This is a genomic window from Streptomyces sp. NPDC059909, from assembly GCF_042730885.1.
GTDB lineage: Bacteria > Actinomycetota > Actinomycetes > Streptomycetales > Streptomycetaceae > Streptomyces.
The window spans coordinates 114,858-170,178 of sequence record NZ_JBHWKX010000003.1 but is presented as its reverse complement, the minus strand read 5'-3'; the positions used below and the strand labels follow the sequence as shown (position 1 = coordinate 170,178).

At 70.1% G+C, this 55,321-nt stretch carries 53 protein-coding genes and 5 tRNA genes (2 of these 58 only partly in view); 23 read left to right on the top strand and 35 right to left on the bottom strand.

Annotation, left to right across the window (positions count from 1 at the left end; genetic code table 11):
• Positions 1-142: the 3' portion of a hypothetical protein gene (locus tag ACFV9O_RS04470; protein ID WP_385412167.1), read on the top strand. The gene continues 62 nt to the left of window position 1, outside the view; 142 of the gene's 204 nt are visible here — the last part of the coding sequence; the start codon falls outside the window, past its left edge; the stop codon is at positions 140-142.
• 138 nt (positions 143-280) lie between these two features.
• Here the strand turns inward: ACFV9O_RS04470 and ACFV9O_RS04465 are convergent, their stop codons facing one another.
• From ACFV9O_RS04465 to leuC, 4 genes are all read right to left on the bottom strand, one after another.
• Positions 281-889: an HU family DNA-binding protein gene (locus tag ACFV9O_RS04465; protein WP_385412164.1), complete on the bottom strand. Its 609-nt coding sequence runs from the start codon at positions 887-889 to the stop codon at positions 281-283.
• 171 nt (positions 890-1,060) lie between these two features.
• Positions 1,061-1,288, bottom strand: a complete 228-nt coding sequence (locus ACFV9O_RS04460) for a hypothetical protein (protein WP_385412162.1) — start codon at positions 1,286-1,288, stop codon at positions 1,061-1,063.
• A gap of 104 nt (positions 1,289-1,392) precedes the next feature.
• On the bottom strand, positions 1,393-1,986 hold the full coding sequence (gene leuD / locus ACFV9O_RS04455; RefSeq protein WP_385412160.1) for a 3-isopropylmalate dehydratase small subunit: 594 nt from the start codon (positions 1,984-1,986) through the stop codon (positions 1,393-1,395).
• Between the two features lie 5 nt (positions 1,987-1,991).
• Positions 1,992-3,416 (bottom strand): 3-isopropylmalate dehydratase large subunit, encoded by a 1,425-nt coding sequence (leuC, locus tag ACFV9O_RS04450; RefSeq protein WP_385412158.1) that lies wholly within the window; start codon positions 3,414-3,416, stop codon positions 1,992-1,994.
• 176 nt (positions 3,417-3,592) lie between these two features.
• On the opposite strand from leuC, the gene ndgR reads away from it, so the two are divergent.
• Complete coding sequence (gene ndgR, locus ACFV9O_RS04445; RefSeq protein WP_366131683.1) at positions 3,593-4,309, top strand: IclR family transcriptional regulator NdgR; 717 nt, start codon at positions 3,593-3,595, stop codon at positions 4,307-4,309.
• Between the two features lie 315 nt (positions 4,310-4,624).
• On the opposite strand, the gene ACFV9O_RS04440 is transcribed toward ndgR, so the two are convergent.
• Positions 4,625-5,110: a DUF4188 domain-containing protein gene (locus tag ACFV9O_RS04440; protein ID WP_385412156.1), complete on the bottom strand. Its 486-nt coding sequence runs from the start codon at positions 5,108-5,110 to the stop codon at positions 4,625-4,627.
• A gap of 87 nt (positions 5,111-5,197) precedes the next feature.
• Here ACFV9O_RS04440 and ACFV9O_RS04435 point away from each other — a divergent pair, with 87 nt between their 5' ends.
• Positions 5,198-5,836 (top strand): MerR family transcriptional regulator, encoded by a 639-nt coding sequence (locus ACFV9O_RS04435; protein ID WP_385412154.1) that lies wholly within the window; start codon positions 5,198-5,200, stop codon positions 5,834-5,836.
• 49 nt (positions 5,837-5,885) lie between these two features.
• On the opposite strand, the gene ACFV9O_RS04430 is transcribed toward ACFV9O_RS04435, so the two are convergent.
• The 9 genes from ACFV9O_RS04430 to ACFV9O_RS04390 all read right to left on the bottom strand — a co-directional run bounded on the left by ACFV9O_RS04430 (position 5,886) and on the right by ACFV9O_RS04390 (position 9,903).
• Positions 5,886-5,958: transfer RNA gene (locus ACFV9O_RS04430), tRNA-Glu, on the bottom strand.
• A 27-nt stretch (positions 5,959-5,985) separates the two neighbouring features.
• Positions 5,986-6,057: transfer RNA gene (locus tag ACFV9O_RS04425), tRNA-Gln, on the bottom strand.
• A 16-nt stretch (positions 6,058-6,073) separates the two neighbouring features.
• A tRNA-Glu gene (locus ACFV9O_RS04420) sits at positions 6,074-6,146 on the bottom strand.
• A 61-nt stretch (positions 6,147-6,207) separates the two neighbouring features.
• Positions 6,208-6,280, bottom strand: a tRNA-Glu gene (locus tag ACFV9O_RS04415).
• Positions 6,281-6,301: 21 nt separating this feature from the next.
• Positions 6,302-6,373, bottom strand: a tRNA-Gln gene (locus ACFV9O_RS04410).
• A gap of 91 nt (positions 6,374-6,464) precedes the next feature.
• On the bottom strand, positions 6,465-7,184 hold the full coding sequence (locus ACFV9O_RS04405; RefSeq protein WP_385412152.1) for an HAD family hydrolase: 720 nt from the start codon (positions 7,182-7,184) through the stop codon (positions 6,465-6,467).
• 167 nt (positions 7,185-7,351) lie between these two features.
• Complete coding sequence (gene gltX / locus ACFV9O_RS04400; RefSeq protein ID WP_385412151.1) at positions 7,352-8,830, bottom strand: glutamate--tRNA ligase; 1,479 nt, start codon at positions 8,828-8,830, stop codon at positions 7,352-7,354.
• On the bottom strand, positions 8,823-9,617 hold the full coding sequence (locus tag ACFV9O_RS04395) for a fumarylacetoacetate hydrolase family protein (protein ID WP_385412148.1): 795 nt from the start codon (positions 9,615-9,617) through the stop codon (positions 8,823-8,825). Before ACFV9O_RS04395 ends, gltX begins: the two co-directional genes overlap by 8 nt.
• Positions 9,618-9,729: 112 nt before the next feature.
• Entirely contained in the window at positions 9,730-9,903 is a 174-nt protein-coding gene (locus tag ACFV9O_RS04390; RefSeq protein WP_385412146.1) for a hypothetical protein, read from the bottom strand.
• 548 nt (positions 9,904-10,451) lie between these two features.
• Between ACFV9O_RS04390 and ACFV9O_RS04385 the strand changes: the two genes are divergently transcribed.
• The 8 genes from ACFV9O_RS04385 to ACFV9O_RS04350 all read left to right on the top strand — a co-directional run bounded on the left by ACFV9O_RS04385 (position 10,452) and on the right by ACFV9O_RS04350 (position 20,837).
• On the top strand, positions 10,452-14,033 hold the full coding sequence (locus tag ACFV9O_RS04385) for a nitrate- and nitrite sensing domain-containing protein (protein WP_385412143.1): 3,582 nt from the start codon (positions 10,452-10,454) through the stop codon (positions 14,031-14,033).
• Positions 14,034-14,042: 9 nt separating this feature from the next.
• The gene (locus ACFV9O_RS04380) at positions 14,043-14,456 is read left to right on the top strand and encodes a roadblock/LC7 domain-containing protein (RefSeq protein ID WP_138057401.1); all 414 of its coding nucleotides are present in this window, start codon (positions 14,043-14,045) and stop codon (positions 14,454-14,456) included.
• 155 nt (positions 14,457-14,611) lie between these two features.
• Positions 14,612-15,019, top strand: a complete 408-nt coding sequence (locus ACFV9O_RS04375; protein WP_385412139.1) for a DUF742 domain-containing protein — start codon at positions 14,612-14,614, stop codon at positions 15,017-15,019.
• Complete coding sequence (locus tag ACFV9O_RS04370; RefSeq protein ID WP_385412136.1) at positions 15,000-15,581, top strand: ATP/GTP-binding protein; 582 nt, start codon at positions 15,000-15,002, stop codon at positions 15,579-15,581. The genes ACFV9O_RS04375 and ACFV9O_RS04370 overlap by 20 nt, the downstream gene beginning before the upstream one ends.
• 337 nt (positions 15,582-15,918) lie before the next feature.
• On the top strand, positions 15,919-19,173 hold the full coding sequence (locus ACFV9O_RS04365; RefSeq protein ID WP_385412133.1) for a nitrate- and nitrite sensing domain-containing protein: 3,255 nt from the start codon (positions 15,919-15,921) through the stop codon (positions 19,171-19,173).
• Positions 19,174-19,183: 10 nt separating this feature from the next.
• A complete protein-coding gene (locus ACFV9O_RS04360) occupies positions 19,184-19,597 on the top strand; it encodes a roadblock/LC7 domain-containing protein (RefSeq protein WP_240111643.1) in 414 nt (137 codons plus the stop codon).
• A 99-nt stretch (positions 19,598-19,696) separates the two neighbouring features.
• The gene (locus ACFV9O_RS04355) at positions 19,697-20,275 is read left to right on the top strand and encodes a DUF742 domain-containing protein (protein WP_385412130.1); all 579 of its coding nucleotides are present in this window, start codon (positions 19,697-19,699) and stop codon (positions 20,273-20,275) included.
• Positions 20,256-20,837, top strand: a complete 582-nt coding sequence (locus ACFV9O_RS04350; protein ID WP_385412128.1) for an ATP/GTP-binding protein — start codon at positions 20,256-20,258, stop codon at positions 20,835-20,837. Before ACFV9O_RS04355 ends, ACFV9O_RS04350 begins: the two co-directional genes overlap by 20 nt.
• A 208-nt stretch (positions 20,838-21,045) precedes the next feature.
• On the opposite strand, the gene ACFV9O_RS04345 is transcribed toward ACFV9O_RS04350, so the two are convergent.
• The 4 genes from ACFV9O_RS04345 to ACFV9O_RS04330 all read right to left on the bottom strand — a co-directional run bounded on the left by ACFV9O_RS04345 (position 21,046) and on the right by ACFV9O_RS04330 (position 27,229).
• Positions 21,046-21,246, bottom strand: a complete 201-nt coding sequence (locus ACFV9O_RS04345; protein WP_385412125.1) for an acyl-CoA carboxylase subunit epsilon — start codon at positions 21,244-21,246, stop codon at positions 21,046-21,048.
• A gap of 21 nt (positions 21,247-21,267) precedes the next feature.
• Entirely contained in the window at positions 21,268-22,851 is a 1,584-nt protein-coding gene (locus ACFV9O_RS04340) for an acyl-CoA carboxylase subunit beta (protein WP_385412123.1), read from the bottom strand.
• Between the two features lie 71 nt (positions 22,852-22,922).
• Entirely contained in the window at positions 22,923-23,249 is a 327-nt protein-coding gene (locus ACFV9O_RS04335) for a polysaccharide lyase beta-sandwich domain-containing protein (RefSeq protein ID WP_385412121.1), read from the bottom strand.
• Positions 23,250-23,398: 149 nt separating this feature from the next.
• Positions 23,399-27,229 carry an endo-alpha-N-acetylgalactosaminidase family protein gene (locus ACFV9O_RS04330; RefSeq protein ID WP_385412118.1) on the bottom strand — a complete coding sequence of 1,277 codons (3,831 nt, stop codon included), beginning with the start codon at positions 27,227-27,229 and terminating at the stop codon, positions 23,399-23,401.
• Between the two features lie 260 nt (positions 27,230-27,489).
• Here ACFV9O_RS04330 and ACFV9O_RS04325 point away from each other — a divergent pair, with 260 nt between their 5' ends.
• Positions 27,490-28,707, top strand: coding sequence for a glycoside hydrolase family 64 protein (locus ACFV9O_RS04325; protein ID WP_385412115.1), 1,218 nt, complete (start codon positions 27,490-27,492; stop codon positions 28,705-28,707).
• Positions 28,708-28,812: 105 nt separating this feature from the next.
• Here the strand turns inward: ACFV9O_RS04325 and ACFV9O_RS04320 are convergent, their stop codons facing one another.
• Positions 28,813-29,322: a hypothetical protein gene (locus tag ACFV9O_RS04320; RefSeq protein WP_385412113.1), complete on the bottom strand. Its 510-nt coding sequence runs from the start codon at positions 29,320-29,322 to the stop codon at positions 28,813-28,815.
• 294 nt (positions 29,323-29,616) lie between these two features.
• Between ACFV9O_RS04320 and ACFV9O_RS04315 the strand changes: the two genes are divergently transcribed.
• Entirely contained in the window at positions 29,617-30,225 is a 609-nt protein-coding gene (locus ACFV9O_RS04315) for a YceI family protein (RefSeq protein ID WP_385412111.1), read from the top strand.
• 123 nt (positions 30,226-30,348) lie between these two features.
• Here ACFV9O_RS04315 and ACFV9O_RS04310 read toward each other — a convergent pair whose 3' ends face one another.
• Both ACFV9O_RS04310 and ACFV9O_RS04305 read right to left on the bottom strand, forming a co-directional pair.
• Positions 30,349-30,864, bottom strand: a complete 516-nt coding sequence (locus tag ACFV9O_RS04310; protein ID WP_385412108.1) for a GNAT family N-acetyltransferase — start codon at positions 30,862-30,864, stop codon at positions 30,349-30,351.
• Between the two features lie 152 nt (positions 30,865-31,016).
• Complete coding sequence (locus tag ACFV9O_RS04305) at positions 31,017-31,451, bottom strand: ATP-binding protein (protein WP_385412105.1); 435 nt, start codon at positions 31,449-31,451, stop codon at positions 31,017-31,019.
• A 112-nt stretch (positions 31,452-31,563) separates the two neighbouring features.
• Between ACFV9O_RS04305 and ACFV9O_RS04300 the strand changes: the two genes are divergently transcribed.
• The 3 genes from ACFV9O_RS04300 to ACFV9O_RS04290 are packed head-to-tail and all read left to right on the top strand — an operon-like array spanning position 31,564 to position 32,976.
• The gene (locus ACFV9O_RS04300) at positions 31,564-32,385 is read left to right on the top strand and encodes a helix-turn-helix domain-containing protein (RefSeq protein WP_385412102.1); all 822 of its coding nucleotides are present in this window, start codon (positions 31,564-31,566) and stop codon (positions 32,383-32,385) included.
• Positions 32,382-32,621 carry a DUF397 domain-containing protein gene (locus ACFV9O_RS04295; RefSeq protein WP_385412099.1) on the top strand — a complete coding sequence of 80 codons (240 nt, stop codon included), beginning with the start codon at positions 32,382-32,384 and terminating at the stop codon, positions 32,619-32,621. Before ACFV9O_RS04300 ends, ACFV9O_RS04295 begins: the two co-directional genes overlap by 4 nt.
• 7 nt (positions 32,622-32,628) lie before the next feature.
• Complete coding sequence (locus ACFV9O_RS04290; protein WP_385412096.1) at positions 32,629-32,976, top strand: VOC family protein; 348 nt, start codon at positions 32,629-32,631, stop codon at positions 32,974-32,976.
• A gap of 28 nt (positions 32,977-33,004) precedes the next feature.
• Here ACFV9O_RS04290 and ACFV9O_RS04285 read toward each other — a convergent pair whose 3' ends face one another.
• Complete coding sequence (locus ACFV9O_RS04285; RefSeq protein ID WP_385412093.1) at positions 33,005-33,349, bottom strand: MerR family transcriptional regulator; 345 nt, start codon at positions 33,347-33,349, stop codon at positions 33,005-33,007.
• A gap of 110 nt (positions 33,350-33,459) precedes the next feature.
• Here ACFV9O_RS04285 and ACFV9O_RS04280 point away from each other — a divergent pair, with 110 nt between their 5' ends.
• From ACFV9O_RS04280 to ACFV9O_RS04270, 3 genes are all read left to right on the top strand, one after another.
• Entirely contained in the window at positions 33,460-34,533 is a 1,074-nt protein-coding gene (locus tag ACFV9O_RS04280; protein ID WP_385412090.1) for an alkene reductase, read from the top strand.
• 124 nt (positions 34,534-34,657) lie between these two features.
• Complete coding sequence (locus ACFV9O_RS04275; protein ID WP_385412088.1) at positions 34,658-35,062, top strand: DUF3592 domain-containing protein; 405 nt, start codon at positions 34,658-34,660, stop codon at positions 35,060-35,062.
• A gap of 81 nt (positions 35,063-35,143) precedes the next feature.
• On the top strand, positions 35,144-35,788 hold the full coding sequence (locus tag ACFV9O_RS04270; RefSeq protein WP_385412085.1) for a hypothetical protein: 645 nt from the start codon (positions 35,144-35,146) through the stop codon (positions 35,786-35,788).
• A gap of 145 nt (positions 35,789-35,933) precedes the next feature.
• Here the strand turns inward: ACFV9O_RS04270 and ACFV9O_RS04265 are convergent, their stop codons facing one another.
• Complete coding sequence (locus ACFV9O_RS04265; protein ID WP_385412083.1) at positions 35,934-36,206, bottom strand: DUF1876 domain-containing protein; 273 nt, start codon at positions 36,204-36,206, stop codon at positions 35,934-35,936.
• A 1-nt stretch (position 36,207) separates the two neighbouring features.
• Positions 36,208-37,548, bottom strand: coding sequence for a hypothetical protein (locus tag ACFV9O_RS04260; RefSeq protein ID WP_385412080.1), 1,341 nt, complete (start codon positions 37,546-37,548; stop codon positions 36,208-36,210).
• Between the two features lie 261 nt (positions 37,549-37,809).
• On the opposite strand from ACFV9O_RS04260, the gene ACFV9O_RS04255 reads away from it, so the two are divergent.
• On the top strand, positions 37,810-39,714 hold the full coding sequence (locus ACFV9O_RS04255) for a ricin-type beta-trefoil lectin domain protein (RefSeq protein WP_385412077.1): 1,905 nt from the start codon (positions 37,810-37,812) through the stop codon (positions 39,712-39,714).
• Between the two features lie 570 nt (positions 39,715-40,284).
• Here ACFV9O_RS04255 and cimA read toward each other — a convergent pair.
• The 6 genes from cimA to ureA form a co-directional block, all read right to left on the bottom strand.
• Entirely contained in the window at positions 40,285-41,892 is a 1,608-nt protein-coding gene (gene cimA, locus ACFV9O_RS04250) for a citramalate synthase (protein WP_385412074.1), read from the bottom strand.
• Between the two features lie 373 nt (positions 41,893-42,265).
• Positions 42,266-42,886 carry a TetR/AcrR family transcriptional regulator gene (locus ACFV9O_RS04245; protein WP_385412071.1) on the bottom strand — a complete coding sequence of 207 codons (621 nt, stop codon included), beginning with the start codon at positions 42,884-42,886 and terminating at the stop codon, positions 42,266-42,268.
• Between the two features lie 25 nt (positions 42,887-42,911).
• Positions 42,912-43,052, bottom strand: coding sequence for a hypothetical protein (locus tag ACFV9O_RS04240; protein WP_385412069.1), 141 nt, complete (start codon positions 43,050-43,052; stop codon positions 42,912-42,914).
• 110 nt (positions 43,053-43,162) lie between these two features.
• Positions 43,163-44,182, bottom strand: a complete 1,020-nt coding sequence (locus tag ACFV9O_RS04235; protein WP_385412067.1) for an agmatine/peptidylarginine deiminase — start codon at positions 44,180-44,182, stop codon at positions 43,163-43,165.
• Positions 44,183-44,241: 59 nt separating this feature from the next.
• Entirely contained in the window at positions 44,242-45,924 is a 1,683-nt protein-coding gene (locus ACFV9O_RS04230; RefSeq protein WP_385412482.1) for an urease subunit alpha, read from the bottom strand.
• A 5-nt stretch (positions 45,925-45,929) separates the two neighbouring features.
• A complete protein-coding gene (gene ureA / locus ACFV9O_RS04225) occupies positions 45,930-46,685 on the bottom strand; it encodes an urease subunit gamma (protein ID WP_385412065.1) in 756 nt (251 codons plus the stop codon).
• A gap of 173 nt (positions 46,686-46,858) precedes the next feature.
• Here ureA and ACFV9O_RS04220 point away from each other — a divergent pair, with 173 nt between their 5' ends.
• Complete coding sequence (locus ACFV9O_RS04220) at positions 46,859-48,289, top strand: cytosine permease (protein WP_385412062.1); 1,431 nt, start codon at positions 46,859-46,861, stop codon at positions 48,287-48,289.
• Positions 48,290-48,393: 104 nt separating this feature from the next.
• Here ACFV9O_RS04220 and ACFV9O_RS04215 read toward each other — a convergent pair whose 3' ends face one another.
• On the bottom strand, positions 48,394-49,482 hold the full coding sequence (locus tag ACFV9O_RS04215) for a branched-chain amino acid aminotransferase (protein ID WP_385412060.1): 1,089 nt from the start codon (positions 49,480-49,482) through the stop codon (positions 48,394-48,396).
• A gap of 249 nt (positions 49,483-49,731) precedes the next feature.
• On the bottom strand, positions 49,732-50,772 hold the full coding sequence (locus ACFV9O_RS04210; protein WP_385412058.1) for a 3-isopropylmalate dehydrogenase: 1,041 nt from the start codon (positions 50,770-50,772) through the stop codon (positions 49,732-49,734).
• Between the two features lie 168 nt (positions 50,773-50,940).
• On the opposite strand from ACFV9O_RS04210, the gene ACFV9O_RS04205 reads away from it, so the two are divergent.
• Positions 50,941-52,536, top strand: coding sequence for a purple acid phosphatase family protein (locus tag ACFV9O_RS04205; protein WP_385412055.1), 1,596 nt, complete (start codon positions 50,941-50,943; stop codon positions 52,534-52,536).
• A gap of 24 nt (positions 52,537-52,560) precedes the next feature.
• Here the strand turns inward: ACFV9O_RS04205 and ACFV9O_RS04200 are convergent, their stop codons facing one another.
• The gene (locus ACFV9O_RS04200; protein ID WP_385412052.1) at positions 52,561-52,704 is read right to left on the bottom strand and encodes a hypothetical protein; all 144 of its coding nucleotides are present in this window, start codon (positions 52,702-52,704) and stop codon (positions 52,561-52,563) included.
• A 172-nt stretch (positions 52,705-52,876) separates the two neighbouring features.
• Entirely contained in the window at positions 52,877-53,800 is a 924-nt protein-coding gene (locus tag ACFV9O_RS04195) for a LysR family transcriptional regulator (protein WP_385412480.1), read from the bottom strand.
• Between the two features lie 109 nt (positions 53,801-53,909).
• On the opposite strand from ACFV9O_RS04195, the gene ACFV9O_RS04190 reads away from it, so the two are divergent.
• On the top strand, positions 53,910-54,938 hold the full coding sequence (locus ACFV9O_RS04190) for a zinc-binding dehydrogenase (protein WP_385412050.1): 1,029 nt from the start codon (positions 53,910-53,912) through the stop codon (positions 54,936-54,938).
• Between the two features lie 48 nt (positions 54,939-54,986).
• Here ACFV9O_RS04190 and ACFV9O_RS04185 read toward each other — a convergent pair whose 3' ends face one another.
• On the bottom strand, positions 54,987-55,321 hold the 3' portion of the coding sequence (locus ACFV9O_RS04185) for a GNAT family N-acetyltransferase (protein WP_385412049.1). It continues 211 nt past the right edge of the window; 335 of the gene's 546 nt are visible here — the last part of the coding sequence; its start codon lies beyond the right edge, outside the window — the gene reads right to left on this strand; its stop codon occupies positions 54,987-54,989.

The following is a 55,321-nucleotide window of genomic DNA, read 5'->3' as shown; positions in this document are numbered from 1 at the left end:
CGGCACTCCGGTGGACTTCGACGCCGCCGCCTTCGACGCCGGCGGTCTGCGCCTGCTGCGGCCGGGCCAGCGGGTCCGTATCGAGACCGAGGGCCAGGGCGATGCCCTGCGGATCACCCTGGTGACGCTGCAGACGCTTTAGGGCCCCGAGGAAGCCGGGCCCCTCCCGGCCTCTGGGCCTCCGGGCACACCCCAACCGGCCGCACACACCAACGCCGCGGGCCGGGCTCCACAGCGGAGTCCGGCCCGTCGCGTGAGTGGCCCTGTGCTGTCGCGCCGCTTACTTCTTGCGGGCGGTGGCCTTCTTGGCGGTGGTCTTGCGCGCCGTGGCCTTCTTGGCCGGCGCCTTCTTCGCAACGGCCTTCTTCGCGGGGGCGGTCTTCTTGGCCGCAGCCGTCTTCGCCGCGGTGGTCTTCGCCGCGGTGACCTTCTTCGCCGGCGCCTTCTTGGCGGCGACCTTCTTCGCCGCGGTGACCTTCTTCGCGGGCGCCTTCTTCGCCGCCGCCTTCTTGGCGGTGGCCTTCTTCGCCGCGGCCTTCTTCGCCGCGGCACCGACCTGGAGGCTGCCCTTCGGCGCCTTCTTGACGGCGACTTCGCCGCCCTTGGGGAGCTTCTTCGAGCCGCTGACCAGGTCCTTGAAGCCCTGGCCCGCGCGGAACCGCGGCACCGAGGTCTTCTTGACCCGCACGCGCTCACCCGTCTGAGGGTTCCGGGCGTAACGGGCCGGGCGGTCGACCTTCTCGAACGAGCCGAAGCCGGTGACCGAAACCCGGTCGCCGCCGACAACCGCGCGGACGACCGCGTCGAGTACCGCGTCGACAGCATCGGCGGCCTGCTGCCGGCCGCCCATCTTGTCGGCAATCGCTTCTACGAGCTGCGCCTTGTTCACGTCTTCCCCTTCGGAGACATTGCCGGAACGAAACTGTTCAAGCGTTTTCGCACGTTAGGCAGATATATACCGCAAATCAAACACGAAACGGGCTAATCACCCTAGTGCCGCAACGAAGTCGACCGTCACGGCCACGCGGCGGAGCCGCATATCGGCCCGGTCACGGGGTGATCAGTCACCTTGGGGGAAACGACCTTCATCGAGGTCCTTCATCAACCGGTCCAGGCGCCTCGCGGCGTCTGCGAGATCGTGCTTCGCCGCGGCCGTCACTGCCAGCAGCTTCCGGGACAGCGCCATCCTTACGCCCTCCGGGACTTGCAGTTCGCGCACCCTTGCGTGCGCTTCCTTCAGTCGGGCCGCGACCGCCTCGTAGAGCTCGAGTTGGCTGTCGCGTTCCATGCACCGATTGTGCCATCTGGGGCGAGTTGTCGCCCCACAGGGTCTCAACAAACGCCTGCGCCCTCCACCGGACGGTGGAGGGCGCAGAACGGGAAAAGCGCTGCTCAGACCTCAATTGTGCGGGGCTTGAAGGCCGGCCTGGACGCCTCGTAGGCCGCGATGTCCGCTTCGTTCTGAAGGGTGAGGCTGATGTCGTCGAGTCCGTTGAGCAGCCTCCATCGGGCGTTCTCGTCGAGCTCGAAATCGGCGGTGATGCCTGCCGCGCGGACCTGGCGCCGCTCCAAGTCCACCGTGATTTCGGCCTTGGGGTCGGACTCGGTCAGCTCCCACAGCCGGTCCACCGTCTCCTGCGGCAGGACGACGGTCAGCAGACCGTTCTTGAGCGAGTTGCCGCGGAAGATGTCGGCGAAGCGGGAGGAGATGACGGCCTCGAAGCCGTAGTTCTGGAGCGCCCAGACGGCGTGCTCACGGGAGGAGCCGGTGCCGAAGTCGGGGCCCGCGACCAGGACCGTGGCGCCCTGCCGCTCCGGCTGGTTGAGGACGAAGTCGTCGTTCTTGCGCCAGGCCTCGAAGAGCCCGTCCTCGAAGCCGTCGCGGGTGACCTTCTTCAGCCAGTGGGCCGGGATGATCTGGTCGGTGTCGACGTTGGAGCGGCGCAGGGGGACGGCCCGGCCGGTGTGCGTGGTGAAAGCTTCCATGGCGTTCAGACTCCGGCGGGCGTACGGGTGTCGGACAGTTCGGCGGGCGAGGCCAGATGGCCGAGCACCGCGGTGGCGGCGGCGACCTGCGGCGAGACCAGATGGGTCCGGCCGCCCTTGCCCTGCCGGCCCTCGAAGTTGCGGTTGGAGGTGGAGGCGGAGCGCTCACCGGGGGCCAGCTGGTCGGGGTTCATGCCCAGACACATCGAGCAGCCCGCGTGCCGCCATTCGGCGCCGGACTCCTTGAAGACCTTGTCCAGGCCCTCCTCGACGGCCTGCAGCGCGACCCGCACTGAGCCGGGGACGACCAGCATCCGTACGCCGTCGGCGACTTTGCGGCCCTCCAGGATCGAGGCCGCGGAGCGCAGGTCCTCGATACGGCCGTTGGTGCAGGAGCCTACGAAGACGGTGTCGACCTTGATGTCGCGCAGCGCCTGTCCCGCGGTCAACCCCATGTACTCCAGGGCCTTTTCGGCGGCCAGCCGCTCCGAAGCGTCCTCGTACGAAGCCGGGTCGGGGACGTTCGCGGACAGCGGTGCGCCCTGGCCGGGGTTGGTGCCCCAGGTGACGAACGGGGAGAGTTCGGCGGCGTCGATGAACACCTCGGCGTCGAAGACGGCGTCGTCGTCCGTGCGCAGGGTCTTCCAGTACGCGACCGCCGCGTCCCAGTCCTCTCCCTTGGGCGCGTGGTCGCGGCCCTGCAGGTAGTCGAACGTCGTCTGGTCGGGGGCGATCATGCCCGCGCGGGCGCCGGCCTCGATCGACATGTTGCAGATGGTCATGCGCGCCTCCATCGAGAGCTTCTCGATGGCGGAGCCGCGGTACTCCAGGATGTAGCCCTGACCACCGCCCGTGCCGATCTTGGCGATGATCGCCAGGATCAGGTCCTTGGCGGTGACGCCGTCGGGCAGCTCGCCCTCGACGGTGATCGCCATGGTCTTGGGGCGGGCCAGCGGGAGCGTCTGGGTGGCCAGCACGTGCTCGACCTGCGAGGTGCCGATACCGAACGCCAGCGCGCCGAAAGCGCCGTGGGTGGAGGTGTGGGAGTCGCCGCAGACCACGGTGGTGCCGGGCTGGGTCAGGCCCAGCTGCGGTCCGACGACGTGGACGACGCCCTGCTCGACATCGCCCAGCGGGTGCAGCCGGACGCCGAACTCGGCGCAGTTCTTGCGCAGGGTCTCCAACTGTGCGCGGGAGACCGGGTCGGCGATGGGCTTGTCGATGTCGATGGTCGGGGTGTTGTGGTCCTCGGTCGCGATGGTGAGGTCGAGCCGCCGCACCCGGCGTCCGTTCTGACGGAGACCGTCGAACGCCTGCGGACTGGTCACCTCGTGCAGGAGGTGGAGATCGATGAAGAGGAGGTCGGGCTCGCCCTCGGCGCGCCGGACGACGTGATCGTCCCAGACCTTCTCCGCGAGTGTCCTACCCATCGCTTTCCCTCCGGCCCGGCAGCGTCGCCCGGGCCCAACTAGAGATCATTTGCGCCGCCGTCCGCAGGTCGGACCGAGGCGGTAAGCCAGGCCCTTGTGCGGCCGTACATCCAGGTTCGCAACTTCTCGGAGAAATTGAACTTGCGTTTCACAGAGTGAGACGCAAGTATCGTTGCATGGACAACTCTAGCGGCGTCGGCGTTCTCGACAAGGCAGCTCTGGTACTGAGCGCCCTGGAGTCCGGTCCGGCCACCCTCGCCGGGCTGGTCGCGGCGACAGGGCTCGCTCGACCCACGGCTCATCGCCTTGCCGTGGCACTGGAACACCACCGGATGGTGGCGAGGGACATGCAGGGCCGGTTCATTCTGGGCCCGCGGCTGGCGGAGCTCGCCGCCGCGGCAGGCGAGGACCGGCTGCTGGCGACGGCGGGGCCGGTGCTGACCCATCTGCGCGATGTGACCGGCGAGAGCGCGCAGCTCTACCGCCGGCAGGGAGACATGCGTATCTGTGTCGCGGCCGCCGAGCGGCTGTCCGGACTGCGGGACACGGTGCCCGTGGGTTCGACGCTGACGATGAAGGCCGGATCGTCGGCCCAGATCCTGATGGCCTGGGAGGAGCCCGAGCGGCTCCACCGCGGTCTCCAGGGCGCCCGCTTCACGGCGACGGCCCTCTCGGGCGTACGGCGCCGGGGCTGGGCCCAGTCGATCGGCGAGCGCGAGCCGGGCGTGGCGTCGGTCTCGGCGCCCGTGCGGGGACCGTCGAACCGGGTCGTGGCGGCGGTCTCGGTATCCGGACCGATCGAGCGCCTGACCCGCCACCCGGGCCGTATGCATGCCCAGGCCGTCATCGACGCGGCAGCCCGCCTCTCGGACGCCCTCCGCCGAGCCGGCTAGCCGCCGGGGCGCTTCGCCCTGCACCACGGTTCGCCCTGCGGGCGCCGCGAGTGGGCCCCTGCACCGCGATGCGGCCGCGGGCATCCGTCCTCAGACGCCGGACAGGCCAGATGTCGAGGCACCGCCCGCTCGGCCCGAGTGTGCGTCCTCAAAACGCCGGCGGGGCTCCAAAGGGAGCCCCGCCGGCGTTTTGAGGTGCGGGGGTTCGGGCGCGGAGCCCCCGGAAACGGGATCTGGAGCCTTCCCCGCACGCGGCGGAGCCGCGAAGCGAAACAGCGGAAGGGGCGGGGTGGGGAATCGCCCCCGCGCACCAGGTCAGGCCGCCTTCAGGCGGTCCGCCGCGCGGTCGCCGCGGCGGCCGACCGGGACGACGCCCGTCGCCGCGCCCAGCCCGAACGCCGGCATGTTCACGTAGACGTTCTCGTACGAGCCCGCCGGGACGATGTACGTCTCGTGCCAGAAGCCGACCTTGCCGTTCCCCTCGCGCATCCGCCGATTGAAGGCCGCCCAGGCCGGCCGGTGCTCCTTGTCCTGCGCGGAGGCGTACGCGAGCAGCTTCTCCTTGGACTCCCAGTACTGAACGGTGTAGAGCACCCGCGGCCCGCCCAGCAGCAGCTGGTAGCCGCGGAGTCCGCTGTCCTTGTCCTTGGACAGCTCCTTCAGCATCCGCGGCATGGCCGTGAACACGGGCCACCAACTCCGCACCGCCCGGAAGCTGTTGACGCGCATCCCGATGAGGAAGACGACCACCTCCTCCTGCGCCTCCGCCGTCATGCGCCCCTGGATCGGCTGCTTGCTCATCGCGGGTCCCCCTTGCGAGGATCATTGGATAGTGGAGCTATCTACTGATTGGATAGTGCCACTCCCCAATGAAAGGCGCAAGGGAATATGAGACTGGCAGAGCTCAGCGAACGCAGCGGCGTGCCCACCGCCACGATCAAGTACTACCTGCGTGAGCGGCTGCTGGCGCCCGGCCGGCGGATCAGCGCCACCCACGCCGAGTACGGCGAGGAGCATCTGCGGCGACTCCGGCTGGTCCGCGCACTGATCCAGGTCGGCGGCATTCCGGTGGCCGCCGCCCGTGACGTCCTGGCGGCCGTCGACGACGACAGCCTCGACCACCACATGCGCCTGGGCGCCGCGGTGTGGGCCATCCCGCACGGCCCGGACCCGGACGAGGACGACCCGGTCACCGAGGCCGCCCGCCGCACCGCCGACGCGCTGCTGGAGCAGCTGGACTGGGGCTTCGGCCGCGAGCTCGGCGCACAGTCACCTCCGTACCGGATGCTGGTCGCCGCGATCGCCACGATGGACGGGCTCGGCTACCCGTGCGATGTGGCGCACCTCCTCCCGTACGCCCGCAGCGCGGCCGAACTGGCCGTCACCGACCTGGACTTGGTGGAGAGGTACGAGCAGGAGGAGGAGCAGGTCGAGGCCGCGGTGGCGCTCACCGTGCTCTACGAACCGGTGCTGCTGAGCCTGCGCAGGCTGGCCCAGGCCGAGGAGTCGCACCGCCGCTTCGGCTGAGGCGTACGCGAGAAGGCCCTCCCCTGCTGGGGAGGGCCTTCTCGTCACGTACCCCCGACCGGATTCGAACCGGCGCTACCGCCTTGAGAGGGCGGCGTGCTAGGCCGCTACACAACGGGGGCAAGATCTCGATCCACTGACTGGATCCGCTGGGCTACCAGGACTCGAACCTAGACTAAATGAACCAGAATCACTCGTGCTGCCAATTACACCATAGCCCATGGTGGTATAGACCAGTACCCCCGACCGGATTCGAACCGGCGCTACCGCCTTGAGAGGGCGGCGTGCTAGGCCGCTACACAACGGGGGCCCTAGCGATCCTGCATCGACACCACTGGGAGCGACCCTGGTGATACCGCGGGAAGGATCTGTACCCCCGACCGGATTCGAACCGGCGCTACTGCCTTGAGAGGGCAGCGTGCTAGGCCGCTACACAACGGGGGCTTTGCAGATGAGCTCTGCGAGCTGGCCTACCTGGACTCGAACCAAGACTAACTGAACCAGAATCAGTCGTGCTGCCAATTACACCATAGGCCACCAAAACTCAACCCCCCTGCGGGGGTTTCGTTCGGTTGTGCGCTTCCGGGTTCCGGGCTTTCGGCCCGCTCCCCTCGGCGCAGGAAGAACATTACCTGAAGGTGGACGGCGCTCCAAAACGGGTATCCGAACGCAGTAGGCCGGGAAGCTCCTCCAGACCCGTGATCCGGATCAGCTCCGGCCGTCCGCCCTGCCCCGCGCGGTCCAGCCAGATGCCGGTCAGCCCCGCCGCGCCCGCAGCGCTCGCATCGATGTCCGGGTGGTCCCCGACGTACGCGACCTCCTGCGGCGACAGCCCGAGCGCCTTGCACGCGGCGTGGAAGGCGGCCGCCTCGGGCTTGGAGACGCCGAGCTCCACGGCGCACAGGACGGCCTCGAAGCGGTCCCGGACACCGAGGACGCGCAGCTTGCGGTCCTGGTTGTGGAGGGAGGAGTTCGACAGGACGGCATGCCGGTACTCGCCCTCGAGCCGGTCGAGGACGGGCAGGAAGTCCGGAAACAGCGACCAGGCGGCCTCGTAGTGCGTGACATGCCGGCCGAACCACTCGTCCGCCTCGGCGTCGCTCAGCTGCCGCGCGAAGAAGCTGCGGACCCGGTCGCGCCGCTGCCCCTGGAAGTCGATCTCCCCTGCCGCGAAGCGCGCCCAGTGGTGTTCGGTGAGCTCCCGCCAGCGCCGCAGGGCGTCCTCCGCGGACGCGTACAGATGCGGCAGACCCTCGTCGGCGAGCATGCGCCGCAGGCCTTCGCGGTCGGCGCTGGTGTAGTCGAAGATCGTGTCGTCGATGTCCCAGAGGACCGCGCGAATGGGCATGATCCCAAGGCTAGCCTCGGCGCGCCCGCCGGGTGGCCGGGTCGCCGATCGTGTGCGGTCCCGGACCCGGCGAACGCTCGGACCCCGGCCGACGCCTCCCACAACGCCCGAGGGGCGGCAGCCGCTCTGGCTGCCGCCCCTCGGGGACGTACGACGACGGGAACCGCTTACGCCGCCAGCTTCGCCAGCGCCTCGTCGATCCTCGCCAGGGTCTTCTCCTTGCCCAGGATCTCCAGCGACTCGAAGAGCGGGAGACCCACCGTGCGTCCCGTGACCGCGACGCGGACCGGGGCCTGGGCCTTGCCGAGCTTGAGGCCGTGCTCCTCGCCGGCGGCCAGGACCGCGTTCTTCAACGCCTCGGGGCTGGACCAGTCCGCGGCGTCGAGCTTCTCGCGGGCCGTGCGCAGCAGCGCGTCCGAGCCCTCCTTCATCGCCTTCTGCCAGGACGCCTCGTCCTCGACCGGCCGGGGCAGGAAGAGGAAGTCGACGTTGGCGGTGATGTCGGAGAGGACCGTGAGGCGCGTCTGGGCGTACGGGGCGATCGCCTCCCAGGCGGCACGGTCGAAGTCCTCGGGCGCCCAGGGGGCGTGCGGGGCCTGCAGCCAGGGCTCACAGGCCTCGGTGAAGGCCTTCACGTCGAGCCGGCGGACGTGGTCCGCGTTGATGGCCTCGGCCTTCTTCAGGTCGAAGCGCGCCGGGTTGGCGTTGACGTCCGCGATGTCGAACTTCTCGATCATCTCGGTGATCGAGAAGACGTCCTGGTCGGCCGAGAACGACCAGCCGAGCAGGGACAGGTAGTTGAGCAGGCCCTCGGGCAGGAAGCCGCGCTCGCGGTAGAGGTTGAGCGAGGCCTGCGGGTCGCGCTTGGAGAGCTTCTTGTTGCCCTCGCCCATGACGTACGGGAGGTGACCGAAGGCCGGGATCTGCTTGGCGATGCCGAGCTCGATCAGCGCCTTGTAGAGGGCGATCTGGCGCGGGGTGGACGAGAGCAGGTCCTCGCCGCGCAGCACGTGCGTGATCTCCATCAGCGCGTCGTCGACGGGGTTGACGAGCGTGTAGAGGGGGGCGCCGCTGGCGCGGACGATGCCGTAGTCCGGGACGTTCTCCGGGGTGAAGGTCAGCTCGCCGCGGACGAGGTCGGTGAAGGTGATCGGCTCGTCGGGCATCCGGAAGCGGATGATGGCCTCGCGGCCCTCGCGCTCGTACGCGGCCTTCTGCTCGCCGGTCAGGTCGCGGCACTTGCCGTCGTAACCGGAGGGACGGCCGGCGGCCCGGGCGGCCTCGCGGCGCTCGTCCAGCTCGGTGACCGTGCAGTAGCAGGGGTACGCGTATCCGCCGGCGAGCAGCTTCTCCGCGACGTCCTTGTAGAGGTCCATGCGCTGCGACTGGCGGTACGGCGCGTGCGGACCGCCGACCTCGGGGCCCTCGTCCCAGTCGAGGCCGAGCCAGCGCAGCGAGTCGAGGAGCTGCTGGTACGACTCCTCGGAGTCGCGCGCCGCGTCGGTGTCCTCGATGCGGAAGACCATGGTGCCCTGGTTGTGCCGGGCGAACGCCCAGTTGAAGAGGGCGGTGCGGACCAGGCCCACGTGGGGGTTGCCGGTCGGCGAGGGACAGAAACGTACGCGGACGTTCGTCGCGTTAGCCACGCTTGATCACCTTGTTGGTGAGAGTGCCGATGCCTTCGATGGTGACGGCGACCTCGTCGCCGACGTTGAGGGGGCCGACCCCGGCGGGGGTGCCGGTGAGAATGACGTCTCCGGGGAGCAGCGTCATCGCTTCGGTGATGTGGACGACCAGGTCCTCGATGGAGCGGATCATGTCGCTCGTACGACCCAGCTGGCGTTGTTCGCCGTTGACCGTGCACTGGATCGTGAGGTCGTGCGCGGCTGCCAGTTCGATGCCCGTCTCCACCCAGGGGCCGAGCGGGCACGACGTGTCGAAGCCCTTGGCGCGGGCCCACTGCTTCTCGCGCTTCTGGGCGTCGCGCGCGGTGACGTCGTTGGCGCAGGTGTAGCCGAAGATGACGTCCTTGACGCGCTCGCGCGGGACCTCGCGGCACAGGCGGCCGATGACGACGGCGAGCTCGGCCTCGTGGTGCAGCTCGTTCGAGAAGGAGGGGTACTCGATGGCGTCTCCGGAGCCGATCACCGAGGTGGTGGGCTTGAAGAAGGCGACGGGTACGTCCGGGACCTCGTTGCCGAGCTCTGCCGCGTGCTCTGCGTAGTTGCGGCCGATGGCCACGACCTTGTTGGGGAGCACCGGCGGCAGGAGCCGGACCTTGCTCAGCGGGACCTTCGTACCGGAGAGCTCGAAGTCGGCGTAGGGAATGCCCTTGATGATGTCGAGGACGAGACCGCCGGGGTCACCGGTCCCGTCGTCCTCGACCGCGCCGAAGGCGACATTGCCGTCGATGGAGAATCTGGCGATGCGCACGGGTGCCTCGCGCCCCTCTGCTTCCGCTGGCTGGAGTCTGACGCTCCAGGCTAACGCGGCGCAGGCACCCGACCTGCCGTATTACTCCGCCACCGGGACCGTGCCCCGGGGCCTACTGGGCCACCGGTGCGTCCACGAGCGTGGTGCGGCGGGGGTTGGCCGTACGGGTGGGGAGATCGACCGCGTGCTCCGGCTGGGTCTCCGGCTGCAGTTCGTCGGCGTCCTGGAGGTGCGCCAGCGTCGTGCGCCGGGGGTTGGCTATGTTGCGGAACATCATGGTCTTCATCGCGCGAATCAGCCCTTGTCGAAGTGGCGGTCTTTGTAAAGCGAAAGGCTAGGACCCTCATTCCCTGCGAAAGCATGGACAAGGCAACGATCTCCATGTGAGTTTGCTCACGGCGCGGCAGGCAATTCCGTCATTCTGGACAGCGAAATGCCCTTACAGAAACGGACATTGCATAGCTGAATCAGCCATTCCGCTCCCGATCATGGCGACTGGGACACCCCCCACCCGTAAGCGACTCGTTGGTAAAAGTCCCATTCTTCCCCGCCGCTTTCTACGGCTTGTGACGCACCGATGACAACGTGTCACTCTGGTCACAGCCCGGTACGCGGCCCTTGTTGGAGATCCGGCACTGTGCTGGAATTCCACGCACCGCCGCGGGTTTCAGACCGGCGCGCAGGGGCGCAACGCAGCGCCGAGTGGCGGCGGGAAGGGGGAGGAAGCGCCGGTCACTCCAGACTCACCCGGTGGGGCAGGATCATCGCCCCACCACGCCGACACCGTCCCGCCGTGTAAGCGGAGGGACGCCTGGTCCAGAGGTTGCGACGCTAGTGCAGGGACGTTTCAAGAGGGATGGCAGCGCTGCGGCTGAGCAGGAGCCGCACGGCGGGACCGACCGCGGCTCCTCGCCCCAGCACGCCCAGAACCAGGACCGGCCCCCGGCCGGCGACGGCGGTGACCGTGGTGCGCGCTCCGGCGCGGCGCCGGGTGGTGGCGAAGCCGCCGTCCCGCTGAAGCCCAAGGGCTCCCCCGACACGGGCTCTCGCATAGCCCTGCGCAACTGGCGCATCAGCACGCGCCTGGTCTCCCTGCTCACGCTCCCCGTGGTCGCCGCGACCACGCTGGGCGGACTCCGTATCAACGAGTCGATGAGCGACATGGAGCAGCTGGAGCACATGCAGCTGCTCACCAAGATGACCAGGGAGGCGACCGCCCTCGCCGAGGCGCTCCAGAACGAGCGCGACCACGCCGCCGGTCCGCTGACGCACGGCGGCAAGGCGACGGACTTCAAGGTCTCCCGGCCCCGGCAGGTGACCGACCAGCGCAAGGATTCGTTCCTCGACGCGACCGCCGACATCGGTGACACCACCGGCGACGACGCCCTGGAGAGCATCCGCTCCAACGTGGCCCAGATCGCCGCGCAGGTGCACAACATCACCGAGATCCGGAAGCAGGCCTACGCCAAGGGCAAGGGCGTCTCCAACTCGCAGACGATCAGCCAGTACTCCCGGCTGATCGGCTCGCTGCTGAGCCTCTCCCAGGACATGGCTCAGGCGACCAGCAACCCCGACATGATCAAGCGGACCCGCGCGCTGGCCGCGTTCTCGTCCGCCAAGGAGTACGCCTCCATCCAGCGCGCGGTCATCGCGGCCGGGCTCCCGGAGACCAGCAGCGCCGTCGGCAGCCTGAACGACAACGACCGCCTCACCGGTCTGGACGCCAAGACCAACGAGGACGCGGAGCTGAGGTCGTTCACCGCGATCTACTCGTCCCTCGGCGGCAACGCCGAGGAGCTGACCGGCACGCTGGAGAACGGCAACTCCGAGATCCAGAAGGCCGACACCTACGCGGACCGCGTGCTGCGCAGCCCCGAAGGCATCCAGGACGAGCGCCGCAGCTACCTGGACTGGACCGACCAGGCCGACACCAAGATCCAGGCGATGAACACCATCGAGGAGACCCTCCTCGGTGAGATGGAGAGCCGGGCCCGCGAGCTCAAGCAGGAGTCGCAGCAGGACGCCATCATCAACGGTGCGCTGATCCTGGTCGTCCTCGGCGTCTCGCTCGTCGGCGCGTTCGTCGTTGCCCGGTCCATGATCCGCTCGCTGCGCCGGCTCCAGGACACCGCCACCAAGGTCGCCCAGGACCGGCTGCCCGAGCTGGTCAAGCAGCTCTCCGAGGCCGACCCGCAGGACGTCGACACGACCGTCGAGTCCGTCGGTGTGCACTCCCGGGACGAGATCGGCCAGGTGGCCGCGGCCTTCGACGACGTGCACCGCGAGGCGGTCCGCCTCGCCGCCGAGCAGGCCCTGCTGCGGGGCAACGTCAACGCGATGTTCACCAACCTCTCGCGCCGCTCCCAGGGTCTTATCCAGCGTCAGCTGTCGCTCATCTCCGAGCTGGAGTCCCGCGAGGCCGACCCGGACCAGCTGTCCTCCCTCTTCAAGCTGGACCACCTCGCGACCCGTATGCGCCGTAACGGCGAGAACCTCCTCGTCCTCGCGGGCGAGGAGCCGGGCCGCCGCTGGACCCGGCCCGTCCCGCTCGTCGACGTGCTCCGTGCCGCCGCCTCCGAGGTGGAGCAGTACGAGCGCATCGAACTGGCCGCCGTCCCGGCGACCGAGGTCGCAGGACGCGTCGTCAACGACCTCGTGCACCTCCTCGCCGAGCTGCTGGAGAACGCGACGTCGTTCTCCTCGCCGCAGACCAAGGTCCGCGTGACCGGTCACGCGCTGCCCGACGGCCGCGTCCTCGTCGAGATCCACGACACCGGCATCGGCCTCTCCCCCGAGGACCTGGCCGCGATCAACGAGCGGCTCGCATCGCCGCCCACCGTGGACGTCTCGGTGTCGCGACGCATGGGTCTGTTCGTGGTCGGCCGCCTGTCGCTGCGGCACGGCATCCGGATCCAGCTCCGCCCGTCCGACTCCGGTGGTACGACCGCGCTGGTCATGCTGCCTGTCGATGTCGCCCACGGCGGCAAGAAGCCGTCGGCCAAGCCCGGTGCGGGCGCGCAGAACGGCGCCCCGCAGGGCCCGGGTGGTCCCGGCTCGGACCGCGGTCTGCCCGGTGGACCCGGCGCGGGCGGCCAGGGCGGACCCGGTGGCGGCCGTCCCGGTCTCGGCGGCGGACCGTCCGGCGGTCCCGGCGGCGCGTCCGCGGGCCGGCTCGGTGCGGGTGCTCCGCGCGGCCAGGTCGGTGCCGGATCGGCCGCGCGTGCCGCGCTGCCGCCGCGTGACGGCGCCTCGTTCCAGGGCGGCCCCCAGCAGGGCGGTGCCCCGCAGGGTGGCGCCCCTCAGCAGGACCCCGCGCGTCAGGGCGGCGCCCCCGTCGGCGCGTTCGGCGCCGACAGCGGCCGTGGCCGGCCGGGCGCCCAGGACCGTGACGACTCCCGCCAGGGCGGCGGCCAGAGCGGCACCGGCAACCGCGGCCGCCACAGCGGCCGTCAGGGTGCTCCCGCCGGGACCGACCGCGGACGCCAGCTGCCGCCGACCGGCGGCCCGCGCGCCGAGCTGCCCGGCGGCGGCCCGCAGGGCCAGCGCCCGCAGCGCCCGGAGACCACCAGCTGGGGCAGCGAGCAGCCGGCCGTACCGCAGCGCTCCCCGCTGGACGCCCCGCGCGGCCACGAAGAGCCCGGCACCACCGGTCAGTACGCCCGCCAGGGCTACTCCGCGCCGCGCCAGGGCGGCCAGGACCCGGCGGCCACCGAGCAGTTCCAGCGCCCGGACTTCGAGGGTCCCGCCCGTCCCGACGGCTACGGCGGGGCTCCGCGTCCCGCTGCCGGACAGGGTCAGCAGGGCTACGGTCAGGGTGCGCCGCGTCCCGCGGCCGCGAGCCTGCCCGCGCAGCCGCAGCCCGAGGCCCTGCCTCCGGCGTCCGGCCCCGGTGACGGCCGTACGCCGCTGTACGACACGCTGGAGACCAACTGGTTCCACGGCACGCAGGGCGGCGGCAGGCCCGGCTACGGCGGTCAGCCCAACGGGGCCCAGCCGTCCCAGGCCGTACCGCAGCAGCCCGTCGGCCGTCCGGCCCCGGCGGTGCCGCCGCGGCGTCCCGCCGCAGGACCGGCCGCCGGACAGGCGGGCCACACGGGCCAGCACAACGCGAGCACCGCCGCCTGGCGTACCTCGCCCAACGATGAACTGGTGCGCCAGGCAGAGCGGGTCCGCAAGCCCGCGGCCGGCGGGATCACCACGTCGGGTCTGCCCAAGCGGGTGCCGCGCGCCAATCTGGTGCCCGGTACCGCGCAGGAGCCGACCCACCAGTCCGGTCCGCAGGTATCCCGCGCCCCGGACGATGTGCGGGGCCGGCTGACCAACCTCCGCCGGGGTATCCAGCAGGGCCGACAGGCGGGCAGCACCGGTAACACCGGCAGCTTCAACCTCGGCCCCAGTCACCAGCAGGAGCGTTAGTTGAGAGCCATGAGCCAGGCGGCACAGAACCTGAACTGGTTGATCACCAACTTCGTGGACAACACCCCTGGGGTGTCCCACACCGTGGTGGTCTCCGCCGACGGACTCCTGCTGGCGATGTCCGAGGGGTTCCCGCGCGACCGGGCCGACCAGCTGGCGGCCGTCGCGTCCGGACTGACCTCGCTGACCGCGGGAGCGTCGCGCATCTTCGAGGGCGGCCCGGTCAACCAGACCGTTGTGGAGATGGAGCGCGGCTTCCTCTTCATCATGTCCATCTCGGACGGCTCCTCGCTGGCCGTGCTCGCCCACCCCGACGCCGACATCGGTCTCGTGGGCTACGAGATGGCCCTCCTGGTCGACCGCGCAGGCACGGTCCTCACCCCGGACCTGCGCGCCGAACTCCAGGGGAGCCTGTTGCACTAGAGCTTCGGAAGACCGCTGCAAGGGGGTGTGCGCCCCCAGGTGCACCCCTGGTACCCCTCAATCGCCCCATCACCGTCAAGGCCGCCCCACCCGGCCCCCCCACCGGCCCAAACAGACGGCACAGCCGACCACTTGCTGTCACGCCCGGAGGATTCATGACCCCGCCCCCCGCCTCTCACGATCCGTACGGTGTCCCCATGGACACCGACTACGGACATGAAGGCGACCAGCCGCTGGTGCGTCCGTACGCGATGACCGGCGGCCGGACCCGGCCCCGCTACCAACTCGCCATCGAGGCGCTGGTCAGCACGACAGCAGACCCGGCACACCTCGCGACGCTCCTGCCCGAGCACCAGCGGATCTGCCACCTTTGCCGGGAGGTCAAGTCGGTGGCGGAGGTCTCGGCGCTGCTGTCGATGCCGCTCGGTGTGGCGCGCATCCTCGTGGCGGACCTGGCCGAGGCGGGCATGGTGGCGATCCACCAGCCGGGCAACGGAGAGGCCGGCGGAACGCCGGACGTAACACTGCTCGAAAGGGTGCTCAGTGGACTTCGCAAGATCTAGCGGCGGAACGGCCCGGTCGACCACCTCCGCGAAGATCGTGGTGGCGGGCGGCTTCGGCGTGGGCAAGACCACATTCGTCGGGGCCGTCTCGGAGATCAACCCGCTGCGTACCGAGGCCGTCATGACGTCCGCGTCCGCGGGCATCGACGACCTCACCCACACCGGGGACAAGACCACCACCACGGTGGCCATGGACTTCGGCCGTATCACCCTCGACCAGGACCTCATCCTCTACCTGTTCGGCACCCCCGGACAGGACCGGTTCTGGTTCATGTGGGACGACCTGGTCCGGGGTGCGATCGGCGCGGTGGTGCTCGTCGACACGAGAAGGCTCGCGGACTGCTTTCCCGCGGTCGACTACTTCGAGAACAGCGGGCTGCCGTTCGTCGTGGCGCTCAACGGTTTCGAGGGACATCAGCCGTACACACCGGACGAGGTGCGTGAGGCGCTGCAGATCGGCCCCGGCACGCCGATCATCACCACCGACGCCCGCCACCGCGCGGACGCCAAGAGCGCGCTGATCACCCTCGTCGAGCACGCCCTCATGGCCCGACTCAAGTAGTCGCTTGTATACGGCAGTTGTCGTAGAGAAATCGTGGGCGGGCTGTGTCTTTTGACACGGCCCGCCTCCGTGTTCATAACGTTTCGACAGAGAATTCTCCGGGCTCGGACACCCGACGCATCCGACTGGTACCGCTGTGCTCACATAGGGCCCGCTATTTGCCGCGGCTCGCTCTTTATGCCCGTTTTATCTGCGGCCTGGAGCACTCGGAATGGCTTGTTCACGCTGTTTGGAACGGGACCGCTCGGCGTGCTGAAATCAACGAACTCGTGAGTAGTACGGCCCTGAACAATTATCGGCACAACCTAGGTGCCGACGCCGAGAGGTTGTTGGTCGAGTGAGGCGAAGCAAGACAAGCTCCGCAGAGCAGCAGGCGCGGGGCAACTTCACCCCGCCCCCGCGTGCAGCGGCGTCGCCTGCGGATGTGCAGCCCGTGGCGCCGCCCACCGGCGGCAGCTCCAGCAGGCTGTCCCCACGCAACTGGCGGGTGCCCACCCGGCTGAACGCGATCCTCCTCATCCCCGCGCTGGTCGGCCTCGTCATGGGCGGCTTCCAGGTGAAGGGGTCGATCGACACCTGGAACGAGGCGCAGGACGCCGAGAAGACGGCGCTGATCGTGCGCGCCGCCTCGGAGTACGGCCAGGCCCTGCTCAACGAGCGTGACCTCACTGCCCAGTCCCTGCTCGAGGGCAAGCGCGACGCCGCGGTGGTCCGGCAGACCCGGGCGGCCACCGACGCCGCCAAGGGGAAGTTCGACGCGGTCGTCGCGGACATGCCGCAGAAGCAGGGCCTGGAGCGCCGTCTCAAGCTCTTCCGGGAGGCGGAGCCCAAGCTCCAGCTGATCCGCCAGACCGCGTACAGCGCGGCCGTGGAGACCCCGGACAAGTCCAACGGCAAGGGTGGCCCGGTCGCCACCGAAGAGGGCTATGTGCTGGTCCAGCACTACCTCACGGAGTTCTCCAACGAGCTCGGCCTGGGCACCGGGAACGTCACGAGCTTCGGCCGCACGGTCTACGCGATCCAGCTGGCCAAGGGCGCCGAGTCGCTGCAGCGCTCCATCGGCACGCATCTGCTCGTCCGCCCCAGCGAGAAGCAGGCGGTCAGGAACGGGCAGACGGTCGCCTTCTCCTCGTACGCCTACCTGGAGGGGATCGCCCTCGGCGAGTACGTCTCCGGCGGTACGGCGGAGGACACCGAGAAGCTGAAGTCGGTCATGGGCGCCAAGTCGCAGGAGGGCGCCAAGAAGCTTGCCGCGGCCGCCCAGCAGGCACAGGCCGCCGGCGTGCAGTTCACGCCCCCGCCGAAGAAGAACGACTCCGTGTACGACGGCATGGTGGCCGCCATCAGCTCCGGCGACGAACCCGACGAGCTCGCCGAGCAGGGTGTGACGCCGACGGTCTGGATGGCCGCCGCCACCGCCAAGTTCGACGGCTACACCGAGATCGAGAACGACCTCGTCGACAAGGCCGTGACCGAGGCGGCCCGGATCTCCGACGAGGCCAAGACCGACGCCATCGTCAACGGTCTGATCGTCATCATCGCGCTGCTCACCGCGTTCATCCTGGCCGGTCTGGTGGGCCGCCAGATGAGCCGCTCGATGCGCGCGCTGCGCACCGCCGCCTTCGGCATCGCCGAGCAGCGTCTACCGATGCTGGTCGACCAGCTGTCCCGCACCGAGCCGGGCCGGGTCGACACCCGGGTGCAGCCGATCCCGATCGACACGCAGGACGAGATCGGCGAGGTCGCCCGCGCCTTCGACCAGGTCCACCGCGAGGCCGTCCGGCTCGCCGCCGAGCAGGCCATGCTGCGGGGCAACGTCAACGCGATCTTCACCAACCTGTCGCGCCGCAACCAGTCGCTGATCGAGGGCCAGCTGACCCTGATCACCGACCTGGAGAACAACGAGGCCGACCCGGACCAGCTGGAGAACCTCTTCAGGCTGGACCACCTCGCGACCCGTATGCGCCGCAACGGCGAGAACCTCCTCGTTCTCGCCGGCGAGGAGCCCGGCCGCCGCTGGAACCAGCCGGTGCCGCTGGTGGACGTGCTGCGCGCCGCCTCCTCCGAGGTGGAGGCCTACGAGCGCATCGAGCTCACGGGCGTCCCGGAGAGCGAGATCCACGGCCAGGCCGTGACCGACCTCGTACACCTGCTCGCCGAGCTGCTGGAGAACGCCACGACGTTCTCCTCTCCGCAGACGAAGGTTCGCGTCACCGCAACCCGGCTCCCCGACGGTCGCGTCATGATCGAGATCCACGACAAGGGCATCGGCCTGACCGCCGAGGACTTCGCCGACATCAACCACAAGCTGGCCAACCCGCCGACGGTGGATGCCGCCGTCTCGCAGCGCATGGGCCTCTTCGTGGTCGGCCGCCTTGCCGACCGGCACGGCATCCGCGTCCAGCTGCGCCCCTCGGGCGAGCAGGCGGGTACGACCTCGCTGGTCATGCTTCCGGACGCGATCACGCATGGTGGCGGTGGCGAACCGCTTCCCGAGGACGACTTCACCGTGTCGCAGATGATCCCGCAGCAGCAGATCCCGCAGCAGCCGTCCTTCGAGGCCACCACCATGCGCACCGCGGCGGAGCTGGGCTTCGACGACTCCCGCTACGAGGACCAGTCGTCCGACAACCGCCAGCTGGACCCGGTCAACCGCTCCCTCATGCGCGAGGAGCGCCGTGCGGCACTCGAGGCGCAGGCGCACGGCGGCGACCGCCCGCTGTTCCGCGACGAGGCGCAGGAGTCGTACGGCGAGCAGGGCCAGTACGGCGACGGTCAGTACGACCAGGGCTTCGCGTCGCAGGATCCGCAGTCCGCGTACGAGCAGAACGGCTACGGCTACGAGGGTGGCGACGGCTACGACCGCACGGGTGAGTACCCGGTTTCCGGGGGTTACCCCGAGCACTCCGAGCAGGCGTATGCGGAGGCCCCGTACGACGCCGCGCAGGAGCACCAGGCGCAGTACGACGACCGGTTCGGCCACGGCTCCGACCAGGGAGAGTGGGCCGGTCAGGGCGGCTACCAGGGTGGCTACGAGCAGGACTACCGGTCGAATGCGGAATCTGCGCCCGGCGCTCCCGCGAGCGCTCCCGAGCGCGTAGGCTTCGACCGTCCGGGTCCCGCTGCGAGCAACAGCAACCAGCTGACCGATTCGGGTCTGCCGCGTCGCGGCGGCGGCAACCAGGCGCAAGGCCAGTGGCAGTCCGCCGGCGCCGACAACGGACAGGCAGGACAGGCGACTTCGGCCGGTCAGGCCCCGCAGGCCCCTCGGAACGGGCGGGCCGAGGCGGACGGCTCCGACGACTGGCGCTCGACGAACGACGAGCGCTGGCAGCGGGCCGAGAAGCTCCGCGAACCCAAGGCAGGCGGAGTCACCCCGTCCGGTCTCCCCCGGCGTGTTCCCAAGGCCAATCTGGTCGAGGGCACGGCGGAGCAGACCCCGCAGGGCGGCCCCCAGGTCTCCCGCGCCCCTGAAGACGTGCGTGGCAGGTTGAGCAACCTGCGGCGTGGTGTCCAGAAGGGACGTACCGCGGGAACGGACACGAACGGAATGGGCTTCGGCCCGGGTAGTACCTACAACCAGGAGCGTTAGTGTGAGCCCGATGAGCCAGGCGGCGCAGAATCTGAACTGGTTGATCACCAACTTCGTGGACAACACCCCTGGGGTGTCCCACACCGTGGTGGTCTCCGCCGACGGACTCCTGCTGGCGATGTCCGAGGGGTTCCCGCGCGACCGGGCCGACCAGCTGGCGGCCGTCGCGTCCGGACTGACCTCGCTGACCGCGGGAGCGTCGCGCATCTTCGAGGGCGGCCCGGTCAACCAGACCGTTGTGGAGATGGAGCGCGGCTTCCTCTTCATCATGTCCATCTCGGACGGCTCCTCGCTGGCCGTGCTCGCCCACCCCGACGCCGACATCGGTCTCGTGGGCTACGAGATGGCCCTCTTGGTCGACCGCGCCGGCAGCGTCCTCACCCCGGACCTCCGTGCCGAACTCCAGGGAAGTCTTCTCAACTAGCAAACAAGCAGTGCGTTTCTCGCCACCGCACCATAGGGTGCGGTGGCGCGGCTCCACAGGGACATGGACCGGCGTACGGCACTCGGAGGAGGAAGAAACGTGTCAACACCCCCAGGCGGACACCCATACGACGGTGCTCAGCCGTCTCCGGGTGAGCAGGGTCAGAACCGCTTCAACTTTCCCTCCACTCCGAGCAGCAGAGGCGGCGGCCCGCAGCCGTACCAGCGGCCGCAGCAGCCGTACGACCCTTCGTACGACCAGCCGCAGACGCCCCGGATCCAGCCCGTGGCGCCCCGGCGGTCCCCTGAGCCGGCACCCGCTTCGGGCCGCAGCAACCACAACCCGCTGGTGCGTCCGTACGCGATGACCGGCGGCCGGACCCGGCCCCGCTACCAGCTCGCCATCGAGGCGCTGGTCAGCACCACGGCCGATCCCGTGCGGCTGCAAGGGCAGTTGCCCGAGCACCAGCGGATCTGCCGACTGTGCTTCGAGATCAAGTCGATCGCCGAGATCTCGGCACTTCTCTCCATCCCCCTCGGCGTTGCCCGGATCCTCGTAGCCGACCTGGCGGAGGCCGGACTTGTCGCCATTCACCAGCCCGGCGGCGACGAGTCCGCCGGCGGCCAGCCAGCCGTGACACTGCTCGAAAGGGTGCTCAGTGGACTTCGCAAGCTCTAGCGGCGGTGCAGCCCGCTCAACCACCAGCGCGAAGATCGTGGTGGCGGGCGGCTTCGGCGTGGGCAAGACCACGTTCGTCGGCGCCGTCTCGGAGATCAACCCGCTGCGTACCGAGGCCGTCATGACGTCCGCATCCGCGGGCATCGACGACCTCACCCACACCGGGGACAAGACCACCACCACGGTGGCCATGGACTTCGGCCGTATCACCCTCGACCAGGACCTCATCCTCTACCTGTTCGGCACCCCCGGACAGGACCGGTTCTGGTTCATGTGGGACGACCTCGTGCGCGGCGCCATCGGCGCGGTGGTCCTGGTGGACACCCGCCGACTCGCCGACTGCTTCCCCGCGGTCGACTACTTCGAGAACAGCGGGCTGCCGTTCGTCGTGGCGCTCAACGGTTTCGAGGGACATCAGCCGTACACGCCCGACGAGGTGCGTGAGGCGCTGCAGATCGGCCCGGACACGCCGATCATCACCACCGACGCCCGCCACCGCGCGGACGCCAAGAGCGCGCTGATCACCCTCGTCGAGCATGCCCTCATGGCACGCCTTCGGTAGACCGTCGCCGTACCGGTCCCGTACGCGTCCCGTACGCGGGGAAGGCCCCGCACTCCTGACGGAGTGCGGGGCCTTTCCCTTTCCCTCGAGCCCGTCCGGCGATCGAGGACGGACACGACGGGGCACTGGACGTGGGCGGCACGCATGGCACAGCAAAGACCCCGCGTCCCTGGGAAGGGACACGGGGTCCTGTGGGGTCGGTAGGGCGTCAGCCCTGCCAGGAGTGCGGTGCGCGGAAGCCGGACTGGCGCTCCAGCCGACGCCAGCCGGCCGTGCTGCGGCCGCGGCCGGCCGGGGCGGACGGCTGCGCGGCGGCACGAGCGAGCAGCACCGCGGTGATCGCGGCCAGCTCCTCGGGGTCGGCGTGGCCCTTCTCGACCCGGAGCAGGGACTCGGCGGAGATGGTCATCTGCAGTGTTCTCCTCATGGGTTACTGCGGGGGGTTGCCGTGCTTGCGGGACGGCAGGTCGGCGTGCTTGGTCCGGAGCATCGCGAGGGAGCGGATGAGCACCTCGCGGGTCTCGGCCGGGTCGATGACGTCGTCGACCAGTCCGCGCTCCGCGGCGTAGTAGGGGTGCATGAGCTCGGCCTTGTACTCCTTGACCATGCGGGCGCGCATGGCGTCGGGGTCCTCGGCGTCGGCGATCTGCCGGCGGAAGATGACGTTGGCGGCGCCCTCGGCACCCATGACCGCGATCTCGTTCGTCGGCCAGGCGTAGGTGAGGTCGGCGCCGATGGACTGGGAGTCCATGACGATGTACGCGCCGCCGTAGGCCTTGCGCAGGATCAGCGAGATCCGGGGCACGGTCGCGTTGCAGTACGCGTACAGCAGCTTCGCTCCGTGGCGGATGATGCCGCCGTGCTCCTGGTCGACACCGGGCAGGAAGCCCGGCACGTCCAGCAGCGTCACGATCGGGATGTTGAAAGCATCGCACATCTGCACGAAACGGGCGGCCTTCTCGGACGCCTCGATGTCGAGCACACCGGCCAGCGTCTGCGGCTGGTTGGCGATGATGCCGACGACCTGGCCGTCGAGCCGGGCGAGGGCGCAGATGATGTTGCGCGCCCAGCGCTCGTGGATCTCCAGGTAGTCGCGGTCGTCAACGAGCTCCTCGATGACCTGGTGCATGTCGTACGGGCGGTTGCCGTCGGCCGGGACCAGATCGAGCAGTACGTCGGAGCGGCGGTCTGCCGGGTCCTCGGTCGCCACGTTCGGCGGGTTCTCGCGGTTGTTCTGCGGCAGCATCGACAGCAGGTACCGCACCTCGGCGATGCAGGTCTCCTCGTCGTCGTACGCGAAGTGCGCGACGCCGCTCGTCTCGGCGTGCACGTCCGCGCCGCCGAGCCCGTTCTGGGTGATCTCCTCACCGGTGACCGCCTTGACGACGTCCGGCCCGGTGATGAACATCTGCGAGGTCTCGCGGACCATGAAGACGAAGTCGGTCAGCGCCGGGCTGTAGGCGGCGCCGCCCGCGCAGGGGCCGAGCATCACGCTGATCTGCGGGATGACGCCGGAGGCGCGGGTGTTGCGCTGGAAGATGCCGCCGTAGCCGGCGAGGGCGGAGACGCCCTCCTGGATCCGGGCGCCTGCGCCGTCGTTGAGGGAGACGAGCGGGGCGCCGGCGGCGATGGCCATGTCCATGATCTTGTGGATCTTGGTGGCGTGGGCCTCGCCCAGCGCGCCGCCGAAGATCCGGAAGTCATGGGCGTAGACGAAGACCGTCCGCCCCTCGACCGTTCCCCAGCCCGTGATCACACCGTCGGTGTACGGCTTCTTCGCCTCCAGGCCGAAACCGGATGCCCGGTGCCGTCGCAGCTGCTCGACCTCACGGAACGAACCCTCGTCCAGCAACAGCTCGATCCGCTCACGCGCGGTCAGCTTGCCCTTGGCGTGCTGCGCCTCGGTCGCCCGGTCACTGGGTCCACGGCGGGCCTCTTCGCGAAGGGCGTGCAGCTCGGCCACGCGTCCTCGTGCGTCGGTCGGCTCGCCGGTGGTCTCGTCCAAAACGGTCATGTACCGACCCTACGGACCCGACCAAGAAAATCCTGCCGTTGACTCCGTACAGTCTCGCGACCGTTCTCCTGTCACCCCCGGACAGAACCATTGCGCGGCACAGCCGAAGTACCAGCTCGGCCCTGCCCCGGATTGTCGGGGTCCGACAAGGACGTCACCCGTTGGTCAGCCGATGGCCACCTCGCAGCGGTGGGTGGCGCCTGCCGTTCCCTTACGAGCACACTCGCGGGGGCGCTCGCGCCGAGGCTGCCCACCGTACCGGCCTGCCGGAAGTTCGCCGCCGTGAGTCCGAGGGACGGGACGGCGACGGTCCGAGGGTCGGCGGTGTTGTCGAGGATCTCCAGCCGGCGGGGGTCGGCCGCGCGGGCGGCGACGGCTCTCGGGAAGGCGCCCAGCATCAAGACAGAGGCGTACGAGGCGTTCACCGGATCGGCCCCATGGTCCAGCCACAGGGTCCCGTAGCGGCGGGCCCGCCGTTGCGTTCCGCACGGGGAAACCGCTCGTCCCCGCACCCGGTCCGGGCGCGGGGACGAGCACTCCCCCGGTCTCAGGGGGCGCAGTGGAAGCGCGCACTCCCCCAGTCGGCGTGATCGTTGCCGTTCCCGTCGCCGCCGTCACCGACGAGGAGTTCGACGTACTTCGCGCCGGTGACGTCCGCGCTCAGGCTCCACGCGGCGTCGGCGGCCTTCAGCACGGGCGAGGCGACCTTCTCCGTACCGTCGGCGGTGACGCTGAACCGCACGCTGCCGCGTGACGTCTGGACGTCGTCCACGCCCACCTCCGCGGTGAACGAGGTGCACTTGCCGCCCAGGTAGTAGCGGACCCTGGCCGGGGCGTGGGTGCCGAGGCCCTTGGCGTACGACACTCCCCCGATCCTCAGCGGGCTTCCGTCACCGGTGCCCGTCTCGCCGTTGGAGCTGTCCCGCTCGACCGGGCCCCAGCCGTTCTCGGCGGCGGTCCAGTCGAGGTCGCTCGCCCAGGCGTCGGCGGTGGGCGGCGGCGGGAGGGTCCGTACGGAGGTGGCGGCCTCGAGGCTCCGCGGCGAGCCGCCGACCTCGTAGGTGGCCCGCGAGCCCAGCGGGTACGTCTGGTACGGGGCGTCGAAGGGCGGGGTGACCTGCCAGGTGGCGGTGGCCTTGGCGCCGGCGGCGACGGAGTCGAAGGACACCGGTCCTTCGGGCTCGGCGGTCCAGCCGGCGGGCAGGGTCAGGGCGAGCGAGACGTCGGTGGCGGCCGTCGCCTCGTCATTGGTGAAGAGGGCCTTGACCTCGTTCTTCGTACCCGGCTCCAGCGTCTCGGCGGCCGCGGCGACGCTGAGCGTTCCGCACGCGGGCGCCTGGGCGGCCGGCCCGAGGTCGGTCACCGTGAAGCCGTCGACGACGAAGTCGGCCCCGTCGGGCGCGTCGTCGCGCTTGCGCAGCCCGGTCCAGGTGTCGCCGCAGCCCGCGGTCACGGTCTCGGCGAAGTGCCCCGTGGTGCGCTGCTGCCCGATGTGCGTGCGACGGGTCTCCACGGAGCCGCCGGCGGCCCGGTCGTAGCCGGTGACCCACTCGTACGCGCCCGCATGGCTCGACTGGTAGTCGTACTCGACCTTGTAGCTGTGCCCGTCCGTCATCGGCACGGTCCAGGGCGCGGTCCGGTACACCAGACCGCTGTTCTCCTCGTGGGCCTTGAGGGACTCCTCGCCGGTGAGCACGTCGTCGACGAGCTTTCCGTTCCAGCCGGCCTGGGTGTACGGGGCGTGCAGCCGGCTCACATGGGTGCGCGGGTCCGTCACTCCGCCCGCGTCGCCCTTGAGGAACGGTCCCCAGCCCTGGTCGACGGTCTCGAAGTCCTCGTACACGAGCGCCCCGGGCTTCGTCGCGGGCGCGTTGGCGACGACCCGTACGTCATCGACCCGCACCGTCGCCGGCGATCCCTTGGCGGCATCGATCCGCAGGGTCACCGCGCCACCGGCCGGGGCGGTGAAGTTCACCTTGGCGCGCTGGAAGTAGGTGGAGTGCAGGTCGGACGCGGCGACCTCGTTGCGGACGGTGGAGCGCTCGACGGCGACGGACTTCCCGCCGGCGGAGAGGACCGTGCGCCGTGCCTGGCCCGGCTCGACCTCGATCCACGCGGACGCGGTGTACCGCTTGCCCGCCTCCAGGCCGGTGATCGGCTGGGAGAGCGAGGCCGCGGCGGTGCCGCTGAGCCGGGCGGAGTTGCGGCCCTGGTCGTCGGTCGTGCGGGCGACGGTGCCGGTCTTCGACCAGTCGCTCAGCCCGGCGTCGTTGAATCCGGGGTCGTCGACCAGGGTGCCCTGACCCCACTGCGGGTCCTGCGCCGCGGGCGCCTGCTCGGGATGGAGGACGTACGGCTGCCCGGCCTCGGCGTCGAGGGTGACCTTGCCGTTCACGGCTCGTACGGTCCCGGTCCTGGCCCGTCCGTTGTCGGTGAGCCGGTAGACGGTGTACGAGCCGGTGCCGGGCACGTCCCAGCTGCTGCTGCCGCCCTGCTTGTTGTAGTGGTACAGCTTCTTCCCGCCGTCCCACGGAAGCAGATAGCGGTTCCCGTCGAGGACCTTGCGCCCGTGGTCGTAGAAGGTGCGGCGACCCTCCTCGACGGTGCCGCGCAGTCCGCCGGTGAGCGTGATGTCGTTCCCGTCCCAGCGGGTGATCTTCTGCTGCTGGAGGAACTTGGCGGGGAGGTTCCTCTCCCAGATGTTCGCGTAGAAGGCGTTCCAGTCGGTCTCGCCGGTCCAGCCCTCGAAGTCCTCGAGTGCGGTCTGCCCGAGGACGGGGTGGTTGTTCCAGACGTCCTTCTCGCCGTTCCGGATGAACCGGATGATCTGCGAGTTCAGCCCCTTGTTGGTGGCGCCGCCGTAGTCGAGGTCGTTGGCCCAGTGCGACCAGAGGGAGGCCCGCTCGAACTTGTCGGCCCACTCGGTGCCGACGTTCCAGCCCTGTGCCTGGACCGCCTGGAGGGTCTTGTCCGCGATCCAGCCGTGCGTGTAATAGACGTCGATGTACAGGAGGCTGAGATTGCGGTCGGTCTCGTCGCGCAGCTGCTGGAAGCGCCGGGCGAGATCACCGCTGTTGATGTCCCGCCGCTGGTCGATGTAGTAGCTCTGGTTGAGCCAGTTCCAGCCGGGCTTCGTCCTGTCGACGAGGGCCTCGCTGAAGTTCTTGGCCTCCGGGTACGACTCGGTGGCGTTCACGTGCACGCCGAAGGTCGCACCCCACTTCTTGCCGCTCGTCAGCAGCTTGTTGAGGTCGGCGAGCCCGCCCGCGCGCTTGTTGTAGTTGCCGCCGTAGTCGGGGTGGGCCGAGTCGTGCCCCTCGGAGCCGTACCCCTTGAGGACGGCGAGCTGCCCGAGACCGTCCGTGGCGAGCGAGATCCGCTTGACGTCGTCGAGGGTGCGCAGGAAGGGGTGCGTGGCCTGGCTGGCGAAGTTGAAGGGGATGTGGGTGACGACCCGGTCGGGGGTGTCGTTGCTGCCGGGCGCGGTGATGCCGATGCTGCGGAAGGCCGCGGCGCCGTCCTGCCAGTCGGTCCTCCCGTCGCCGTTGGCGTCGGGCGTGACGACGACCTTGGCCCAGGGGAGGTCCTTGCCGGTCTCGGGCTGCGGCGCGCCGGCGCCACGGTAGGTCCACTGGCCGGACCACACGCCGACCCGGACGCTGCCGTCCGCGTCCTTGCGGGCCTGGTGCCGGAAGCGGGCGTCGTCACCGCTCGTGGCGCCGGAGGGCTTGTCGTAGCTGGAGTTCGACTCGACGGCGGCGGCGAGGCCGGATGTGTTGACGATGGCGTACGAGGCTCCGACGGCGGCGGTCTCGGGGGCCGTCGCATCGGTGACCGTGCCGAAGACGTCGGCGGTCCTGGTCGAGTCGGGGTCGAGCGTCGTGAACGCCGTCGCGGCCCCCGCGTCCGTACTCCCGACGGAGACCAGGTCGTGCCCCGGGATGTCGATGGTCCCGACCCGGAAGTCCTCGGTGTCCCGGACCGCCGTGACCTTGAAGGTGGTGGCCCGGCCGGAGACGGAGAGCGTCGCGTCGATCTCGACCCCGGGAAGGCCGGGGAAGGTGAGCGTGTACGCGGCGCTCGCGTCCCGTACAACGGGCGCGCCCTTCAGCTGCACGAGCTGCGCGGTGCCGTTGACGGTGACCTCGGTGACCGGTCGGGTGCTGCCGAGGAGGCGGGCGCCGGTGGCCCGGTCGGTGTATGACAGCACGCGCGGGAAGTCGTCGGCGACGGCGACGGCGAGCTGGCCGGACGTGAGCACTGCGGGCCCGTCTCCGGAATCCGGGGCGGCGACAGCGGGCCCGGTCGGCGCTGTGAGCGCGGCGGCCGTCGCGGCGGCGACCACGCCCGCGGCCCAGGATCTCTTGGTGAACGACATGGGGACTGGGTAGCCGGGGCGCGACGGCACCGTCAACGAAGTCGTCCGTGAGCGGCGAGCCCAGTCCAACAACCGTGGCGGTAAGTCCAAGTCGGCGGCGCGGAGATCGGCTTGTGAACGCCGGAAATTTCTGAGAGCGCTCTCAGTCACAAGTGTTGACGCCTCCCGCACGCCCCACGAGAGTGGTCGGCGCCCCCCGCTTTCCGCCCCCGCGCACCCCCACAACCGCATACCCCCCACACCCCCACAGGAGTGCTCTCGTGCTTTCGCGACGACTCTTCCTCACCTCCGCCGCCGCGGCGACCGCGTCGGCGGCCACGGCACTGACCCTCGGCAGCCGCGCCTCCGCCGCGCCACCCATCTGTGAACTCGCCCTCGAGAACCGGTCGTTGCCAGGCACGGTGCACGCGTACGTCACCGGCCACGAGCAGGCCACCGGCCGCTGGGTGCTGCTGCGCGCCGACGGCGGCGCGTACCGCCCCGAGTCCCCGTCAGCGCCCCGGACCCCGCTCCCCGTCGACTGCGCGATCCCGCTGCGTCCCGCCGGCTCCGGGCCGGTGGTCCTGACGCTCCCCCAGATGTTCGGCGCCCGCGTCTACTTCGTACGCGACGACAAGCTGGACTTCTTCCTGAACCCCGGCCCCTCGCTGGTCGAGCCGGCCTTCGCCACGGCCGTCGACCCCAACTACGGCCGTATGTGGTCGTTCTGCGAGTTCACCTTCGATCCGCAGCAGCTCTTCGCCAACATCAGCTACGTCGACCTCGTCACGGCCCTGCCCATCGGCATCACGCTCACCGGCGATGCGACACACACGGTCGCCCCGCTGCCGTCGGGCGCGCTGCCGCGCATCGCCGACGACCTGACCGCACAGGCGGGCCGGGACGGGCAGCCGTGGGACAAGCTCGTGATCCGCGGCTCGGGCGGCGACGTGCTGCGGGTGATATCGCCGCAGAACCTGATGGCGCCGTACTTCGACCGGCCGGCCGAGATGCCGTTCCGGGACGTCTTCGACGGCTACATCGACCAGGTGTGGCAGAAGTACCGCACCACCGACCTGCGCATCGACCTGCAGGGCGGGCGAGGCGTGCGCACCGGGAGGGTCAGCGGCGACGTCCTCGCCTTCGACGGGGGCCACACGTTCGCCAGGCCCACCTCGAAGGACGTCTTCACCTGCAACCACGGCCCCTTCGCCAACAACCCCGGCGACCCCGACGACAAGAAGGGCCTGCTGGCCCGCCTCGCCGCCGGCTTCAACCGCAGCATCATGCTGACCCACCCGGACCAGCCGAACGGCCTCACCTCGGCCGACTACTACCGCGACCCCGTGACCAACCACTTCTCGCGCCTGGTGCACGCGCACACGCCGATCGGTTACGCCTTCCCGTACGACGATGTCCGCCCGGACGGACAGCCCGACGTCTCCGGCGCGGCACACGACGGGAATCCGCGGCGCTTCACGGTGGCGGTCGGCTCCTGAGTCCGGCCCGGGTCCGGACCTGATGCGGGTCCCGAGTCGAGCGACGTGAAAGGTGCCCCGGGCCGGCAGGCCGGGGCACCCGTGCTCGTGACGTCTCCCTGCGGCTCAGCAGCCGCCGCAGTTGTAGTACAGCACGTCCCAGTGGTTGCCCTCGTCCGCGTAGATGTTCCCGGATGCGGACCTCCACTGCGGGGCGCCGTCACCCCGCAGGCCGATGTACGTGAAGTTGTTCTTGATGTAGTTCCCGACGCAGGTGTACTTGCTGTAGTCGAGCTTGTAGCCGTTCCAGTGCGAATACGTTCCGCCGGCGTGCCCGGTCTCCGTACCGCCGGTGATGTTGAGCGCACAGCCGCTTGCGCTCTTGAGGGTCTGGGCTCCCTTCGCGGTGGCGAGGTTGAGCTGCTCGAAGGACGTACAGGTCGGGTTGTTCCTGTCCGAGCAGCCACCGGACGAGGACCAGGTGATTCCGGACGACCTGAACATCGACGTCGCGGTGGCGTGGCTGATCTTGGTGACGGCGTGCGCGTCGGTGGCGCTGGTGACGACGCCGAATCCCGGGGCGAACAACGCCCCCAGGACGAGCGCAAGCGCACTGAGGACCGAGCGGAGCTTCATATCGGGGTTCCCTCCTGCTGAGCGTGCTGACCGTGCTGGCTGATGACGGTGCTGCTGCTGGTGCCCGTACTTCTGATGGGACGGGTGTGCAGGTGGAGCACAGTGATGGTGCCCGAGGTCTACGCGCGTCCGCCAGAGGGCTGCAGCGTCGTTCGGGTGAATTCGCGGACACGCGCTCCGAAGATGTTGAAACTTTAACGGAATAGGTCTACGGTGACTCTCGTTGAAGATTCAACGAGTGGCCGGGAAGGTCACTCCACCTGACCGGCCACACAACGTCCCCAAGGAGTAGTCATGGGCCTGTTCAACCGCAAGAACGAGACCGCCGTCGCCGCCGCCCCGGCCAAGGTGGACCCGGCGCTCGCCGCCCTGACCGGCGAGTACACCATCGACCCGGCCCACAGCAGCATCGGTTTCACGGTCCGCCACGCCATGGTCACCAACGTCCGCGGCTCCTTCAGCGACCACGAGGGGACGCTGCGTCTCGACGGCTCCAACCCGGGCGCCTCCACCGCCAGCATCGACATCAAGATCGCCAGCATCGACACCGGCATCGCCGACCGCGACGGCCACCTGCGCAGCGGCGACTTCTTCGACGCCGAGGCGTTCCCGGTCATGTCCTTCCGCTCCACGCAGGCCGAGCAGCTCGGCGGCGACAAGTACCGCATCACCGGCGACCTCACCATCAAGGGCGTCACCCGCCCGCTCTCCATCGATCTGGAGTTCAACGGCACGGCGACCGACCCTTACGGCAACGAGCGCGTCGGCTTCGAGGGCAGCGCCGACATCCAGCGCTCCGACTGGGGCCTGACCTGGAACGCGGCGCTGGAGACGGGCGGCGTGATGGTCAGCGACAAGGTGAAGCTGAACTTCGACATCTCGGCGATCAAGGCTGCCGCCTGATCACCCGGCCCCCCTCCGCTCCCCACAGGGGAGCACCACTCCCATGAGCGCGCCCGCCACTCCACCCACCCCCCAACCGGAGCGGCGGGCGCTCGGGCGTTCATGTCCGCAGGCGTTCGGTGGCTACAGCGGTATCCGGATGTCCAGGACGGGTCCCGCCGCACGGGCGGGCGGCGCGTCCAGGCTCTCCAGGACATGGAGCATCGGCGCGTTCCCCGCGGCGACCGCCGCGGTCAGCGTGTGATGCCCGTCCCGCCGGGCCACATCGGCCGCATGCGCGGCCAGTGCGGTGCCCAGCCCCTTGAACTGCCAGGCGTCCTCGACCAGTACGGCGAGTTCGCCCACCCCCTGCTGCTCGGTACGCATGACGTTGGTCATGGCAATGATGTGATCCGTGCACTGTGCCGTGGTGGTGACCAAGGTGGTGCCGCGCTGCGGATCCGACAGCACGCGCCATCCGGCCGGAGACAGCTCGGGCTTGCCCGCGTGATAGCGCAGGCCCCGGCTCCCCGGCGAGCAGCGGCGGTGCAGCGCCTGGATCGGTCCTAGGTCGGCGGGGGTCACCTCCCGGGTCCGGGTGGTGGTGCCGTCGGTCAGCATGATCGGGTACGCGGCGTCTCGAGCGCCGGCGTCGGGCATGCGATGGCCTCCTCACATGGTGAACGTGGGTTGGTTGTGCCGCGGAGCCCCGTCCGGGCGCCGTCCCCCTGGCACACGAGAAGTCTTTTGCCGCCGCCCGGCCGACTCAAGAACGGTTCACGCCATATCGATTACGCTTCGCGCCCGCCGGATCACTGAACGGAGCGAAACGTGTCACCGGCAAACTCGCACCACACGATCTTTCCAGGGCTCCGTTCCCCGACGCCCCACTTGTCCGCGAGCGCCCCGACGAGCAGCAGCCCGCGCCCGGACTCCGCGTCGGCGTCCGGCGCGCATACCGGCTCCAGTGCCGGCACCCGGACCTCGCCGTCACCACTGTCGTGCACCTCCACGCGCAGCACCCCGTCCAGGCTCAGGTGGAGCCTGAACCCACGGCCGGGCGGAACCCCGTGCACGAGCGCGTTCGTCGCCAGCTCGCTCACACAGAGCAGCACGTCGTCGGCGCGCGCGGTGACGCCCCAGTCGGCGAGCGCCTGAGCGGCGAACTCGCGGGCGGCGGGGACGGATCGGCGTTCGCGCCGGTAGAACGCGGCACGGAGGAAGGGGCGTTGGGTTTCGTCGTTCATGGACCCACTGTCACAGGGCGTGACTATCGTGGATCAGTGCGTCAGGTCGTACAGCTGGTTTGTACGACTCGTGACGGGTCGCCGACGGCTTGTGACGGGGAAGGGCAGCCTCATGCACCCAGCGAAACGCAGCAAGAAGGTCACCTCCTGGCACGTGATCGGCGCCCAGCTCGCGGGCTTCCGCAAGGAGGCCCGTATGACACAGGCCGCTCTGGCAGCCCGGTTCTGCGTGGGCGAGGACACGATCGCGTCCATCGAGCAGGGCCGCAGACCGCTGAAACTGGATCTGGCGGTCGCGCTCGACGAACTGCTCGGCACGAAGCGGGCGTTGCAGATCGCGGTGGAGAGGGTGCCGGAAAGGGAGCGGTTTCCGGCGTTCGCGCAGGACTTCGTGGAGCACGAGCAGGAGGCGGTGACGCTGCTCTGGTACGAGAACCAGGTGGTTCCCGGCCTGCTTCAGACGGAGGAGTACGCACGAGCGGTCTTCGGCTGCCTCTACCCGCCGCTGGACGACGAGCAGTTGGAGGAGTGGGTGCAGGCGCGGCTGGATCGGCAGAAGGTCTTCACGCGTAAGCCACGGCCGATGGTGAACTTCCTGCTGGAGGAGTCCATCCTGCACCGCCCGATCGGGGGCCGGGGCGTACTGCGCCTGCAGAACCAGCATCTGCGCCGCTGCGCCGAACTCCCGTTCCTCGGCCTACAGATCATGCCGACGAACCGGGAAACACATGCAGGGCTAGCCGGCCCCATGGTGCTGCTGGAGACTCCGGATCACGACCATCTGGCCTACATCGAGGGGCAGCACATCAGCTTCCTCGTCGATGATCCGGATCAGGTCAGTATGTACCAGCAGAAATATGGGATGCTGCGTTCGCAGGCGCTCTCCCCTGCGGAGAGCAAGATCCTGCTGGACGATCTGCTAGGAGAGACATGACCCGCGCAGCACACCTCAACTGGTTCAAGTCCAGCTACAGCAGCGACGCGGGCGGCGCATGCGTGGAAGTCGCCTACGCCTGGCGCAAGTCCAGCTACAGCGGCAGCGAGGGTGGCGCCTGCGTCGAAGTCGCGGCCCACCCCAGCGCCGTCCACATCCGCGACTCCAAGACCCCCGACGGCCCCGTTCTCACCGTCTCCCCCGCCACCTGGGCGGCCTTCCTCTCCGAGCGCTGAGGCCCTCATGTCCGTGCGTCGCGTCGTGCCCGACATCGCCTCCCACGCCATGGACCAGAGCCGGGAGTTCTACGGCGCCCTCGGCTTCGAGGAGGTCATGAACCACGGCTGGGTCATGACCCTTGCCTCGCCCGAGAACCCCACCGCCCAGATCACGTTCTCCACCGGCGACAAGACCGCGTCCGTCCTGCCGGACATGAGCATCGAGGTGGACGACGTCGACGCGGCCTACGCGGCCATGACCGCACGCGGCGCCGAGATCGTGCATCCGTTGCAGGACGAGGAATGGGGCGTGCGGCGCTTCTTCGTACGGGATCCGAACGGCCGCGTGGTGAACGTCCTCGGCCACGCCTGAAGGCGTCCCGTTCTGCGGGCGACGCCTGCTAAGAGCCGCTCGTGGCCGAGGCGATGAGCTCGTCGAGCTTGTCCCGGGCGCTCACCAGATTGCCGATCTGTGCAACGATGCGGTCCCGCTCGGCCGACAGCCGCTCCAGTAGTGCGGGGTGCGTCTCACCGGTCTCGATGCACGGCATCAGTCCCAGAATCGTCCTGCTCGACAGCCCTGCGGCGTACAGCTGCTGAATCAGCAGGACACGGTCGACGGCACTGTCCGGATAGTGCCTCTGCCCGCTGGGGCTGCGTACCGACTTGAGCAGCTTCTGCTCCTCGTAGTACCGCAGTGCCCGCACGCTCACACCCGCTCTGGTAGCGAGCTCGCCGATGCGCACAGCGCCTCCTGGGGACCCGGCCCAACATGACTTGCCTCTGACGTCAGCGTCAGGTTTTTGCGTAGCTCGCGAACGGCCAGCACATCCCCTCCAGAGCGAAGGACAGGACTGTGACCAGTTTGTTTGCCGGCTACCAGCTCGGACACCTCCGGCTGCCGAACCGGCTCGTCATGGCCCCGATGACCCGGGCACGGGCGACGGCGGACGGAATCCCCGGCGACTCGGCGGCGATCTACTACGCCCAGCGGGCCACTGCCGGGTTGATCGTCAGCGAAGGGGTGCAGCCGAGCCTGCAGGGCCAGTCGAACCCCCATACCCCCGGCCTGCACAGCGACGAGCAGGTCGCCGCGTGGCGGCCGGTGACCGCCGCGGTGCACGCCAACGGCGGGAGGATCTTCGCCCAGCTCATGCACGCCGGACGGGTGGGGCACCCCGAGACCGTGGGCCACCACCCCGTCGCACCGTCCGCGATCGCCCTGAAGGCCGAGCTCTTCACCGGCGCCAAGGGGCTGCTGCCCGCGCCTGTTCCCCGGGCCCTGTCGACCGAGGAGGTCAAGGGCGAGGTGGAGGTGTTCGCCGCGGCGGCGCGGCGTGCGATCGACGCGGGGTTCGACGGGATCGAGCTGCACGGGGCGAACGGCTACCTGATCCAGCAGTTCCTGTCCTCCAGCGCCAACCACCGCACCGACGCCTACGGCGGATCCGTCACCGGCCGCATCCGCTTCGCCGTAGAGGTGGCCGAGGCGGTCGCGGACACCATCGGCGCCGACCGCGTGGGCATCCGGCTCTCCCCCGGCGGCCGGGTCTGGGACATGGCCGAGGACGACGTATCGCAGTTGTACGGGGCCCTGCTCGACGCGCTCGCTCCGCTCGGTCTCGCGTACGTCCACGTGCTGGCCACGACGGAGGAGGACGTACTCATCGCGCTGCGCAAGGCGTGGCCGCAGGCGTTCATCGTCAACCCGGGCGGGCAGATCGGCCCGCAGGAGACCGACCGGACCCTCGGCGAGCACTGGCTCGCCCAGGGCGCGGACCTGGTCAGCTACGGCCGCGCGTACCTCGCCAACCCCGACCTGGTGGAGCGGCTCCGCAGCGGAGTACCGCTGCGCGACACCCCCGACCGGGAGACGTGGTACCAGGGCGGCAGCGCCGGCTACATCGACTACGCGAGCCACCAGCACTGATCGCCGCGTCGGCCTCGGCGCCACAAATCCGCGCCGAACGGGCTGAACCGAATCCGGGGCCTGTACGTCGTGCAAGGCAGGTACAACACGCACTCAGGTCGTGTGATCACTCGAAGGGTGGGACATGTCGGCCACTCATGTGGGCATGTGGGTCTGCTCGGCAGCCGGGGCGGTGTGCCTGTGGGCCGCTGTCCGGGAGGGAGTCGTCCTCTCACGATTGGGCCGTCACGGCCTGCGCACCGAAGGCGTCGTGATCAGACACGTCCTGGTGGACAAGGTGGACCGCCTCCGGGCTCCCGTCATCGCGTTCACCGACGTCACCGGCCGCCGGATCGAGTTCAGTCCGAACGTCAGCGGCACGGGGACCAGCCTGTCCGTCGGCAGCTTGGTGCCTGTCGTCTACCCGCGCGAACATCCGGAGGCAGCGCGGGTCTTCACCCGACGGCACCGGGCGCTCCCCATCCTTCTGACCTCGTTCGCCTCCGTGGCGTTCTTCGGCTGTGCTGCCGTGATCGCCCTGACACGCTGACGCGACCTGGTCACCGGGGTGGGCCTCGTCTCCCTCCTCCTCGTGTCCCGGATCTGGGTCGCCGGTGCGGAGTAGGGCGTCGTGGACCATTCCGTTGCCTCGCTCGCTCAGCCGGCCGCAGCCCTGCGTGCCTCCGCCTGGCAGAACTCGACGCTCCTCGGGCTGCTCCTGAGTGGAGTTCTCGTCGCCATGGGACTGGGTCAGGCCCTTGAGGGCGGCACCTGGAGCATGCTGCGGCTGCATGAGCACCGCGTCGGCAGGCTTCTGCTCCGCAAGGCCGGCGCTGTGCTCGTCGCCTTGCTGACGGCCCAGGTGGTGACGGCGGTGGCCCTGTGGTCGGGCGTCCATGCGCTGGCCCAGGGATTCCCCGTCCGGAGCCGGATGCTGCCGGACGGTGTCGGTGCCGTTCGACCGGCCCTGCCGGACATGGTGAGCTGGGGAGACGCGGCGACCGCCGTCGCCTCCGCACTGCTGGTACAGGTCTTCTTCGTGGCGACGACCGCCTGCGCCGCCGCCCTGATGCGCAGCGTGATCGGCTCGCTCGCCCTCGGGCTTGGCCCGATCGTGGTGACGGCCCCGCTGGTACTGCTTCCCGCAGCGCCGCTCCTCCCGCACAGGTGGATCGCCGATCTGCTCGAACTGCCTCCGGAGGCCCAGTACCAGCTGTACTTCTGGAATCAGGCCCTGACCCTGCCCCTGTGGTCGGTGGCACGGCCCTGGCGCTGACATCAGCCCTGCTGATCACCGCGGCCTGGGCCCTGCTGCGTTCCGAACGCTCGCTCCGGCCGGTCGACTGATCCTCCGGACCCGTCCGTGACCGCGGGGGTACCGCGGGCCCGCTGTTCGGCAGGGTGCCGTGCGAGGGCCCGGCCTACGACTTCCTCGGCCGCCCCTCGTGCTCCCCCGTCCGCGTCTCGATCTCCTCCGCCACCTCCTGCAGCAGCTCATGGCTCACGCCGCTCAACGCCCGTGCGACCGCCAGCTCGTCGCCGATGTGGGGGATGTCCGGGTCGGTGCGGTTGCGGTGGGCCGTGCCCTGGCCGACGTAGAGTTCGGCGTTCCGGCCGCGGAGACGGGCTTCGGCCTGGGTCGTCCGGTCGCTCTCGGTGATGACGATCTCGACGTTCCACTTCTTGGTACGCATGTCAGAATCCTCCGCCTGCATCGAAGCCACCGCCGCCGCCGAAGTCGCCCCCACCGAAGCCGCCGCCGAAGTCGGAGGCGTTGAAGTCCCCGCCGGAGAAGTCTCCGCCGCTGAAGTCGCCGAAGTCGCCGCCGCCGTACTCGGCCGCGTACGCCGGGGTCGACAGGGCGCTGCCGAGCAGGGTGCCCACCAGCAGGGCCGGCAGGAGGCCGCCGCCGAAGTAGCCGCCGGCCCAAGGGCCGTAGGCGGGGCCGGCCTCCCAGTAGGGGCGGGGGCCGGATTCGGTGGCGACCTGGCGGGCCAGCGGGTCCTTGCCCTCCGCCAGGCGGGCCGCGTCTGCGGCGCAGACCGGGACCTCGCGCGAGGCGCCGCCGAGCGGGGTCCAGGCCATGTCGCCGCTGGAGGGGCCATGGGCCGGGTCGAAGAAGCAGGGGGCGCGGCGCTCCGGGAGCACCGTGCCCTCGCGGCGCGCGGCGAGGACCGCGAGCGAGAAGCGGCCCTCCTCCAGGGCCTGGGTGACCGTGCGGACGTCGTGCGGATGCTCGGCCGCGGCCATGGCGGACTTGGCGTTGTCGTACGAGTCGAGGGAGCGTTCGTAGTCGGCGCGCATCGCGTCGTCGGCGCCGGGCTCGGAGGGGTGGAAGTCGAGCCGGTCGAGTTCCTCGCCGTACGCGGTGATGTCCTCGTCCACGACGACGCGGAGCTTGTCGAGCGCGGCCCGCTCCTCCTCCGCGCGCTTGCGGCGGTTGCGGCGGACGACGGCGTACGCACCCGCGCCGCCCGCGACGAGGACAGTTCCGAGCGCGATCAGCGAGCCGGTGGACCCGCCGCCGCTGTCGGAGCCGGAGCTCCAGCCGGCCGGGGCGGTGCCCTTCACGGTCGGGAGGGCCTGGTCGACGAAGTTGTTGAGCTGCGTCGCGGCGTCGACGCCGGGGGTCGTCACCCCGGCCACGACGTTCTGCACGGCGTTGGCCAGCATCACGGAGCGGTCCGCGCCCGCGTCGAAGCGATCACCGAGGCGGATTCCGTACAGCCCGGTGATCCCGGTCGCGGTACGCAGATCCCGTAGGACGCTGTCCGCGGGGAAGGCCGCGCTGTCGGGGAGTACGGCGATGAACACGGGCTTGTCCGCGTCCTCGATCTTCTGCGCGAGGGCCTTCTCGTCCGCTACGGAGAGCTGGGACCGGGCGCCCGGGTCGACGTAGACGGGGCCCTGCTTCAGGGCCTCGGCCGCGTCGGAGATACCCGTGGCCTTGGCGGTCACGCCAGGGGCCAGGGCCAAGAGCAGGAAGAGCGCCAGCCCGGCGAGGGCCGACAACCACGTGAACGGCCTAGTCCTCATATCACGAAGCTACCCGAGGGTGACAAATAAGGACATAGTTCCTGATGGGGAGCTGATCGCCACCCTCCGCGATGCACTGGTCACGTGTCGCCACACGCCCGCGCGGGCCACCGTCCGCCCTGGTGTCAAGACTTCAACTCGCATGGCCGAAACGGCTGTTGTGTGTTCAGTTCATGAATGCGCGGAGTCTTGACGGGCCCTCGCATCAGCAGTTCACTCACGGCTCGTCCCCCACACCTCTGCCGAGAAGGGCTTCAGCCCATGGCACCCATGGCATCCGCCGCACGCCCCGCACGCGCCCGGAGAGCGCTCTCCGGCTTCCTCCTCGCCTCCGCTCTCGCCGCCGCCGGGCTCACCGGCCTCACGACGGCCACCCCCGCCCAGGCCGCGGGCGAGCAGTTGAGCATCTGGCTGACCACCACCGACGACAGCGGCGGCCGCCATGTCACCCGTGGACTCCAGCCGCAGACCCCCGTCGCCTTCCAGCCGGGCATCGGTGGCCCGGGCACCAACGTCACCGTCGACGAGAACACCCACTACCAGACCTTCACCGGCGGCGGCGCCTCCTTCACCGACACCGCCGCCTGGCTGATGAAGGGCAGCGGGGCCCTGTCGCAGGCGACGCGCGACGACACGATGCGGAAGCTCTTCTCGCCCACCGACGGCATCGGGCTGTCCTTCGTCCGCAACCCCATGGGCGGCTCGGACCTGGCCCGCTTCGGATACACGTACGACGATCTGCCGGCAGGCCAGACCGACCCGGGCCTCACCAGGTTCTCCATCGCCCACGATCTCCAGGACGTGCTGCCGCTGACCAAACAGGCCGAGCAGCTCAATCCGGCGCTCACGCTGGTGGCCTCGCCCTGGACCGCCCCGGCCTGGATGAAGGACAGCGGACAGCTGAACGGCGGCTGGCTCAAGGCCGAGCACTACGGAACGTACGCGAACTACTTCGTGAAGTACCTCCAGGCCTGGCGCGACCAGGGCGTCCCCGTCGACTACGTCACCGCGCAGAACGAGCCGACGTGCTGCTCCGGCTACCCGTCCATGAGCTGGAACGCCTCGGGGCTCGCGTACTTCACCAAGAGCGAGTTGCTCCCGAAGCTCCAGGCCGCCGGGCTGCCCACGAAGGTCCTCGCGCACGACTGGAACTGGGACACGTACGACGCGTACGCCGCCCAGACCGTCGACGACGCGGCGGTCCGCAGCCACCCCAACTTCGGCGGCGTCGCCTGGCACGGCTACGGCGGCAACGTTGCCAAGCAGACCGAGGTCCACGACCGGTACCCGCAGCTGGACGCCTTCCAGACCGAGCACTCCGGCGGTACCTGGATCGCCAACCAGCAGCGCGAGGACATGATGAACATCATCGACTACACCCGTAACTGGGCGAAGTCGGTGACCAAGTGGTCCCTCGCCGTGGACCAGAACCGGGGCCCGCACAACGGCGGCTGCGGGGTCTGCGACGGCCTGATCACCGTCCACAACGGGGACGCGCGGCACGGCCAGGTCGACTTCACGGTCGAGTACTACACGATGGGCCACTTGACGAAGTTCGTACGGCCGGGCGCGCACCGGATCGCCTCGACGGCGAGCTCCGCCGTGCCGAACGTGGCGTGGCGGAACCCCGACGGCTCCAAGGCGCTCATCGCGTACAACGACGCCTCGTCCGCGCAGACGGTCACGATCAACTGGGGCGGGCAGCACGTCACGTACGCGCTGCCCGGCAGGACTTCGGCGACCTTCACCTGGCAGGGCACGCCGTCCGGCGGCTCGGACGCCTCCGGGTCCTTCGTGGGTCTGGCCGGCAAGTGCCTGGACGTCGCGGGCGGTTCGGGCGCCGACGGCACGCCGGTCCAGCTGTACGACTGCAACGGCACCGACGCCCAGCGCTGGACGGTCGTCGCGGCCGACGGCTCGGTGCGGGCGCTCGGCAAGTGCCTGGACGTGACGGCCGGCTCGACGGCGGACGGCGCGAAGGTCCAGCTCTACGGCTGCAACGGCAGCGGGGCCCAGCAGTGGCGCTGGCAGCCGTCGACCGGTGACCTCGTGAACGTACCGGCCGACAAGTGCCTCGACGTCACGGACAACTCGTCCGCGAACGGGGCCAGAGCCCAGATCTGGTCCTGCACGGGAGCCGCCAACCAGAAATGGCAACTGCGGTAAGGGAGTGCCGAACGCGAGTCGCACATACACTCCACTCCGATGGGGGGTGGGGTGTATGCGCGTACATCGTTGGTGCGCGGGAATCACGGGCGCGGCGGCGGGGCTGATGCTCCTCGCCGGGTGTGGGGCACGAACGCTCCCTCTCGCCGCCGTGTACCGAGCGGATGACGGCGCGCTGCATGCGCTGCTGCGCCCGTGCAGCGGGGATGCCATCGGCTCCATCCACCTGGCCGGAAGTCGCCCGGAGGAAGACAAAAAGAATGCCAGGCCGGTCAACATGTCCGGCTGGCACGCCCTGGAGGAGAGGACGCCCGGGGCCGTTGCCTTCCTCCTCTTCTCGCCCCCTGCCGACTGGGAGGCCGTGCCCGTCGGGAAGCAAAGCCTTCTGCCGGACCTGACGTACGACCTCTACTTCGACAAGGACTCCACCAGCACCGGTTACGCGGAAAGGTGGAGTTCCGCGCCGTGGACGTCGAGGGTATGCGGCCCGGCCAGGTATGGTCCGATGGCCGGGCCATGCCCCTCGCCGCCTTCGAGAAGCGCGCTGTCGACTACTGCTGAGCGACGGTCCTACTCGGCCGGCTCGACGCCCGCTCGTACCAGCCCGTACGTGTACGCGTCCTCCAGCGCCTGCCACGACGCCGCGATCACGTTGTCCGCGACGCCGACCGTCGACCACTCGCCGGTGCCGTCGCTCGTCGTGATCAGGACGCGGGTCGTGGACTCGGTGCCGTGGCGGCCTTCGAGGATGCGGACCTTGTAGTCGACCAGCTCGAGCTTGGCGAGCTGGGGGTAGATCCGCTCCAGGCCCACCCGCATCGCCCGGTCCAGGGCGTTGACGGGGCCGTTGCCCTCGGCGGTCGCGACGATGCGCTCGCCCTTGGCCCACAGCTTGACCGTGGCCTCGTTGGCGTGGGTGCCGTCGGGGCGGTCCTCGACGATCGCCCGCCAGGACTCCGTACGGAAGTACGTGCGCGGGCGGCCCTCCGCCTCCTCCCGGAGCAGCAGCTCGAAGGAGGCGTCGGCGGCCTCGTACGTGTAGCCCTTGAGCTCGCGCTCCTTGACGCGCTCGACGACGCGGCCGACCAGCTCGCGGTCGCCGCCGAGGTCGATGCCGAGCTCCTTGCCCTTGAGCTCGATCGAGGCGCGGCCCGCCATGTCGGAGACGAGCATCCGCATGGTGTTGCCGACCTGCTCGGGGTCGATGTGCTGGTACAGGTCCGGGTCGACCTTGATGGCCGAGGCGTGCAGGCCCGCCTTGTGGGCGAACGCGGAGACACCCACATAGGGCTGGTGCGTGGACGGCGTCAGGTTGACGACCTCGGCGATGGCGTGCGAAATACGGGTCATCTCCTGGAGCGCGCCCTCGGGCAGCACCTTCTTGCCGTACTTCAGCTCCAGCGCGGCGACGACCGGGAAGAGGTTGGCGTTGCCGACGCGCTCGCCGTAGCCGTTGGCGGTGCACTGGACGTGGGTGGCGCCCGCGTCGACGGCGGCGAGGGTGTTGGCGACCGCGCAGCCGGTGTCGTCCTGGGCGTGGATGCCGAGGCGGGCGCCGGTGTCGGCCAGGACGGTGGAGACGACGGCCTGGACCTGGGCGGGGAGCATCCCGCCGTTGGTGTCGCAGAGGATGACGACGTCGGCGCCTGCCTCGGAGGCCGCGCGGACGACGGCCTTGGCGTACTCCGGATTGGCCTTGTAGCCGTCGAAGAAGTGCTCGCAGTCGACGAAGACGCGGCGGCCGTGCTCCCGCAGGTACGAGACGGTGTCGCGGACCATCGCCACGTTCTCGTCCAGCGTGGTGCGCAGGGCGAGCTCGACGTGCCGGTCGTGGGACTTCGCGACCAGCGTGATCACGGGCGCTCCGGAGTCGAGCAGCGCCTTGACCTGCGGGTCCTCGGCGGCCGAGCCGCCGGCGCGACGGGTGGCGCCGAAGGCGACGAGCTGGGCGTGCCGGAACTGGATCTCGTCGCGGGCCCGGGCGAAGAACTCGGTGTCCCGGGGATTGGCGCCGGGCCAGCCGCCTTCGACGAAGCCCACGCCGAACTCGTCCAGGTGCCGGGCGATCATCAGCTTGTCCGCGACGGTCAGGTTGATGCCCTCGCGCTGGGCGCCGTCGCGCAGCGTGGTGTCGAAGACATGGAAACTGTCGTCGAGCCTGACGTCAGTCGTGGTCATGGCGTGGTGACTCCTGTCGGAAGAGTGGCTCCGGAACTTCTGGCTCCACTTGCCCCCATCTTCGCGCGTCCCGTTTGCGGCCGGGGTGGGGCCGCAAAACGAAAAAACCCCTCGCGGGTGCGAGAGGTCTGCGCGCGGGTCTGAGGCACGGTGCCACTGCCGCGGTGGGTGATGCCGCGATCAGTGGTCACTGCGGACCGGCGCGCTGCTGCCGATAATCATGGCGAATGCGAGCACGAGGGCAGTCTGCCACATATGTGCGCCTGCATGGACAGCGGTCTCACGATGCGGGCACCCGGGCGCCCCTTGCGGTCAGGGGTGGCCCTGACCGCCAGGGCCGTGCCGCTCGTGCGTTCTCGCGGGGCCGGGCACCTCACGTGCCCGGAAGCAGCGCCTCCGCGATGAACTCACGCACATGGGCCAGGACTTGCTCCCGGCTCGTGCCCGGTATGCCGACCGCGACATGCACGCTGAAGCCGTCCAGCAAGGCCCGCAGGCGGGCGCCGAACCGGTCGGGGTCGACGGCGCGGAACTCGCCGCGCGAGATGCCCTCGGCGAGCAGGGCGACGAGGTCCCGGTGCCAGGCGCCCTCGATCGCGGCCTGGCGGGCACGGGCGTCGTCGTCCGCGTTCTGCGAGCGGTTCCAGACCTCCAGCCACAGCGTCCAGTGCGGGTCGCGGGGGCCGTCGGGCACGTACAGATCGACATACGCCTCGAGCCGCTCGCGCGCGGGACCCAGCTTGGACAGCAGCGCACTGCGCTCGTGCCCCAGGCGGCCCTCGCTCCACTCCAGGGTCTGCAGCAGCAGTTCGTCCTTGGTGCGGAAGTAGTAGAGCAGGTGACCGCTGCTCATCCCGACCTCCCGCCCGAGCCCGGCCATGGTGAGCCCGTCGAGCCCGCGCTCGGCGATCGTCGCCATGGCCGCGGCGAGCAGCTCCTCACGGGGCGGGGCGGTGTTGCGGCGGCGGGGCGCGGGGGTGGCCGCGGGGGTCATACGACGGCCTCCTGGAGCAGTTGTTTCACTCGTACGTTGTACCCGATACGGCTACGTCGTCGTCGGTGATCGTCCAACCGTCCTCGGTCATACGGTCGAGCAGGGCCCGCACCGCCTGGCGGGACGGCCTGCCGTCGGACAGCGCGGACGCCGCGGCGCGGACCACTTCGCGGCGGTCGATGTCGAACGCGCGCGCCAGGACACCTGCCGCAGCCGGCAGACCGCCTCGAGGTGGCGGCAGGCTGTCACACCTGCGGCCGCCTCCTCGAACGGGTTTCAGACCTTCGGCTGCTGCTGCGTGATGCAGTGGACCCCGCCGCCGCCCGCGAAGATCGTGCGCGCGTCCACCAGCGTCACCGTCCGGTCCGGGAACAGGCGCCGGAAGATGCCGGCCGCTGTCTCGTCGTTCGGGTCGTCGAAGTCACACAGCACCACTCCCCCGTTGCAGATGTAGTGGTTGATGTACGAGTAGTCGACCCAGTCGCCCTCCTCGTCCTTGAGGACCGTCGGGGCCGGGACCTCGACGACCTCCAGGGCACGGCCGCGGGCGTCCGTCCGGCCGCGGAGGATGTCGACGTACATCCGGGAGCGCTCGTAGTCGGGGTGGGCCGGATTCTGCTGGCTGTGGACGACGACGACGCCCGGCCTGGCGAAGGCCGCGACGATGTCGACGTGGCCCTGGGTGCCGTACATGCCGTAGTCGCCGGTGAGGCCGTGCGGCAGCCAGATCGCCTTCGTGGTGCCGAGCTTGGCGTGGATCTCGGCCTCGACCTGCTCGCGGGTCCACTCGGGGTTGCGGCCCGCGCCGAGCTGGACGGTGTCGGTCAGCAGGACCGTGCCCTCGCCGTCGACGTGGATGGCGCCGCCCTCGTTGACCAGGTCCGAGGAGTGGACGGGGACGTCCACGACGTCCGCGACATGGCGGGCGATCTTGGAGTCGTGCTCCCAGCGGGCCCAGTCCTGGGCTCCCCAGCCGTTGAAGACCCAGTCCACGGCCGCCAGTCCGCCCTGGCCGTCGGTGACGAAGGTCGGGCCGATGTCGCGCATCCAGGCGTCGTCGAGCTCGCGCTCCACGATGTCGATGTCCGCACCGAGCAGCTCGCGGGCGCCCTCGACCTGGCCGGGTCCTACGACCATGGTCACCGGCTCGAAGCGGCGTACGGCGCGGGCGACACCGGCCCAGGCGGCGCGTGCCTCGGCCAGCTCCTCGTCGTTGGTGAAGGTCGGGTTGGGGCCGGGCCAGGCCATCCAGGTGCGCTCGTGGGGGGCCCACTCGGGCGGCATTCGGAACGTCATGACAAGTCCTAGATCGTTGGAGCCCGGAGGAGGGCTCGGAGGAGGGCTCAGAGGAGGGCTCAGAGGAAGTAGAGGCGGTTCAGGGACATGGACTCGACCGGGTCCGAGCGGAGCGGATCGCCGTCAAGGGTGACCAGACCGCTGTGCGCGTCGACGGCGACGTCGCCGACCCGCGAGTTGAGGAGCAGGTCCTTGGGCCCGATGCCGCGGGTGCCGCGCACGCCGACGCGGCGGCGCCGCGTGGGCATCCTGTCGTCGCCGAGCGCGGCCGCCGCCTGGGACACGAACGCCACGGAGATGTCCGCGGGGGTCGCGCCATGGGCGCCGATCTGCGGGCCGAGGATCAGCGGCTCGCAGGTGTCGGTGGCGGCGTTCGGGTCGCCGGTGACGCCGTACGCGGGGAAGCCTGCCTTCAGGACCAGCTGCGGCTTCGCGCCGAAGAACTGCGGTTTCCACAGCACGATGTCGGCGAGCTTGCCGTTCTCGATGGAGCCGATCTCGTGCGCGAGGCCGTGGGCGATCGCGGGGTTGATGGTCAGCTTGGCCATGTAGCGCAGCACGCGCGCGTTGTCGTCGTGCGCGCCGTCGCCCTCCATGGGGCCGAGCTCGGCCTTCATCTTCCCGGCCATGGCGAAGGTGCGGCGCACGGTCTCGCCGGCGCGGCCCATGCCCTGGGCGTCGGAGGAGGTGATGCCGATCGCGCCCAGGTCGTGCAGGACGTCCTCGGCGCCCATCGTCCCGGCGCGGATGCGGTCGCGGGCCATGGCGGCGTCGCCGGGCAGGTCGGTCTTGAGGTCGTGTACGGAGACGATCATCCCGTAGTGCTCGGCCACCGCGTCCCGGCCGAAGGGCAGGGTCGGGTTGGTGGAGGAGCCGATGACGTTCGGCACGCCCGCCATCTTGAGGACGTTCGGTACGTGTCCACCGCCGCAGCCCTCGATGTGGAAGGCGTGGATCGTCCGGCCGTCGAGGACCTCGAGGGTGTCCTCGACCGAGAGGCACTCGTTGAGGCCGTCGCTGTGGAGGGCGACCTGGACGTCGTACTCCTCGGCGACCCGCAGGGCGGTGTCGAGCGCGCGGGTGTGCGCGCCCATGTCCTCGTGGACCTTGAAGCCGGAGGCTCCGCCCTCGGCGAGCGCCTCGACGAGGGGGGCTTCGCCGGACGAGGAGCCGCGGGCGAGGAAGCCGATGTTGACGGGCCAGGCGTCGAAGGCGTTGAAGGCGTGCTTCAGCGCCCATGGCGAGTTGACGCCAACCCCCCAGACAGGCCCGAACTCCTGCCCGATGATCGTCGTGACGCCCGATGCGAGGGAGGCTTCCATGATGCGGGGGGACAGCAGGTGGACGTGTGTGTCCACGGCACCGGCGGTGGCGATGAGGCCCTCGCCGGAGACGATGGACGTGCCGGTGCCGACGACGACGTCCACACCGTCGAGGGTGTCCGGGTTCCCTGCCCGTCCGATGCCGGCGATGCGGCCCTCGCGAATACCGACGGACACCTTGCGGATGCCCTGAACGGCGTCGATGACGAGGACGTTGCTGATGACGACGTCGCAGGTCTCGCGCACGGCGGAGGCCTTGAGGTGGAGTCCGTCGCGGGCGGTTTTGCCGAAGCCGGCGAGGAACTCGTCGCCCGGCTTCTGCGAGTCGGACTCGACGCGGACGACGAGGCCGGAGTCGCCGAGGACGACACGGTCCCCGGCACGCGGGCCGTGGACGCCGGCGTACTCGTGCGGGTCGATGCCGGTCACTGGTCCTCCTCCGTAACAGTGTCAGCGGTCTGTGCCGGGTCAGCAGTCTGTGCCGCGTCCTGTCCCGCGTCCGCCGGGACGCCGAGGTAGCCGCAGGCGGAGGCCCTGCGCAGGGCCTCCGCCCTGGCGCCGGGGGCGTCGAGCGGGCCGTCGACGAGGCCCGCGAAGCCGATGGCGATGCGGTCGCCCCCGATCGGTACGAGACCGACTTCGGCCTCCCCGCCCGGGTCGAAGCGGACGGAGGAGCCGGCGGGGACGCACAGCCGCATGCCGTAGGCCGCGGACCGGTCGAAGTCGAGACGCGGATTGGCCTCGAAGAAGTGGAAGTGGGAGGTGACGCTGACCGGCACCGTCGCGGTGTTGCGCACGGTCAGCCGCACCGCGGGCTCGGGCTCGGGGTCCGCGGGGCCGGGCAGGACGGCTCCGGGCGCCTCGTCGCCGAGGCTGCCGCCCCCGATGGGGTCGGACACGACCGCGAGCCGGGATCCGTCATCGAAGACGGCCTCGACATGGACCTCGGTGACGACGTCGGCGACGCCCGGCAGGACGTCGTCGGGGCCGAGGACCGAGCGGGCCGCTTCGATGGCCTCGGCGAGCCTGCGCCCGTCCCGGGCCGCCTCGCAGACGGTGTCGGCGATCAGCGCGGTCGCCTCGGGGACATTGAGCTTGAGCCCGCGGGCACGCCGCGCCCGGGCCAGTTCGGCAGCGCCGAACAGCAGCAGCCGGTCGCGCTCGGTCGGGGTCAGTCGCACGTCACCACGCCTCCCTGTGGGTGGACCCACACCGGAATCTCCGAATCCGATTCCCGATGTTTGAACGACACTCTAACGCTTATTTTCCTATGCCGAAAGCATTGACGACGGTCAGCTGCTGGGTTCACATAGAGCAGCACTCAAATTGTCGCCGGCGTACCAGGGAGAGCCCGATGCCGATTGAACAGCGCGGAGTCGACACCATCCCCGAAGCGGAACGGACCAGCGGTCCCCGCGACCTCTTGGCCATCCTTCTCGGCTCCAACCTCTGCCTCGGGGTCATCGTCTTCGGCTGGCTGCCGGTCTCCTTCGGCCTCGGCCTGTGGGGCGCGGTCACCTCGGTCGTCGCCGGCACGATCGTGGGCGTGGTCGTGACGGCACCGCTCGCGCTCGTGTCACTGCGCACGGCGACCAATCTCTCCACGTCGAGCGGCGCCTTCTTCGGCGTCCGCGGACGGCTCATCGGCTCGATCGTCGGCCTCCTGCTGTCGCTCGGATACACCGCGCTGACCCTGTGGATCGGCGGCGACGTGATGGTCGGCACGCTGGCCCGCATGGTCGGCCTGCCGACCGGCGGCGCGACCCATGCACTGGTCTACGCCCTGCTGGCCGCGCTCACCGTGATCGGCGCGGTCTTCGGCTACCGGCTGCTGCTGCGCATGAGCAAGGTCCTGGCCCTCGGCATGGTCGCGCTGCTCGCCATAGGCCTGGTGGCGTACGCACCGGACCTCACCACCGCCGCGCCGCCGGACGCCCCGTATCTGCTGGGCTCCTTCTGGCCGACCTGGGCGCTCTCCGCCGTGGCCGCCGGGCTCAGCGGCCCGATCGCCTTCATCACCCTGCTCGGCGACTACACCCGCTACATCTCCCCGCAGCGGCACGCCCCGCGCAGCGTGCTCAGGGCGACATGTCTGGGACTGTTCGCCGGTCTGCTGATCCCCCAGCTGTTCGGTACCTTCACCGCGCTCGCCGCCCGCGCCTCGCTCGACTACGCGGGCCCGCTGGTCGACGCCTCGCCCACCTGGTACCTGATACCGCTGCTCCTCGCCGCCGCGGCCGGCTCGGTCGGCAACGCCGGGCTGATGCTCTACTCCATGGGCCTGGACCTCGACGCGATCGTCCCCAGGGCCAGCCGCACCCAGGCCACCGTGATCGTCGCCGTCGTCGCGACCGGCTTCGTCTTCCTCGGCCACTTCGCCTGGGACGCGCAGTCCGCGATGACCTCGTTCGTGCTGCTGCTCACCGCGATCGGCACTCCGTGGGCGGTGATCACCCTGATCGGGCACGTCCGATGTCGCGGTGCCTACGACGCCGACGCGCTGCAGGTCTACAACCGGCGCGCCCGGGGCGGCATCTACTGGTTCCGGGCGGGCTGGGAGCCGCGGGCGACGGTCGCCTGGGTACTCGGCGCGGCGGTGGGCCTACTCTCCGTCTCGACCCCGTTCCACGAGGGCCCGCTGCTCGCCCTGACCGGCGGCGTGGACTGCAGCTTCGTCCTGTCGGGCGTGGTGGGCGGTGTGGTGTACGCGGGGCTGACCCTGGGGGCACGAGCCGCGGCGCCGAGCACCGAACCGGCGGGTCCCATCATGGCTGCCGTGGAATGATCATGGTGGCCGTGGACCGACGGCACTGACGACGGCGAAGGCCCCCGCGCGCGGTATGCGTGGGGGCCTTCGCCAGGGCCTGGAGGACAGACCGACGGCCGGACTCAGCCGATGACGTGCACCCAGCCGTGCGGGTCCTCGGCGGCACCCGTCTGGATGTCGAGGAGCGTCTTGCGCAGCTCCAGCGTCACCTTGCCGGGCTCGCCGTTGGACTGCGTCCACTCCCCGCCTGCCGACTTGACCTTGCCGATCGGGGTGATGACCGCGGCCGTGCCGCAGGCGAAGACCTCGTGCAGCGTGCCGTTCTCGGTGTCGCGCTTCCAGTCGTCGATGGAGATCCGGCCCTCCTCGGCCTCGTAGCCGAGGTCGCGGGCGAGCTTGAGCAGCGAGTCACGGGTGATGCCCGCGAGGAGCGAGCCGGTGAGCTCGGGCGTGATGATCTTGTCCTCGTACACGAAGTACAGGTTCATGCCGCCGAGTTCCTCGACCCACTTGTGTTCCACCGCGTCGAGGTAGGCGACCTGGGCGCAGCCCTTCTCGGCCGCCTCGGCCTGGGCGAGCAGCGACGCGGCGTAGTTGCCGCCGGTCTTGGCGAAGCCGATGCCGCCGGGGACGGCGCGGACGCGGTCCTCGGAGAGCCAGATCGAGACGGGCTTGACGCCACCGGGGAAGTACGGGCCGGCGGGGGACGCGATGACGATGAAGAGGTACTCGTTGGCCGGCTTCACGCCCAGCCCGACCTCGGTGGCGATCATGAAGGGCCGCAGGTAGAGCGACGCCTCGCCGCCGTGCGCCGGGACCCAGGCCTCGTCCTGCCGGACCAGCGCGTCGCAGGCCGCGACGAAGGTCTCGATCGGCAGCTCGGGCATGGCCATACGGTGGGCCGAGATCTGGAAGCGCTTGGCATTGGCTTCGGGCCGGAAGGTCGCGACCGAGCCGTCGGGCCTGCGGTAGGCCTTCAGCCCCTCGAAGATCTCCTGCGCGTAGTGCAGCGTCATGTTGGCCGGGTCGATGGACAGTGGCGCGTACGGAGTGAGCTGGGCGTCGTGCCAGCCGCGACCCTCCGTCCACTTGATCGTCACCATGTGGTCGGTGAAGTGGCGGCCGAATCCGGGGTTGGCCAGGATCGCCTCGCGCTCCGCGTCGGACAGCGGGTTCGAGGAGGGCTTGAGCTCGATCGTGGTCATCGTCATGTCTGCGTTGTCCTTCACCGTGTGTGTGTGACGGACCGCCTTCACGCCTCTACCAGGACGTCCGAGCTTCCCCGCATGATGCGGCCCCACGTCCGATTATCGCAGTGCGTGGGGGCCGGAGCAGAACAGCGTGAATCGCGGCCCATGGCTTGATGGTGGCACCCGGGGCCGCACAGGAGAAGCCGCCGGGCGCTGATGCGACCCGGCGGCTTCGAGGTTTCGAGGTTCGAGGTTTCGAGAGTCGACGGGTCAGCCCGCTACTCGTACGGCGAGCGCGTCGCCGATCTCGTCCGTGGTACGGGCGGTGCCGTCCCGCTCCGCCAGGTCGGCGGCGACGGCGTCCTCGATGCGCACGGCCTCGGTCTCGTAGCCGAGGTGACGCAGGAGGAGGGCGACGGACAGGATCGTGGCCGTCGGGTCGGCCTTGCCCTGGCCCGCGATGTCGGGCGCGGAGCCGTGGACGGGCTCGAACATCGACGGGAAGTCGCCCTTCGGGTTGATGTTGCCGGATGCCGCCAGGCCGATGCCACCGGTCACGGCGGCGGCGAGGTCGGTGAGGATGTCACCGAAGAGGTTGTCGGTGACGATGACGTCGAAGCGCTCCGGCTGCGTGACGAAGAAGATCGTCGCGGCGTCGACGTGCAGATAGTCGGTGGTGACCTCGGGGTATTCCCGGCCGACCTTGTCGAAGATGTTCTTCCACATGTGGCCCGCGTAGACGAGGACGTTGTTCTTGTGAACCAGCGTCAGCTTCTTGCGGGGGCGGGCCTTGGCTCGCTCGAACGCGTCACGGACGACACGCTCGACGCCGTACGCCGTGTTGACGCTGACCTCGGTGGCGACCTCGGCGGGCGTACCGGTGCGCAGCGAGCCGCCGTTGCCCGTGTACGGACCCTCGGTGCCCTCGCGGACGACGACGAAGTCGATGTCGGGGCGGCCGGCGAGCGGGGTCGCGGTGTTGGGGAAGAGCTTCGACGGGCGCAGGTTCACGTAGTGGTCGAAGGCGAAGCGGAGCTTGAGGAGCAGTCCGCGCTCCAGGACACCGGACGGCACGGACGGGTCACCGATCGCGCCGAGCAGGATCGCGTCGTGGTTCCTGAGGGACTCGAGCTCCGCGTCCGGAAGGGTCTCTCCGGTGCGGTGCCAGCGCTTGGCGCCGAGGTCGTACTCCTTGGTCTCCAGCTTCACATCCTCAGGGAGGACGGCCGAGAGGACCTTGAGGCCCTGGGCCACGACCTCCTGGCCGATGCCGTCACCGGGGATCACTGCGAGATCGATGCTGCGAGACATAACGGCACCGTACTCCGCGTCCCAGCGCCTGACATTCGCTGTCCACCATGCGGACGCGTTTCTCACCCTCGAGGCCGCCCCCCACTCCCGGGGACACCCTCGGTTTCGTTGAATTCCGTTCATCCGGAGTCTGGCGAAGGGTCGTAAGTTACTGGCAAGTTACCCCGCATGACCGATGACACCCCACGGTTCGGGATTCCCGACCAGAGCGCCCGCGGCATGAGCATGCCCGAACAGCACGAGTATCTGCGTGCCCGGCACGCCCGCCCCAGGGTCTCCCGCCGTGGCGCGCTGACCGGCGGTCTCGCGGGCGGCCTGGTGGCCGCCGGCGGCGGACTGCTGGCCGGCCGGGCGTCTGCCGCCGAGGCCTCCCCCACGCTGGTGGCGACGCCCGCCACGGCGCAGGTCGACGGCTCGCTCGTCGCCCCGTTCGGCCGCCATCTGGCCTTCGGCGCCGACCCCATGACCCAGATGCGGATCTCCTGGCAGGTGCCGTTCGCCGTGCAGCGTCCGTATCTGCGGGTCGGGCTGAAGCCGTGGGACCTGGGCCTGAAGATCGAGGCCGAGGTGCGTCCCCTGCACACGCCCTCGCTCTCCAGCAAGCTGCCCGCGGTCGACCAGTACTACCTGCACGTGGGCCTCGACGGGCTGAAGCCGGGCACGACGTACTACTACGGCGTCGGCCACGACGGCTTCGACCCGGCGGACGCCTCCCGGATGTCGACGATCGGCTCGTTCCGTACGGCCCCGGCAGCGCCCGAGAAGTTTGTCTTCACGGCCTTCGGCGACCAGGGCGTGAGCTATGACGCCCTCGCCAACGACCAGTTGATCCTCGGTCAGAACCCTGCCTTCCATCTGCACGCGGGCGACATCTGCTACGCCGACAGCAGCGGGCAGGGCAAGGAGTCCGACACGTACGACGCGCGGGTGTGGGACCAGTTCCTGGCGCAGACGGAGAGCGTCGCCTCACGCGTGCCGTGGATGGTCACCACCGGCAACCACGACATGGAGGCCTGGTACTCGCCGAACGGCTACGGCGGCCAGTCGGCACGCTGGTCGCTGCCCGCGAACGGCCCGGATGCCAGGAACGCCCCGGGGGTCTACTCGTTCGTGTACGGCAACGTGGGTGTCGTCGCGCTGGACGCGAACGACGTCTCGTACGAGATACCCGCCAACAAGGGCTACACGGGCGGCGGGCAGACGGCATGGCTGGACAAGCGGCTGGGCGAGCTGCGCGCCCGCCCGGAGATCGACTTCGTGGTTGTCTTCTTCCACCACTGCATGTACTCCACGTCCACGCACGCCTCGGACGGCGGTCCGCGGGACACGTGGCTGCCGCTCTTCACCAAGCACCAGGTGGACCTGGTGATCAATGGCCACAACCACGTCTACGAGCGCACGGACGCCATCAAGGGCGGCGAGGTCGGCAGGCCCGTGCCCATCGGGGCGACGACCGACCCGACGCGGGACGGCATCGTGTACGTCACGGCGGGCGGCGCCGGTGCGGATCTGTACGGCTTCGGGCTCGGGGTGAAGGACAGCTACGAGGGCAACGTCCATGATCACGACCACATCGTGACGTTCCACTGGACGAAGCTGCGGCTGCCCGACCCGGACACGGTCGAGTGGTCGCGCGTCCGGTACACCGGCTTCTCCTTCCTCGCGGTGGAGGCGGAGACGGGTGCGAGCGCGAAGCTGAAGGTCTCCGCGCTCGCCGAGAGCGGCGAGCGCATCGACTACTTCGAGGTCAGGCGCGGTCAGTGACCGGTTCGGCCGCGGCCGGCTCGGTCAGTGGCCGGTTTCGCCGCCGTTGTCCCTGCGGTCGAGGGCTCGCTGCAGGGCAGCGGCGGCGTTCGCGGCCGTGCTCTTGCGGTCGGACTCGCTCGTGCGGGGCGTGTGGCGGACGCGGCGGCGGAGGGTCGTCTCGGACATGGTGATCGACTCCTTGAGATCACAAACGATCGAAGGCGCCGGAAGGGGCGGGGAGCAGCGGGCCGCAGGGGTTGCCTGCATGGGGCACCGGCTCACGACCGCCATTCGCTGGATCGAGCGAGACGTTCGGCTTCTACAAAGTTAAGGGAGTCGGGCCGCTCTGTCTCCACAATTAGTCGGACTTCCTACTATCTGAGACGCGATCTTGAAGAACCGCTGGTGAGAGCGCTCTGAGCTCGCGGATCAGCGCGCGTACGGCGACCGTCCCGGCCAGCTCGGGCGTGGTGACGTACCCGACGGAACGCGTCGGGCGCTCCGGTCCGAGATCGGTGATCTCGACGGTGTCCGGTGCTCCGATCAGGGACAGCTGCGGCATGACGGCCATGCCGAAGCCACTGCTCACGAGCGAGAGCACCGCTCCGTCGTCCTCGGTGCGGACCGTGGCCGGCGGCAGCCACTCCTGCCGCTGCCACCAGTCACGGGTGTACGAGGTGCAGTTCTCCGTCCAGTCGACCAGCGGCAGCGAGCGCGGAGCCGCGTGCCCCGCCGGGTGCACCAGCGCGTACGCCTCCTCCACGAGCACGCCCCCGACCAGCTCGGGCGGTACGGGCGAGGACGTACCGATCGTCGCGACGGCCAGATCCGCCCGCCCGTCCAGCACCTCGCCGGCGGAGCCGCGCCCCACTTCCCTGACGATCCGCACCTCCGGCACGATCTCCGGGTGCCGCGCGGCGAGCCGCTCCAGGGCGGCCGGCAGCAGATGCAGCGCCGCACTGCGGAATGCCGCGATCCGCAGCGGACCCGCGGCCGTGACCGCGGCCGAGTCCGTCGCCGCGCCCCGCACCTCGGCCCGCATCACCTCGAGCAGCCGCAGCACGCGCCGGGCGTGGGCGACGGCCCGGGTGCCGGCGGCGGTGGGAGTGGCACCCTTGCGGCCCCGGTCGAAGAGGACGGCCCCGAGCTTGCGTTCACTGCCCCGCACCGAGTGCGAGACGGCGGACTGGGTCATGCCGAGGGCGGCGGCAGCGGCGGAGAAGCCGCACTCGCGCTCGACTGCGACGAGGATGCGGAGTTCGCCGATCTCGAGGTCCGGCATCGCGGGCATGGGGCTCTCACCTCGTGGTATGAGGGCTGTTCATGGACAACTGCGTTCCATGGGCGAAACCCTCTGCCCGGCCGGCGCATTCCTCCGTACGTTCCTGCGCATGACGACGCAGACCTCGCTCACCGTGCAGCAGACCGCCCGCCCCGACGGCTTCCCGGCCGCCGACCAGTTCGCCTTCGTCGAGGGCCCCGTACCCGAGCCCCGCCCCGGCACCGCCCTGGTCGAGAACCTGCTCTGGTCCGTGGACCCCTACCACCGCGGGGCGATGGACAGCGACGAGCTGTGGACCCTCAACTCCCCCATGGAGGGCCGCTCCATCGGCCGCGTCGTCGACTCGCGCGACCCCACGCTGAAGGAGGGCGACCTCGTCTTCCACCGCCACGGCTGGCGAACGCATGCGCTGGTGACACCCGGTGAGCACGGAACGCGGAAGATCCGTACGTACGAAGGCGTCCCGCTCTCGGCCCACTTGAGCATCCTCGGCGGCACCGGTCTCACCGCCTACGTGGCCCTCACCCGCACGCTGCGGCTCGCACCGGGCGAGGACCTCTTCGTCTCCTCGGCCGCGGGCGGCGTGGGCACGGCGGCGGGACGCATCGCCCGGCTGCTCGGGGCGGGCCGCATCGTCGGCAGTGCGGGCTCCGCCGCGAAAGTCGCGTACCTGACCGAACGGGTCGGCTACGACGCGGCCTTCGACTACCACGACGGTCCGGTCGAGGAGCTGCTGGCGAAGGCAGCGCCCGACGGCATCGACGCGTACGTCGACAACGTGGGCGGGGACCATCTGGAGGGCGCGATCGCATCGCTCCGCGGCTTCGGGCGGATCGCGTGGGTGGGGGCCGTGGCCCAGTACAACAGCAACGAGCCGCCGGCCGCGCCACGCAATCTCTTCGAGATCAACCACAAGAGCCTGCGCCTGGAGGGGGTGCTGGTGCGTCACCACACAGACCTTCAGGACGAGTTCGAGGACTTCCTCGTACCGCATCTGCGGAGCGGGCGGATCGGGCAGGACGTGACGGTGGTGGAGGGCTTCGAGCGGATCGTCGAGGCGTTCCTGGGGATGCTGCGCGGGGAGAACGTGGGGAAGATGCTGGTGGCCCGGGCCGGCCAGGGGGTGTCCGTGACCTGAGTCAGGGACACCCCAGGACACCGCCGGCCCCGCCGGAAGCCCTTGCGGTCAGAGCACGTCGCCGTCGCGCCAGTCGAAGAGCAGCCCGCCCGCGGCCGGGTCCGGGAGGGGGGAGCCGCCGGCCGGTCGGAGGAAGGCGGAGTCCTCCTCGTCCGGGAGGTGAACCACGCCGTCGGGGCCGAGTGCCTCGATCCGGCCGCGCCACAGCTGCCAGCCGCGCGCGGCGTACAGGGCGGCACCGTCGTCCGATGCGGACAGGGCGCCGAGGTCGTACGCCCCGTCGATCACCGTTTCCAGCGCGGCCAACACCCGGCCGCCCAGGCCCTGGCGGCGGCGGTCGGGGCGGACGCCGACCGCCTCGACGTAGCCGACGCGGTAGGAGC

Bases quoted from the DNA above. Each gene is read 5' to 3' on its own strand.
- ACFV9O_RS04460 (WP_385412162.1), bottom strand. From the start codon at position 1,288: ATGGAACGCGACAGCCAACTCGAGCTCTACGAGGCGGTCGCGGCCCGA.
- leuD (WP_385412160.1), bottom strand. From the start codon at position 1,986: ATGGAAGCTTTCACCACGCACACCGGCCGGGCCGTCCCCCTGCGCCGC.
- leuC (WP_385412158.1), bottom strand. From the start codon at position 3,416: ATGGGTAGGACACTCGCGGAGAAGGTCTGGGACGATCACGTCGTCCGG.
- ndgR (WP_366131683.1), top strand. From the start codon at position 3,593: ATGGACAACTCTAGCGGCGTCGGCGTTCTCGACAAGGCAGCTCTGGTA.
- ACFV9O_RS04440 (WP_385412156.1), bottom strand. From the start codon at position 5,110: ATGAGCAAGCAGCCGATCCAGGGGCGCATGACGGCGGAGGCGCAGGAG.
- ACFV9O_RS04435 (WP_385412154.1), top strand. From the start codon at position 5,198: ATGAGACTGGCAGAGCTCAGCGAACGCAGCGGCGTGCCCACCGCCACG.
- ACFV9O_RS04405 (WP_385412152.1), bottom strand. From the start codon at position 7,184: ATGCCCATTCGCGCGGTCCTCTGGGACATCGACGACACGATCTTCGAC.
- ACFV9O_RS04390 (WP_385412146.1), bottom strand. From the start codon at position 9,903: ATGAAGACCATGATGTTCCGCAACATAGCCAACCCCCGGCGCACGACG.
- ACFV9O_RS04380 (WP_138057401.1), top strand. From the start codon at position 14,043: ATGAGCCAGGCGGCACAGAACCTGAACTGGTTGATCACCAACTTCGTG.
- ACFV9O_RS04375 (WP_385412139.1), top strand. From the start codon at position 14,612: ATGACCCCGCCCCCCGCCTCTCACGATCCGTACGGTGTCCCCATGGAC.
- ACFV9O_RS04360 (WP_240111643.1), top strand. From the start codon at position 19,184: ATGAGCCAGGCGGCGCAGAATCTGAACTGGTTGATCACCAACTTCGTG.
- ACFV9O_RS04345 (WP_385412125.1), bottom strand. From the start codon at position 21,246: ATGACCATCTCCGCCGAGTCCCTGCTCCGGGTCGAGAAGGGCCACGCC.
- ACFV9O_RS04340 (WP_385412123.1), bottom strand. From the start codon at position 22,851: ATGACCGTTTTGGACGAGACCACCGGCGAGCCGACCGACGCACGAGGA.
- ACFV9O_RS04335 (WP_385412121.1), bottom strand. From the start codon at position 23,249: ATGCTGGGCGCCTTCCCGAGAGCCGTCGCCGCCCGCGCGGCCGACCCC.
- ACFV9O_RS04330 (WP_385412118.1), bottom strand. From the start codon at position 27,229: ATGTCGTTCACCAAGAGATCCTGGGCCGCGGGCGTGGTCGCCGCCGCG.
- ACFV9O_RS04320 (WP_385412113.1), bottom strand. From the start codon at position 29,322: ATGAAGCTCCGCTCGGTCCTCAGTGCGCTTGCGCTCGTCCTGGGGGCG.
- ACFV9O_RS04315 (WP_385412111.1), top strand. From the start codon at position 29,617: ATGGGCCTGTTCAACCGCAAGAACGAGACCGCCGTCGCCGCCGCCCCG.
- ACFV9O_RS04310 (WP_385412108.1), bottom strand. From the start codon at position 30,864: ATGCCCGACGCCGGCGCTCGAGACGCCGCGTACCCGATCATGCTGACC.
- ACFV9O_RS04305 (WP_385412105.1), bottom strand. From the start codon at position 31,451: ATGAACGACGAAACCCAACGCCCCTTCCTCCGTGCCGCGTTCTACCGG.
- ACFV9O_RS04300 (WP_385412102.1), top strand. From the start codon at position 31,564: ATGCACCCAGCGAAACGCAGCAAGAAGGTCACCTCCTGGCACGTGATC.
- ACFV9O_RS04295 (WP_385412099.1), top strand. From the start codon at position 32,382: ATGACCCGCGCAGCACACCTCAACTGGTTCAAGTCCAGCTACAGCAGC.
- ACFV9O_RS04290 (WP_385412096.1), top strand. From the start codon at position 32,629: ATGTCCGTGCGTCGCGTCGTGCCCGACATCGCCTCCCACGCCATGGAC.
- ACFV9O_RS04275 (WP_385412088.1), top strand. From the start codon at position 34,658: ATGTCGGCCACTCATGTGGGCATGTGGGTCTGCTCGGCAGCCGGGGCG.
- ACFV9O_RS04265 (WP_385412083.1), bottom strand. From the start codon at position 36,206: ATGCGTACCAAGAAGTGGAACGTCGAGATCGTCATCACCGAGAGCGAC.
- ACFV9O_RS04260 (WP_385412080.1), bottom strand. From the start codon at position 37,548: ATGAGGACTAGGCCGTTCACGTGGTTGTCGGCCCTCGCCGGGCTGGCG.
- ACFV9O_RS04255 (WP_385412077.1), top strand. From the start codon at position 37,810: ATGGCACCCATGGCATCCGCCGCACGCCCCGCACGCGCCCGGAGAGCG.
- cimA (WP_385412074.1), bottom strand. From the start codon at position 41,892: ATGACCACGACTGACGTCAGGCTCGACGACAGTTTCCATGTCTTCGAC.
- ACFV9O_RS04245 (WP_385412071.1), bottom strand. From the start codon at position 42,886: ATGACCCCCGCGGCCACCCCCGCGCCCCGCCGCCGCAACACCGCCCCG.
- ACFV9O_RS04235 (WP_385412067.1), bottom strand. From the start codon at position 44,182: ATGACGTTCCGAATGCCGCCCGAGTGGGCCCCCCACGAGCGCACCTGG.
- ACFV9O_RS04220 (WP_385412062.1), top strand. From the start codon at position 46,859: ATGCCGATTGAACAGCGCGGAGTCGACACCATCCCCGAAGCGGAACGG.
- ACFV9O_RS04215 (WP_385412060.1), bottom strand. From the start codon at position 49,482: ATGACGATGACCACGATCGAGCTCAAGCCCTCCTCGAACCCGCTGTCC.
- ACFV9O_RS04210 (WP_385412058.1), bottom strand. From the start codon at position 50,772: ATGTCTCGCAGCATCGATCTCGCAGTGATCCCCGGTGACGGCATCGGC.
- ACFV9O_RS04205 (WP_385412055.1), top strand. From the start codon at position 50,941: ATGACCGATGACACCCCACGGTTCGGGATTCCCGACCAGAGCGCCCGC.
- ACFV9O_RS04200 (WP_385412052.1), bottom strand. From the start codon at position 52,704: ATGTCCGAGACGACCCTCCGCCGCCGCGTCCGCCACACGCCCCGCACG.
- ACFV9O_RS04195 (WP_385412480.1), bottom strand. From the start codon at position 53,800: ATGCCGGACCTCGAGATCGGCGAACTCCGCATCCTCGTCGCAGTCGAG.
- ACFV9O_RS04190 (WP_385412050.1), top strand. From the start codon at position 53,910: ATGACGACGCAGACCTCGCTCACCGTGCAGCAGACCGCCCGCCCCGAC.